Origin of the sequence: Brucella anthropi ATCC 49188 (genome assembly GCF_000017405.1) — a bacterium.
Classification (GTDB): domain Bacteria; phylum Pseudomonadota; class Alphaproteobacteria; order Rhizobiales; family Rhizobiaceae; genus Brucella; species Brucella anthropi.
This window is the reverse complement of the sequence record NC_009667.1, coordinates 2665450-2720937: the sequence shown is the minus strand read 5'-3', so window position 1 is coordinate 2720937 and position 55488 is coordinate 2665450. Positions and strand designations below refer to the sequence as shown.

Sequence of the window (55488 nt, the reverse complement as noted above, 5' to 3'; positions counted from 1 at the left end):
GCGCAATCACTGCCAAGCTTGAAGCAGCTGGCCTGCGCGTCGTCGCTTCGAAGCGCGTCTGGATGAGCCTGCGTGAAGCTGAAGGCTTCTATGCTGTTCACAAGGATCGCCCGTTCTTCGGCGAACTGACCGAATTCATGTCTTCCGGCCCGACGATCGTTCAGGTTCTGGAAGGCGAAAACGCCATCGCCAAGAACCGCGAAGTCATGGGTGCAACCAACCCGGCCAACGCTGACGAAGGCACCATCCGCAAGGAATTCGCCCTGTCGATCGGCGAAAACTCCGTGCACGGTTCGGACGCTCCAGAAACCGCTGCAGAAGAAATCGCTTACTGGTTCTCGGGCACCGAAATCGTCGGCTAATCCCACCCGGAATTCAGAGAAAAAGCCCGGCATTGCCGGGCTTTTTTTGTTGGGTGAGATGACGCGCAGAAGCAAATCTCAGAGGCTCTGTGCGAGCCTTGCCATTTCTTTTCCTTCGTCATCGAAGAGAACAAGCTTGCCCATGTCGATCTTGTAGGACTTGGTTTTGCCGAGCACATCGAGGAACTTGCGTTCCTGGTTCATGAGGGCAGGCGGGCACTGGACATAGGTCGATCCGATATCGGCAAAGGAAATGTTTTCCCCGGTCACGACCGCCTTGCTGAAATAACGGTTGCAGCCGCCTGAGCCACTGACGGCACCGTCGCTCGAAACCGTCAGCGTCGTCTGAGCATTGTCGATCACGCCGCCGCCCTGAATGTCTTCCGCGAGCCAGTCCTTGCCCTCGATGCCGATGGTAACGCCTTCATCACCGCTCTTGCGAACCATCACAACCTTGATTTCTGCCGGTTCGCCGGGGTTCTCCGGATCGATGGTATAGCGCTCGTCATTGACGAACCATAGCGTATCGCCTGCCGAAATGCGCGCCTGCAGGGCATAGGTATGACCGGGCTGAATCTGGTCCGTATCAAAATTGATGGCAAACGGGATCGGCGATCCCTGAACGGATTCAATCCGCGTTTCGCCAATGACTTTGGAAGGAGCGTCGGCCAGCGAGACATCGGAAAGCTGAACCGTCAGGTTTGCCTCCGGTGGCAGCGCGATACGCTCACGATACATCACCTTGCCGCTGACGGTTTTTTCCGCGGCAATGCTGCTCGTCGGCATCGACGTGGTCAGGAATAAGGCAGCGCCACCAAGCGCGCCAATGCCGACCACGAGTGCCGCAGCAATTGAAAGGGTTTTTGCCAGTCCATTTCGCATCGTCAAAGCCCGAAACTTCCGTTCCCGCACGCGTCATCTGTTGCAAGACAGATGGCGCTGATGCGGTTTCCAATCTGTCTTTCATTATCGCTTGTCAGCGTCTGATTCATCATGCCGACATTAGCGAAATCTTCATGTGAAAATTGTGGCAGCGCAAGAACACACCACCTAAATCAGCCATTATTCTAGGGGGTTAAATAGTTAATTCACGATTAAAATGAGAAATAGAGATCAACAGAATAGCTGGCAATCGAAAGATTACGACTGTTTCCAGCGTTCACGGATCTTTTCGTCTTCCTCTTTGGACGACACCCAGCCACCAACCGAACCATCTGCGAGATGTTCCCGCTTCCAGAATGGGGCGTCGGTTTTCATGTAGTCCATCAGGAATGAGGCGGCCTCGAAAGCCGCATGTCGATGCGACGACGCTGCTGCAACCAGAACGATGTTTTCGCCCGGTTTGATGAGTCCGTAACGGTGAATGATCGTGAGGGCTGTTATCGGCCAGCGCTCGATGGCCTGTCGGGCGATGCGGGTGATTTCCGCTTCGGCCATGCCCGGATAATGCTCCAGTTCCAGAGCGGAAAGCGTGCCGCTTTCATCGCGACACAGCCCGGTAAAGGTGACGATAGCGCCGATATCCGTGCGCCCATGCTCAAGCTTGCGCAGTTCCGCTGCCGTGTCGAAGTCTTCACTTCTTATGCCGACGAAAAGTGGGCATGTCATTAGGGCATTTCCAGTTTTGCTTGAATCATTGAAAACGCCCTATGTTTTTCTTTTACGCATTATCCTACGCAAAACCGCTCCGCACTTTTGCCGGAAATGCTCTTGCCCGCTCACTTCATCCTCCCGTCATGGGCGGAAAGAGCGCAACTTCATCGCCGTCATTCACGAGTTCAACGTGCTCGGCATGTTCCTGATTGATCGCGGCACGGATGACATGTTCGTGCTCGAAGGCGGCTTCATATTCATCACCGCGCGATTTCAGGTGGCTGATCAGGTCAGCCACTGTCGTTTTGGGCGAGGGAAGTTCGATTAACTCTTCACCCTTGCCGATTTTCTCGCGCACCCATGCAAAATAGACGAGTTTTACCGTCACTGGATCAATCCATTACGTGTTTGAGGCCCGCCTTGAAATAGTCCCAGCCCGTATAAAGCGTCAGAAGAGCCGATATCCAAAGCAGGACAATACCCATTTCGGTTACATAGGGCACGACTTTGTCACCAGCAGGGCCTGCGAGCAGAAAAGCGAGAGCAACCATTTGTGCTGTCGTCTTCCATTTGGCGAGACGGGAGACGGGAACGCTGACCTTCAGTTCGGCAAGATACTCACGCAACCCCGAAACAAGGATTTCGCGGCAAAGGATGATGATTGCGGCCCACAGCGTCCAGCCGGCGATCGTGCCATCAGCTGCCAGAAGCAGCAGGATGGCGGATACGAGCAGCTTGTCGGCAATCGGGTCCAACATGCGACCGATGGTCGATGTCTGCTTCCAGATGCGGGCGAGGTAACCGTCGAAAAAGTCTGTAATGCTGGCGACGATAAACAATCCCAGAGCTGTCCATCGGGCGAAATCGCTTGATTCCAGCCGCCCCTCGACAAAGAAGCACAATACCACAAGGGGAACGGCGATGATCCGGCCGTAAGTGAGGATATTGGGCAAGGAGAGGGTATGATTTTTCTGCATTGTTCCGCCACGTCGTTGTTAGCGCACATCAACAGGGATGACCGATAAAATCAACACCTGCGAATATGTTCTGCCGGGACCTAATGACGCTTGTGCATAAATCCCGGACAAAATTGCGTCATCTGTCACGAAAATGATCGTGAATCGTCTTGGCCATGGCTTCCGAGATACCTTCGATCTGCATCAGATCGGCAACCGCGGCTCTGGAAACCGCTTTTGCAGTCCCGAAATGGTGCAGCAGGGCACGCTTGCGCGATGGGCCGATTCCCGCAATTTCATCGAGCGGATTCTTGACCATTTCCTTCTTGCGACGGGCGCGGTGTGTGCCGATGGCAAACCGGTGCGCTTCGTCGCGCAGGCGCTGGATGAAATAAAGTACAGGATCGCGCGGCGGCAGCGTGAAGGCCTGTTTGCCTTCCACGAAGAAACGCTCGCGCCCCGCTTCACGGTCGACGCCCTTGGCAATACCGATTGCATTGACGAGATGGCTGATTCCAAGCTCCCCGAGAATTTGCCTTACCGCACCGACCTGGCCTTGACCGCCGTCGATCAAAATGACATCGGGCCATGCGGGAAATGTATCGGTTACTTCTGCGTCAGCGGGCTCTTCCGGCGTGCCATGCTCCTTGACCAGCCGTGAGAAGCGCCGCTCGATAACCTCGCGCATCATGCCGAAGTCGTCGCCCGGCGTAATGTCGGTCGAGCGGATATTAAACTTCCGGTACTGGTTTTTGACAAAGCCTTCCGGCCCGGCGACGATCATGCCACCGACGGCATTCGTGCCCATGATATGCGAGTTATCGTAGACCTCGATGCGGCGCGGGGGCTGGGACAGGCCGAAGGTCTCAGCCATGCCTTGCAACAGGCGCGCCTGTGACGATGTTTCGGCAAGCCGCCGTCCAAGCGCTTCGCGCGCATTGGTCAGGGCGTGATCGACAAGGTCTTTCTTCTCGCCGCGCTGTGGAACGTTGACCTGCACCTTATGGCCCGCTCGCGTCGAGAGCGCTTCGGCAATAAGCGATTGCTCCTCAACCGTTTCGGACAAGAGAACCAGACGCGGACATGGCTTGTCGTCATAGAACTGGGACAGGAATGCCCCCAGAACCTCTGCCGGGCCGAGCGAACTGTCCGCTTTGGGGAAATAGGCGCGATTGCCCCAGTTCTGGCCGGTACGGAAGAAGAAGACCTGAATGCAGGTCATGCCGCCTTCCTGATGGATGGCGAAAACGTCAGCCTCTTCGACCGTCTGTGGATTGATACCCTGATGTGACTGGACGTGAGAAAGCGCCGCCAGACGATCCCGGTAAACCGCTGCATGTTCGAAATCGAGATCAGCCGATGCGGCTTGCATTGCCGTTGCAAGGTGGTCTTTTACCGACTGGCTCTTGCCGGACAGAAACGCCTTGGCCTCGTTGACGAGTTCGGCATAGTCCTCATCGCTGATCTCGTGCGTGCAGGGGCCGGAACAACGCTTGATCTGAAAGAGAAGGCAGGGACGGGTGCGTGTCTCAAAAACCGAATCCGTGCATGTCCGCAACAGAAAGGCGCGCTGAAGCGCGTTGATCGTGCGACCGACAGCACCGGCAGAGGCGAATGGGCCGAAGTAGTCTCCCTTGCGGGACCGTGCACCGCGATGCTTGAAAATGCCGGGTGCCCGATGGTCGCCAGTCAGGAGAATATAGGGAAACGACTTGTCATCGCGCATCAGCACGTTGAAGCGCGGACGCAATCTCTTGATGAGATTTGCTTCCAGCAGCAAGGCCTCGGTTTCCGTCCGGGTGACGACGAATTCCATCGTCACCGTTTCGCGGATCATCCTTGTTATGCGGTTAGAATGGCCGATCCCGCGCGCATAATTGGAGACGCGCTTCTTGAGATTGCGTGCCTTGCCGACATAGAGCACGTCACCATCGCTGTTGAACATGCGATAGACGCCCGGATTGTTCGGCAGGCGCTTCACGAAAGCATTGATGATGTCCTGACCGCTCAGGCCTTCAATGTCCGGCAGGCCATCCGAAGAATCCCATTGAATGGAATCGGCAGCGGACGGCGAGGCAGGGACGTCGACTATATCGTCCGTCTCGTCATCATCGTCGGTTTCCGCATCACCAATGATTATACCGGCCACATCCTGCTCGTCATCTGACGGCAGGTTTGCAACGGCATCCTCATTGTTCTTGCGGTTTCCGGTCATTCGGTGATTCCTGCAATATCCGGGGTTTCCCATGCCAGATGCTGTCCGCCATCAAGTGCGATCATCTGGCCGGTGACTGAGCGGCTTTCCCAGAAATAGCGAACAGTACGCCCAAATTCCGACAATTCCGGCGCACGCTGCAAAAGAAGTTTCTCGACCTGCCGTTCGAAATCGCCTGGCTTCTGCCGTTCGCTCGGCAATGTTGGACCAGGTGCGATTGCATTGACCCGAATCTGCGGAGCAAGCGCTTGTGCCATCGTTCGGGTGGCGTTCCAGAGGGCCGTCTTTGAAAGCGTGTAGGAAAAGAAGTTCGGATTGAGCTTCCAGACGCGCTGGTCGATGACATTGACGACAAGCGCTTCTTCACCATCGGGCAGGGCTTTTGCCATTTCTTCAGCCAGCAGGACAGGCGCCTTGAGGTGGATGGCAAAGTGCTTGTCCCACAGCGTCATGTCCAGTTGGCCGATGCGGTCATCTTCAAAGAGCGATGCATTATTGACGAGGAGCTGGATCGGCCCGATCTGGCGCGACGCATCTTGCACAAGATTGCGAATATCGGATTCGGACGAAAGGTCCGCGCGCACGACACAGGCTTTGCCGCCTTGTTCATTTATGGACGCTGCAAGGGCGGCGCCTTCATCGATGGAGTGATTATAGTGTATGGCGACCGGGAAGCCATGGGCGGCAAGGTCTTCGACAATTGCCTTCCCAATGCGCCGTGCGCCGCCGGTGACCAGAACCGGGCATTTAGCAAGCAGGCGAGGCTCTTGATCGTTCAACACGGTAAACACTTTCTTATCGAGATTCTTCAATCGATTTCATGCCATTTCGGTCGGAAGATTGCAGCTAAAAACAGCGCCTGCAATGTTCACAACTGACAAATTTGTAGAGATTTCAGCGGCTTCGTGTCACTTCGCCGCGCGTTGCCGTCACTGCAATCGACGTTATCCCACTATATAGGTGGCTGAATTCGGCGTTGCGATAATGCAACATCGTATTTTTGCCATGTTCTCGTCAGGTTCTCTCCACAGAAGCGGGCATTTCGTGCCGCAATTACCGCCGATATGTCGATCCTGTCAGCGCGGCATGGACGATTTGCTCCCAACATCGCCCGCCCGATAAGGGACCGCGCTAAAGGTAATTTGTGTAAGGAGAATGCTATGCGCACTCTTAAGTCTCTCGTAATCGCCTCGGCTGCGCTGCTGCCGTTCTCTGCGACTGCTTTCGCTGCTGATGCCATTCAGGAACAGCCTCCTGTTCCGGCTCCGGTCGAAATGGCTCCGCAGTACAGCTGGGCTGGTGGCTACACCGGTCTGTACCTCGGCTACGGCTGGAACAAGGCCAAGACCGACACCGTAGGCACCGTTAAGCCTGACGATATGAAGGCTGGCGCTTACGCTGGCTGGAACTTCCAGCAGGACCAGTTCGTATACGGTGTTGAAGGCGACGCCGGCTACTCCTGGGCCAAGAAGACCAAGGATGGTCTGGAAGTTAAGCAGGGCTTCGAAGGCTCGCTGCGTGCACGTCTCGGCTACGACCTGAACCCGGTTATGCCGTACATCACGGCTGGTGTTGCCGGTTCGCAGGTCAAGCTCGACAACGGCTTTGACGACGAAAGCAAGTTCCGCGTTGGTTGGACTGCTGGTGCCGGTCTGGAAGCTAAGCTCACGGACAACATCCTGGGCCGCGTTGAATACCGCTACACCCAGTTCGGTAACAAGACCTACGACCTCGGCAACGAATCGGTTCGTAACAAGCTCGACACCCACGACATCCGCGTCGGCGTTGGCTACAAGTTCTAATTATCTGATAATTGAACACGGAAAACCGGGCAGGCAACTGCCCGGTTTTTTGTTGCGCTGTTTAGCTCAGTTGTTCGCGGCATCTGTCAGCCAGTCGCGAAATGCGGCCATCGCTTGCGTTTCCGTCCGCGACTGTAGCCTTGTCAGCCAGTAGCTGCCCATCGTCACCGTCGTCTCGAACGGCTGGACAATGGTTTCCGACAGCAATTGCCGGGAAAACATCAGTGGCGGGGCAAGCGCAATACCCGCTCCCTGCATGGCGGCTTCCATCATCGCGAGCGACGAATCGAACATGATGCTTCGCGGCAGGGGCATGTCGCCCGTGACGCCTGCTGCCTGAAACCATTGTGTCCATTCATCGGCACGATAGGAGCGCAGCAAAGTATGTCGTGCGAGATCGGCCGGTGTTCGCAATTCGCGCGCCAGTTCCGGGATGCAAAGTGGCGACAGGGGCGCTTCCAGTAATCGGGTTGCGTCGATGCCGTGCCAGGCGCCGCTCCCGAAACGGATCGCGTAATCCAGTCCCTCCGCCGCAATGTCCACCCGGTTGTTGTTGGTCGAAAGCCGCAGGTCGATGAACGGGTAGCGATTCTGAAAATCGCGCAAACGTGGCAGTAGCCATCCGACGGCCAAGGTGCCGACAGCACCCACACGCAAGATTTCCCGATAATGCCCCGCTTCGAAACGTTCTAGCGTTCCGGCAATCCTGTCGAATGCGTCCTTTAATGTGGGAAGCAGCGTTTCTCCTTCGCTCGTCAGCATCAGCCCGCGGGGCAGGCGCTCGAACAATGTCACGTTCAGACGGGTTTCGAGGCTCTTGACCTGATGGCTGACAGCTGCCTGCGTGACGCAAAGTTCAATCGCGGCCTTCGTAAAGCTCAGATGGCGCGCCGATGCCTCGAAGGCGCGCAGGGAATTGAGCGGGAGATGCGGTCGAACCATGTTGCCCCCAATTTTTCTAATGCCAAGTGCTAGATAACGTCGTTTGTCGCGCCAGTGCAAGCATCGTATATAAGCTGGGCCTGAAAGGCTTATATCCCGCAAAGCGGGCTTCAATGTAATGGACCGCGCAATACCGGCTATGTCTTGAGAAAGATGCAGCGGAACGCATAATCATGAGGTTTATTTATCTGTCATGAGAAAATCTACGACACTTTTGATCGGTTTCCTCACCACTGCCGCTATTATCCCGAATAATGGCGCGCTGGCTGCGAGCAAGGCGAATGATGGCGACTTGCGCCGTATTGTCGATGAAACGGTGCGCCCGCTCATGGCCGAGCAGAAAATCCCCGGCATGGCCGTCGCTATAACCATCGACGGCAAGAGCCACTTCTTCGGTTATGGTGTGGCATCGAAGGAAAGCGGGCAAAAAGTCACCGAAGACACGATTTTCGAGATCGGCTCGGTCAGCAAGACCTTCACTGCAATGCTCGGCGGCTACGGGCTGGCGACAGGCGCGTTCACTCTGTCCGATCCCGCGACCAAATGGGCCCCCGAACTGGCAGACAGCAGCTTCGACAAGATCACCATGCTTGATCTTGGGACCTACACGCCGGGCGGATTGCCCCTCCAGTTTCCCGATGCTGTCTCCGATGACAGTTCGATGCTGGCATATTTCAAGAAATGGAAGCCGGACTATCCGGCAGGCACGCAGCGTCGCTATTCGAATCCCAGCATCGGCCTGTTCGGCTATCTGGCGGCACGAAGCATGGACAAGCCGTTCGACGTTTTGATGGAGCAAAAGCTTCTGCCTGCATTCGGCCTGAAGAACACCTTCATCAATGTGCCGGAAAGCCAGATGAAGAACTACGCCTACGGCTATTCCAAAGCCAACAAGCCGATCCGGGTATCGGGCGGGGCGCTGGATGCACAAGCCTATGGCATCAAGACCACCGCGCTTGATCTTGCCCGCTTCGTCGAACTGAACATCGACAGCTCATCTCTGGAGCCTGATTTCCAGAAAGCCGTCGCCGCAACGCATACCGGTTACTACCGTGTCGATGCGAACAATCAGGGGCTTGGCTGGGAGTTCTACAACTATCCGACCGCGCTCAAGACGCTTCTTGAGGGCAACTCGTCGGACATGGCGCTGAAGTCGCACAAAATCGAGAAATTCGATACACCTAGCCAACCGTCAGCTGATGTGTGGCTCAACAAGACAGGCTCAACCAACGGCTTTGGCGCTTATGCGGCCTTTATTCCTGCGAAGAAGATCGGAATTGTTCTGCTTGCCAACCGGAACTATCCGATTGATGAGCGCGTAAAGGCTGCCTATCGGATATTGCAGGCGCTCGACAAGAAGCAATAGACCGCAAAAAAGAACCCCGGAAAATCCGGGGTTTTTTCTTTCCAGACCGATCAACCGCGCGGCAGCAGTTCCGTCAATTCCGGATGCACTTCCTGAAAGCGCTTCATCCAGCGCTTGAGCTTGGGACGGTTACGTTCCCATTTGCCCTCGAAGCGCAACGCCAGATAGCCCAGCGTGGCGGCGACAGCGATATGACCGCCATGCAGCTTGCCCGCCAGACGTGGCGGTGCTTCGTTCAGAAGATCGAGTGCACGTTCAGCCTTGCGCCATTGCAGGTCGAGCCAGGGCTGATGAATCTTTTCTTCGGGACGCATACGGCGTTCATAGACATGTGCCAGAAGCACGTCGCAGAGACCGTCGGCGATGGCTTCATAGCGCTCTGCATCGGTGCGCTTTTCGGCATTACGCGGGAAGAGCTTGTTACCCGAAACCCGGTTCAGATATTGGATGATTGCACGGCTGTCGAAAACCGATTTGCCATCATCCGTCACCAGCGTCGGAATTTTTCCGAGTGGATTGGCATGGATGAGGTTCTCGGGTTCCGCCGAGGTGTTGACGACGACGCTTTCAAACGGAATGCCAGCATAGTGGGCGGCCATGCGCACCTTCGCGCTGTAGGGCGAAGCAGGCGAATAGAGTATCTGTGTCATCGTTCGTTCCTAAACCGGATATGTAAAGTTTATTGCGTGGCGGGCATCATGACGGAACGGCTTCGGCAAGCATTGGCATCGACCTGACCGCAAGCGCGGTATTGCAGGTCTTTTGTCATGCAGATGCGAACTTCCTGAAGATAGTTCCGCTTGCAGCTTATCGAAATTCCGTCCGGCTTCATGCCGGGATTGGCTGCGATAAAGGCTTTTTCGACGAGAAGGGGATCAACACGCCGGCCACTCGCCAGATTGCGCAGGCTGGGCGGAATGTTGACCTGATCGAAAGCGTTACGCAGCGTTGAGAAATATTCGTCCTGCGACAGGCCCGAACAACTGCCGTGTTTGCGCCATTGATAAGCGACAAGACCGGCAGAAGGCATGATATCCGACAGGCGGGAAATGATTGGACGAGGCACATAGCTGCCCCGACTGCGGGCATTGTCGAACTGGCAGTTCGCCGGATAGCCCCATTCGTTCTGTGGCCAGAGACCGTGCACCACGAAACCGAAAGGACGGTTGGTTCCACATTGCTGCTTGTTGGCGCGGGGGCCTTCGGAGGCACAATAGCTCGGCGACCAGGAGAGGGCGAGGACGTAGAAGTCGAACTCGCCCGCAACGTCATCAGCATGGCTTGGTGCGACTGCCAAAACACTCGCAACTGCCGCTGCGAGCAACGTAAACGCAGCTGCACCAAAATTCCGCAGCATATGCCCTCCACTCAATCGTTGCTCAAGGCTTCAGTGTCTGAATCAAAAAGCGACAGGCCGAGGCGAAAATGGTGATTTTCGAGTACCGGAGCGGAGCGTACTTAAAGGTACGTGAGCACCGGAACGCAGACAAATTGCCATTTGCAGACCGGCATGGCGACTTTTGGAGCAGACACTAGTGGATTGAATTTGACGTTTGATACCCGTCCGATATAAATCTCGTTTCAAACGTCAAATTCGAAAAATCCACTAGATTCATAAAGTTACTAGTGGTCTTTTGATTCCGACATTTGCTCAGTGCTCATATCCGAGGGATGCAAATGTCGGAATCAGACCACTAGCGAAGAACGCGGCAGCTCGCGTCGTACACATACCAGCGGTCGAAACCATCGACGCAGAATTCGACGTTGCGGCCCATCGAGGCAAAGCCCTGACCTTCTTCGACCATATACCAGACCGAACGGTACTGACCGTCGGTCAGAACGGCGGTTGCCTTGCAATAGGTACGTTCGATCTGGGCCGGATTGGTCTTCGGCTCATAGCGTGTCAGCTGAACATCGCTCATCGCCGAAATACCGACCTGCGGCAGGTTCGGGACATGACGTACCTGATAGCCAAAATCGGAAACCACCGAGCGCAAAACGCTCTGCTGGCTGCAAGCGCCTGCATCGGCAACGCCTGCTGGAGCAGGAGTGAGATAGTCTGCGGCACTGGCCGGCAGAGACACAAGCGTCAGGGGAAGGACAGACGCAGCAAACAGGGCTGCGCGTGAATACTGTCCGATACGTTCCAGGGTTCGTTGCATATCTCTGTCCTGTCCCAAATTGCGAGCTCGCACCCGCTCTAATCTGTGATAGCCGAAGCGTTGAGGCGCAGTTTCTGTCAGCAATTCGCGCGGGTCAAGTGCGATCCGTCTCGCTGCGCACCCACTTGATGCTGAAATTGCTCCCTTTTTCCTCGGCTAGAAGCTTGGTAAGGCAGGGAAGCAGGGTTTGCATCTCACTTTCGAGTGTATAGGGCGGATTAACGACAATCATGCCGGTGCCATCCAGGCGTGGTTCAGCGGACGGTGCACGAATCGCAAGCTCAATCTGCATGATCTTTGGAATGCCGGTTTCCCGCAGCTGCCGGGTGAACTGTTCTGTGTCCTTGCGATCTTTCACCGGATACCACAGTGCATAGATGCCGCCGCCGAAGCGCTTGTAGGCCTTGGCCAGACCGTCGACCAGACGATCGAATTCGCCATCCTTTTCAAAAGGCGGGTCGACCAGAACCATGCCGCGTTTTTCTTTGGGCGGAAGGTGGGCGCCCAGCGCAAGCCAGCCGTCGAGCTCCGTCACGCGGACCTGATAATCACCGTCAAAAAGTTTCGCCAGCTTGGTGGAGTCCTGCGGATGCAGTTCCAGTGCGGACAGGCGATCCTGCTTGCGCAGCAAATGCCGGACGACAAGCGGCGAACCCGGATAATGGCGAAGCTTTTCACCGTTGTTGACCGCACGGACAGCGGCGAGATAGGGCTCCAGAAGTTCAAGCGCGGGCTGCTCGATCTGCCCTTTCTTCACCGCGTCCATGATGCGGTCGATACCGCCCGTCCACTCGCCGGTTTTGCCTGCTTCGATACCCTTCAGGTCGTAGAGGCCAATGCCTGCATGGGTGTCGATGACGCGAAAGGCTTGATCCTTGCGTTTCAGATACTCGACGAGGCGCGTCAGGATGACGTGCTTGACGACATCCGCAAAATTTCCGGCGTGATAGGCGTGACGATAATTCATGGTTGCGCTTGTTTCATGTCGGCCAGTTTTCGGCAAGAGGCAGTGATATCCAAAAAGACCCCGGTCTGCGTCGTTCCTGCAATATCTCTCCTGTCACAAATGTGACATACAACTTTCATCATCCGCTCCGTAGCTTTGAGTCGAGTCCCGAAATGTCTGGTGGCGTCCTTCTGATCGTCCTCTTTGGCGCGTTTCTCCACGCGAGCTGGAACGCAATTGTAAAGGGAAGCGGAGACAAGTTCTTCGGCGCAGCCAGTGTAACCGGTGCAGCCGGTTTGATTGCTCTTTTTATCCTGCCATTCTTGCCACTGCCGAACCCGGCAAGCTGGGGCTACATAGTTGCTTCAACCGTCACACAGGTATTCTACATGTCGCTCGTGGCCGCGGCTTATAAATCGGGAGACATGAGCGAAGCCTATCCGATTATGCGCGGCACGCCGCCCTTGCTGGTGGCGTTGGTGAGCGCCCCCTTGGTCGGCGAGGTTATGGGCTGGCAAAGCTGGCTTGGGATCGTGCTGATCTGTTCCGGTGTTCTTGCGATGGCGCTGGATGCCCGCCGCAGAAATCGTGGCGCCTCAAGTCGCACGGCGTTGCTTGCGCTCGCGAATGCGGGCTTCATCGCAAGCTATACGATCATTGATGGCCTCGGTGTTCGTGTCTCGGGCGCACCGATTTCCTATACGCTGTGGCTATTCCTGATGAACGCCATGCCGCTGGCAGGTTGGGCTCTTTATCGTGAACCGAACAGGTTTATCCAATATCTGCGCAATCACTGGCGACCGGCCATGATTGGCGGTGTCGGAACCCTCGGTTCTTACGGATTGGCACTTTGGGCGATGACCATGGCTCCGATTGCCGTTGTGGCGGCGCTTCGCGAAACGGCTATCCTCTTCGGCGTACTCATCTCGGCTGTGGTGTTGAAGGAAAAGGTTGGCTTGCCGCGTTTCATCGCTGCCGGTCTTATTGTTCTTGGTGCGATTTCGCTCCGCCTGTCGTGAAAATTTATTTCGTCACAGTGACAATCTTCCGGCAGAAATTCGTTTCTGCGCGAAGTGGCTTGAGATAATAAAGTAACATGAACCAGCACGCTCCCATCTCGAACATCAAAACAGGTCATTCGGCTTGCCCGCACGACTGCCCGTCAACTTGCGCACTCGATGTCGAAATTCTCGATGAGCGCACGATTGGGCGCGTGCGCGGCGCAAAGGACAATAGCTACACGGCTGGCGTCATCTGCGCCAAGGTGGCGCGCTATGCCGAGCGGGTTCATCATCCTGACCGCCTCAAGCATCCGCTGGTCCGTGCCGGTGCGAAAGGTGAGGGGCAATGGAAGGAAGCTTCATGGGAAGCCGCACTTGATCTCATTGCCGAACGGTTCCTGAAAGCCGAGCGCGATTATGGCAGCGAGAGCGTCTGGCCCTATTACTATGCGGGCACCATGGGGCTGGTACAGCGCGACTCGATCAATCGCCTGCGCTTTGCCAAGCGCTATTCCAATCAGTTTGATAGTTTCTGCACCAATATGGCCTGGACTGGCTATTTTGCGGGAACAGGAAGCCTGACCGGTCCCGATCCGCGTGAAATGGCAAAGGCAGATGTGGTGGTGATCTGGGGCACCAATGCCGCCGCCACGCAGGTCAATGTGATGACCCACGCGGTTCGGGCGCGAAAGGAACGCGGCGCAAAGATCGTCGTCATCGATGTTTACGCCAATGCGACCGTCCGGCAGGCGGATATGGGCATTGTGCTGAAACCGGGTACGGATGGCGCCTTTGCCTGCGCGGTCATGCATGTGCTGTTCCGTGATGGCCTTGCAGACTGGGATTATCTGGAGCGCTACACCGATGATCCGAAAGGACTGGAAGCGCATCTTCAGACCCGCACACCGGAATGGGCAGCCGCTATTACCGGCCTGTCCGTCGAAGAGATCGAGGCATTCGCCCATCTCGTCGGCAAGACCAAGCGCACCTATTTCCGTCTCGGCTATGGTTTCACCCGCCAGCGCAACGGCGCGGTGAACATGCACGCAGCTTCTTCGATTGCCTGTGTGACAGGCGCTTTCCTTTATGAAGGCGGTGGTGCATTCCACTCGAACTCCGGCATCTTCAAGATGGACAAGCGCGAGATCGAAGGTCGCGCCATGCAGGATGTAGGTCTTCGTTTTCTCGATCAGTCGAAGATCGGTCGTATTCTCACCGGTGACAGTGAGGCTCTTTATGGCGGCCCACCCGTCATGGCGATGCTGATCCAGAACACCAACCCGATGAATGTGACACCGGAACAGAGGCTGGTTCGCAAAGGTTTCGCGCGCGAGGATCTTTTCGTTGCAGTGCACGAACAGTTCATGACCGATACGGCGAAGATGGCCGATGTCGTCCTGCCTGCGACGACATTCCTTGAGCATGACGATATCTATCGCGGCGGTGGGCAGCAGCATGTGGTTCTGGGGCCGAAGCTGATCGAGCCTCTCGCCGATGCGCGTCCGAATATCTTCGTTATCAACGAACTGGCAAAGCGCCTCGGCGTTGGCGATCTGCCGGGCTTCGATTTGGATGAACGCACGCTGATCGACAATATGAACGCCAATAGCGACCTGCCGCAATTCGACGAATTGAAGGAAAAGCGCTTTGTCGATCTGCAGCCACCCTTCGAAGAAGCGCATTATATCAATGGCTTCAAATGGCCGGATGGCAAATTCCGCTTTCGTCCTGACTGGACCGGAAGCCCGTCGCCGAACAAGCCGCCGGAAGTCATGGGGCTGCAGGGCCCCTTCCAGTCGATACCGGAATTTCCGGACCATTGGGAAGTGATCGAAACGGCGGATGCCGAGCATCCATTCCGGATGACGACCTCACCGGCGCATAATTTCCTGAATTCGACCTTTGCCGAGACGCCCACGTCGCTTGCCAAGGAAATCCGGCCTGAACTGCTTATCCATCCCGACGATGCGGCTGAGCTTGGCATCGAGAATGGCGAGCGGATCGAGATAGGCAATCATCGCGGCGAGCTGGTGCTTCATGCCGTGCTGCGTGCCGGGCAAAAGCGTGGTGTTGTGGTGTCGGAGGGCATTTTCCCGAACTCGACATTCGAGCGCGGCGAGGGGATCAATATATTGATCGGCGCTGAACCTGCCGCACCCTATGGCGGGCTGGCGGTGCATGATACCAAGATCTGGATTCGAAAAATAAACTCATAAATATTTATCCAACAACGCCGGGGCGCATATATAAACTATATATGCGCCCCGGCGTTGTTGTTTATTCGCGCTGCTCGTTAGCCAGCGTAACGCAGTTTCAGCTTGGAAACACCCACAGCTGCATTCAGGCCGCGCTGGCCCTGAAGCGAGATCGGCTGAAGCGAAATCGTCTTCCACGAACCGCCGGTCAGGATGTTGGTGCCGAAGCCGACGCCGATCGCTGCATTGGCAGATGCGCCGACATAACGGCCCTGAAGAGCGCCCTCGGGACGAACGGTGGGAGCCCAGACGGCCCAGGCGACACGACCGCCATTGATGAAGCCGACATCGATGCCGAGCTTGGTAATCGTCCCTGTATAACGTTCAGCTGGACCACGTCCACGGGCTGGGCTGAATACGCAGTCCACATCCTGCTGGCTGCCGATGATGACGCCGATGGCAGGGGAGATATCGCAGGACAGCGTGCCGACTTCCGAGCGCGGCTGGGTGCGACCCGAAGCGGGAGGAGCTACGTAGTCGGCAGCAATGGCTGGAGCCGTGACCGCAATGCCTGAAATGACGGCCATTGCCGAAAGGAAGGAAGTCGAAAAACGGAGAGACATGTCCTTGTCCTCTTCTAAAACACACATTGAAAGAGACGCTTACACGTCCCTTAACGAGATTTGCCGAAGCAAGTTCCGTTACGAAGGGGAATTAGAGCTTTTTGCGGGAAATTAAAGTTTTATTAACAAAAAACTTCGTCTGTGATTAATTTGCCGCGGTTGAACATGGAAAGAGCGCCATCAGGCGCTCAAAACCATCGCATCGGCCATATCCGGCTGGCCGTTTTGCTCATCGGCAAATTTACGTAGGGCCAGCGCATAAAGTTGATGTTCGGCTTTGAGAACGCGGGCTGCGAGCGCTTCGGCATCGTCACCAGCGAGCACCGGAACTGCCGCTTGTGCGAGAATCGGACCTTCATCCATTCCTTCCGTGACCAGATGAACGGTGCAGCCTGCGACTTTCATGCCTGCATCCAATGCCCGCTGATGGGTGTGTAGCCCAGGGAAAAGCGGGAGCAGGGAGGGATGAATATTGAGGATGCGGCCTTCATAGGGAACAATAAAGCGGCCCGACAAGAGGCGCATATAGCCGGCAAGGCAGATCATATCCGGTTTCAACGCGGCGAGCGCGTCCAGAATGGCATCTTCATGCTCATCCTTCGAGGCAAAGTCCTTGCGCTTGAAAACCTGTGTGGCGATACCGGCAGCCTTTGCCTTGGCAAGGCCGCCAGCTTCTTCCTTGTCGGAAAAGACCGCCACCACTTCCGCCGGAAAATCGGCGGCTTGCGCAGCGCGGATCAACGCCTCCATATTGGAGCCGCCGCCCGAAATGAAGATGACGACCCGCTTGCGGCTCATAGGGAAAGCGTACCCTTATAGACGACGCCGTCCTTGTCACGCTTCACCATCTGGCCGAGCGTGACAACCTTTTCGCCTTCAGCGGCAAGGGCAGCCACGACTTCCTCGACCTTTTCAGGCTTCACGACGGCAATCATGCCGATGCCGCAATTGAATGTGCGCAGCATTTCGTTCGGCTCGACGCCGCCCGTCTTGGCAAGCCAGGAGAAGACCGCCGGAACGGAAATCGACTCAAGATCGATTTCGGCAGCGAGACCTTCCGGCAGGACGCGCGGAATATTGTCGGGAAAACCGCCGCCGGTGATGTGGGCCAGCGCCTTGATGCCGTCCGAAGCGCGGATCGCGGCAAGAAGAGGCTTCACATAAATGCGTGTCGGGGTCAGCAGCGCTTCGCCGAGCGTCGCGCCCGGCTGGAACGGGGCATCGGACTTCCAGCCAAGGCCGGAGAGTTCGACGATGCGGCGCACCAGAGAAAATCCGTTGGAATGCACACCGGACGAAGCAAGGCCGAGTATGACATCACCTTCGGCAATGTCGCCACGCGGCAGCAGACGGTCGCGTTCAGCCGCACCAACCGCGAAACCGGCAAGATCATAATCGCCGTCGCGATACATGCCGGGCATTTCAGCGGTTTCACCGCCGATCAGTGCGCTACCGGCTTGTCGGCATCCTTCTGCGATACCCGCAACGATATCGACACCCTGATCCGGCGAAAGCTTGCCCGTCGCAAAATAGTCGAGGAAGAAAAGCGGTTCAGCACCCTGAACGACGAGATCGTTGACGCACATGGCAACAAGATCAATGCCCACCGTGTCGTGCTTGTCGGCATCGATGGCGATCTTCAGCTTGGTGCCGACACCGTCATTGGCGGCAACGAGTACCGGATCCTTGAAGCCAGCAGCCTTGAGGTCGAACAGCCCGCCAAAGCCGCCAATCTCGCCATCCGCACCGGGGCGGCGCGTGGAGCGCACGAGCGGCTTGATCTTCTCGACCATCAGATTACCAGCATCGATGTCGACACCAGCCTGCGCATAGGTCAGGCCGTTCTGGCCAACAGGCTTATCGGCGGGCTTATTTTCCATGGTCATGGCCTGCTCCTGAAATTGGGTGCTTATCCACGCAGCTGTTTAATGCATTTTCGGCAAAAGCGTGTAACGGTTTTGCTCAAGAAAAATGCGATAAACAGAGAATGTGCGCGCAATGGCACGAGACGGCGCTGCCTGCAAGGCCACAAAGCTCGAAAAGAGCGAAACAGTGCAGGATTCTGCCTGAAATCGTAAAGCACTGTCCATAACTCGATAGAAGGTTGTGTTTCGTCAGGCTTTTCGCACAGACATTGCAATCCTCAGTAACCGTTCTAACTTGTTCCCGTTCGCACTAAGATATCCGTAACGCCATTCTGCTATCAGGACTGGCTCTATCCAATACGTTTCCTGGAAATAGATGCACATGGTCAAGAAACCGACACCCACGCGCACGAGCGCCAGCCGAACGATCCGTCAGTCGGAAGCGACAGTTCGTGATGGCGACATTCACGTCAATGTGGAAGTCGGCGCGCTGACCGGCTCTTCGGTGCGCCGTCAGGCGATGTTCTGGGTGGGGACCGTCGCGGTCTTCGTTCTGTTCCTGATCGTATTCAGTTCAGTGCTGTTGCCTTTTGTTGCGGGCATGGCGCTGGCCTATTTCCTCGACCCTGTCGCAGACAGGCTGGAACGTTTCGGCTTGTCCCGGCTTACGGCCACAATCGTCATCCTGCTCATCTTCCTGATGGCGCTGGTAGTCGGCCTGATGATTATTGTGCCGATCTTGGCAACCCAGCTAGCCGACTTCATTTCTAAAATTCCAGACTACATCACACAACTTCAGTCGCTTCTGGCAAACGAAGATTCGCAATGGCTGAAGAAATATATCGGTATTGACAGTTCGGTCATTCAGCAGAATCTGAGTTCTCTGCTCCAGCAGGGCGCCGGGTTCATGTCGACCTTGCTTCAATCCCTGTGGAATTCGGGGAAATCGCTGATCGATATTGCGGGCCTTTTCGTCGTCACGCCGGTGGTCGCTTTCTATATGCTGTTGGACTGGGACCGCATGGTCTCGAGCATCGATTCATGGGTGCCGCGCCGCCAGCTTCACACCGTGCGCCGCATTGCCGCTGAGATGAATGCTGCCGTCGCCGGTTTCATTCGCGGGCAGGGAACGCTCTGTCTCATTCTGGGAACCTATTACGCCATCGGTCTCACGCTGACCGGGCTTAATTTCGGCCTGTTGATCGGCTTTTTTGCCGGTCTCATCAGCTTTATTCCCTATATCGGTTCCTTTGTCGGCCTGGCGCTTGCCATCGGTGTGGCGCTGGTGCAGTTCTGGCCTGATTGGATCATGATCTGTGCCGTCGCGGGTGTGTTTTTCCTTGGTCAGTTTGTGGAAGGAAACATCCTCCAGCCGAAGCTCGTCGGCTCGTCCGTGGGGCTTCATCCGGTCTGGCTTATGTTCGCTCTTTTTGCCTTCGGTTCGCTGTTCGGATTTACAGGAATGCTGGTGGCAGTGCCCGCAGCGGCTGCAGTCGGGGTGCTTGTGCGGTTCGCATTGAATAGCTATCTCCACTCACCGATGTATGATCCTGCCTACCATCAGCCGAACCCCGACGCCGGGCCGCTGATAGAGGCAGGCGAGAATGCAGGCAAAGAGAAATGAGATTGGGTCGTAACCGGGCAAGGTTTGAAACGGGATTTGCAGGAGGCCGCGATGCGTGAGGCACCGCGCCAGATTCCGTTGAATCTTGAGCATCAGCCCGGTTATCATCGGGAAGACATGATCGTCACGGGCTCCAACCGTGCCGCTGTCGATCTTATCGATCGCTGGCCGAACTGGCTGTCGCCTGTCACGATCCTTGCCGGGCCGACGGGGTCAGGCAAGACGCATCTGGCGGAAATCTGGCGCGCCGGAACAGGTGCGCTTCTGGTAGACCCCACGAACATTACCGAGGAAGCTGTAAACGGCGCTGCCGAATATCCGGTGCTGATCGATGATATTGGTGCTGCTCCTTTCGATGAAACCGGACTTTTCCATCTCATCAACAGCGTCCGGCAGAATGCGGCTCAGGGTCTTGGGCCTTCCCTGCTGATGACCTCCCGTCTGTGGCCAGCCAACTGGAACGTCAAGCTCCCTGATCTTGCCTCGCGTCTCAAGGCCGCAACCGTCGTGGAAATTTCAGAACCGGACGATCTGCTGCTTTCCGGCGTCATTCACAAACTCTTCGCGGACCGGCAGGTAAGCGTCGAGCCGCATGTCGTCGCCTATCTGGTGAGCCGGATCGAGCGCTCGCTTCTGTCTGCGATCCAGATCGTCGACAAGCTTGACCGGGCGGCACTTGAGCAGAAAAGCCGTATCACGCGCACGCTTGCCGCTCAGGTTCTGGCGGGCAGCGAACAGCCGGAACGCTGAGGATGAAGATAGCGGTCACCGGAGCGGGTGGTTTTATCGGAAGCGCACTCACTCAAGTGCTAACCGGGGAAGGGCATGATGTCCTGCCTCTGTCCCGGAATGAACTGTCTGATCCGGATTTTTCAGGTGTGGAAACGGTTGTTCATTGTGCAGCACTTGCTCACCGCACCGGCGCGGAACGACCGGATGCAGATACATTCGATGCGGTCAATCATCGACTGGCCGTGGAACTTGCTGCCAAGGCAAAAGCCGCCGGTGTAAGACGCTTCGTGTTTGTATCTACGATCTATACGATTGCGGGAAACCCATCGCCGCTGACGCCAGACATGCCGCTGAGGCCGCGTGATGATTACGGCCGTGCCAAGGCAAAGGCGGAAGCCGATCTGCGTGAACTCAACGGTATCGAGGTCGTCATTGCACGCCCGGTTCTCGTTTATGGTCCCGGAGCGCGGGCGAACCTGAAAGCCTTGATAAAGCTCTGCGATAGCGGGTTGCCGCTGCCGTTCGGTCTGGCGGACAACAGGCGCAGTTTCGTCTCGCTTGAAAACGTCGCACATGCGCTGACATTCTTAAGCGTTGCGCCTGCAGAAAAAGTTGCAGGGCGGGTGTTTCATCTTGCGGAGCCGCAACCCCGCTCCACAAAAGAGCTCGTGACGAAGCTGCGTGCTGCCTTGGGAAAGCCTGTGCGTCTTGTACCCGTTCCACCGGTCTTTATGCGGGTATTGCTTTCGGCAGTGGGCAAAAGCGGTCTCTACGACCAGCTTTATGGCGATCTGGTCGCGGACAGTTCGTCGCTGATTGAAGCAGGATTCGACTATTTGCCCGGTGACCAGCAACTCGAAGCAATGGCGCGTGGTCTGGATTAGAGCATGTCTCCCAAAAGTGGGAACCGGTTTTGGGATAAAGACATGCGTAAAAACAAAGAGATAGAGCGGTTCCAGCGACTCCGTTTTAACCGGAACCGCTCTAGTTTTTCTGGCCGATAGCTTTGGGCGGCTCCATGCGCGAATGCGCTGGATTTGGAGCCTGTTTCGGTGCGGCTGCCGTTGCAGTTTGCGTCTTCCTGGTAACCGAGCCGGTGATCAGGCTTGCGCTGTCAGGCTTGTTGCGTCCACCGATAAGCTGATCTTCATGCACCCAGCCGATCATGTTCGTCTTCGGGACGATCACGCGATGCCAGCGTCCGGTCTTTCCATAGGAGCGCATCTCACGGCCTTTTTCCACGACGCCGATGGATGGCGACTTGTCCCACGCATTCTTATGGATGGTGAGTCGCGCCTTGGCATAAATCACCGAAGGCGAGCTTGCGGGAGTGTTGACGCCACGCGGCGGCATGGAGCGCAGTGCAGCGGCTGGTGGGGACACGACAACCTGATTTGTGGGGCGGGGCGGGGTGGCGGTCTGGATTGCTGCCTGCTGTACCGGCTTTTGCGGTGCGGGTGCCATAACGGGCGCCGATGGACGCGGCACAGGGCCGACGGCAGCGCCATAATCCTTCGACCACGCCTTGTTCTCGGGGGCCTTGCTTTCGGGTGCTTTGCTGGTGACGGTCGCCTTTGGCTCGGTTCTCGCAGATGACTGTGTGTTCGGCTTGGAAGCGGGGCGCTGGAACAGGGCTGTGATCGCGGCTTGCGGGCTCTTGTGCTGCGAGGTTGCCCACAGGCTGAAAGCACCAAGGCCGAGGATTGCGGCAAGCGCGAGCATGGGAGTGGACGAGCCGGACGACTTGCCCGACGACCTGGCCGAGCGCTTTGTGGAGCGCTTGGGCGTGCGGGTGGTGCGTTTCCGTGCAGCCATCGTCTGTCTCCTGTTCGAATCGCGATGGGGAGACGCTACCAATTGTTCCTTCGCATTTGGTTACCGCAGCATCGGGCGCGAACGGCTGGAACGACGAATCGGAAACAAAAAACGCCGCTTTCGCGGCGTTTCAAGGTGGATTGGTGAAGACTTACTGGTGCCCAGACGTCTTGTCATCGCAAGAGGTCTGGCCTGAAGCCTTCTCCTGCTGCCGTTGGTTGGCTTCGCTTGCTTCAACTGCGTTGCGCAACTCTGCCCATTCGCGTTCATGACGACGATAAAGCTCGTCGGAAACAGTCTGGATACCCATTTCGGTCCTCCGTTTTATCTGGTGCCCCAAATAACATGGCGAAGTCCGAAACGTTGCATCACAAAGCGTAAGCGTTTGAAATCTTAATCGGTTTATATGTTTATAACGTCTTGCCGATTTCAGTTTTCCTGAATGGAAACACCACCTTCTCCGATTTTCATCTCAATCCCTGCGGGTTTGGTCTCTTCGCGATAGACATAAACCGCAAGACCTGCAGCCACGACAATCAGCGCGCCAATAATCAGATAAAGCCCGTTTCTATTCACATTCAGTCTCCAGCTGGTTGATGGTGAAGTGGGAACGTTCGCGCGCGTGATTTGGTTCCGCAGAACATGATGACCACAAAAATGCGCCATCCTGTTTTTATTGAATGGAAAAAACACAAACTGGCAAATTTGCCTCTTGCTTTATCTCTTTGGATTATCTAGTGAAGCCGCACCGCTTGAAAGCGACGGAGCGTAGCGCAGTCTGGTAGCGCACCTGATTTGGGATCAGGGGGTCGCAGGTTCGAATCCTGCCGCTCCGACCATCTTCCCCAAGATTTGAAATGGTCGATATATGAACGCCCCGGCACAGGCTGTGGCGTGCGTCTTTATCGCGTTGACATGCATTCCCGTGTAAACTATTGGCTTGGTGGATTTTCAGCTCCCCCAGCGGGGCAAGAGAGTAGTTCAGGGTTCTTCAAATGGTTGCACGTATTTACCGTCCAGCTAAGACTGCAATGCAGTCCGGTCAGGCTAAGACAGACCAATGGCTTCTGGAATATGAACCGGAAAGCCCGCGTATGGTCGAGCCTTTGATGGGCTACACTTCTTCAGGTGATATGAAGAGCCAGATTCGTCTGTTCTTCGCCACGCAGGAAGAAGCAGTCGATTATGCAAAGCGCAATGGCATCGCCTATCGCATTACGGAACCGAATGAGCCGAAGCGCCGCAAGGTTTCCTACTCGGACAATTTCCGCTTCGACCGGACGATGCCCTGGACGCATTGAGACGCATTGATTGCCTGTTTAGCCTGACACTTGTTTCAGGCCGGGCAATGCGATAATTCGGCAGGGCTTTGCTGGCAAAGCCCTGTGCACATTGAAATATCTTCGATCTTTTTCGAAAGGCGAGGTCCCGTAGCTCAGTTGGATAGAGCGTCAGCCTTCTAAGCTGAATGTCACAGGTTCGAATCCTGTCGGGATCGCCACCCCCCCACGCTTATCGATTATTTCGCCAGATTGCTGTTCTGGCGCTAGCTGTATCAACGCATTTCATCCGCCAACCAGGCGCGGACTGCCTGCACTTTGGGGTGCGCTTCTTTGCTTGGGGCGAATACGAGATCGTAGCCATACTCGACGTCGAGCTGGTATTCCGGGAAGAGCTCAACCAAGCGGCTCGCTGCGAGGTCCTCGGAAATCAGGACGCTCCGGCCAAGGGCTATGCCTTCTCCCCTGATGGCGGCATCAATGGCCATGCTCCCATGGCTGAAACCTTGCCCTCGTGTCTGGATCGCAGGCATTCCCGCCAAAGCGAACCAGTTCTGCCAATTCGCTTTCAAACCGTTTTCGTGAAGAAGCTGGCACTGCAACAGGTCGCGAGGCGAGGATATGACGGCGACACGTTCCAGATACAAGGGCGAGCATACCGGCGATACGGTCTCATTCATGATCCGTTCGGAGGAGGCGCCCGCATAATGCCCGGTCCCGTAGCGTATGGCGGCATCAACTTTCCCGCGCGTGAAGTCGAGGTCGGCGTCGGTCACCTCCAGCTGGATATCGAATTCCGGATAGCGCGCAACCAGACGATGAAGCCGCTGGGTAAGCCACTTGCTGGCAAATGATACGCCCGTGCTTACCACCAGCTGTGTGTCGTCGGATTTCTGTCTCAGGGTTTCGGCTTCTCTCGATAATTCAGCCAGCAGGCGGGTTACCGCGCTGAAGAACAAGGAACCCTCTTCGGTCAGCTCGATCTTTCGGGTCATCCGGTGGAACAGACGGATGCCGAGATCGTCTTCCAGTGTTTTGATCTGACGGCTGACGGCTCCGTGAGTGAGGCATAGTTCTTCCGCAGCCAGCGTCATGCTTAATCTGCGCGCTGTGGCTTCAAAAGCTTTGAGTGTTTGTAGAGGCGGTAATTGCTGCAACATATATGTGAATATAAATCACGCATCGAGTGAAAACAAATCGATTGTCGTCAGATTATGAAAGCCGATAATTGAAGCCTGCGCACATTGAAAAGCAGGAGAATGCGACTCAAAACGTGGTTCTTATTCCCTAAGACATCAATCGACATGCCTTTGGTATTCGGTCTGAATGGAGTCGCAAAGATCACGCATGGCGTGCTGAAAGGCTGGTCAGGATGCCCCATGCCATTTGCGAAAGGTCCTTCATCTGCCATTGGCGCAACGGTTCCCTTCCTCGTCTAGACTGAAACAGCGATGCAATCAGAAGCCACAATGCAACCGGGTGTTGCCTCCTCGTTCAAAAGCCTTTCCGCCATGCTCGGCCTCGCGGTGATGTGGGGCTTGTCCATTCCGGTGACCAAGCTCGGACTCCAGACAATGCCGCCGCTGACGCTGACCGCATTGCGGTTTGGCATAGCTGTTCCGCTTCTGCTGCTCTTCGTTCTGGGCAAACAAAGACTTCCACTCAAGGCTTTTCCCAGACTGGCAGGGTTGGGTGTTCTGGGCATCGGCATTGGTCAGGTTTCACAGACATTGGGTGTTGCCGGCACATCGGCATCAGTCGGAACGATTATTTCCGCTACCATTCCGCTGTTTGTCGTCGTTTTTGCAGCCCTTCGCCTGAAGCAGGCCGTTTCAGGCGTGCAGATGCTCGGACTGTTTGCCGCCTTTGTGGGAATCGGTCTGGTCGCTCTGGAAAAGGGCGATCCGTCTGCGGTTGGAACGCAAAACAGTCTCGTCGGTGCAAGCTTCCTGCTGCTGTCGGCAGTCGCTATCGCCTTCTATTATGTGTGGAGCGTTCAGCTCACGGTTCAGTACGGGACAGCCACAGTTGTCGCATGGAGCACTTTGTTCGGCTTGCTGGCACTCTTGCCGTTTGCCGGATGGGAAATCTCGACCGTCGATTTTCAGCTCAATTATGTTGCAATCGTTTCAGCGATCTATCTCGGCTTCATTGTGAGCGTTGCTGGTTTTTTCCTCTGGCTTCATCTCCTGCGGACGGTTCCGGCCAGAACGGCTGCCAGTGTTCAGTATCTGCAGCCTGTCTTCGGGGTCATGGCTTCGTCGATCATGTTTGGCGATACGATGGGGTGGTATTTCGCTGCCGGTGTCACACTTGTTTTAATCGGCCTGGCACTGACGATCTTCACGAAGCGACAAAGGCAATGAATATCGATATCGGGCCAATTTAAGCTGCAAGAAGGCCAAAAGCACAGGCTCGGTCTTGAGCATATTGCAAAGGCCTGACAGAGGAGCGCGTTATTGCAACCGACATGGAGGCCATCTTGCACAAGCAAACCACGGCACAACTGGCCTTGGGCCTTTTGGATTGGAATCGAAAGCATCTGGCTCAAGGCGGAGCACTTACCGAGGTAATCATAGCGGAGAAATTCGCAGACCAGTTCGTCGTCAAGGCCAATGGACGCGTCCATCCTGCCAATCATGCCAATTATCTGGCCTTTCTGAATGGTTTCCGCAGCACCATCCATTCCATCGACTACGATGTGCAAGACGTTGTGGCGGAAGGAAACTCAGCCGTTCTGGCAATGACCGCTACAGTTGTGCGTCTTGATGAAACGACGGATCAATTCGAAGCGATGCTGCTTTTGAAATTCGATGAAGCTGACCTTGTCACTCTCTGGCACGAAGTTTACCTGAAAACACAATAGGGCGCGGTACGAGGCTTCCAGCAAAGACAGAACGCCGCGAGCACTTCGCGGCGTTTCAATTTCTGTTCGGATGTCCGTTATTGTCCGTGTGGACCGTCGGGAACGCGGTGCCTCATATAGACACGTGGCCGGTCATTCCCGTGCCAACCTGGACGATCACGCCATCCACGGCGATCCCAATGTCTGTCGCGGTAGTAGCGACGATCGCGATACCAATAGTCATCCCGGTCATTGAGAGCAGAGCCTATGGCGACGCCAGCGATAAGCGGAATGCCGATGAGCGCAGCTGTTCGACCGAAATCATCGGAGTAACCACCAGATGTTCCCTCGCGAAATGCCAGATAGCGCGACGATGCCCAGCCATAGGTCGGGCCGTAGCTGACCTGACACCAGCCATAACCGGATGTACAGCCACGCACGGTCAAAGGCGCTCCACTGGGTATGGAACCCAGCGTCGCATAGCGCGTGCCGGGGCCTGTTCGAATATTGAGGTTGGTGGTGGATATGGCGTTCGCCGCCTGCGCTGCGCCCGCCGCAAATACGCCCAAGGCAACAAGCGCGGCTTTGAGAGCAAGCTTCATCGGAGTTCTCCCTGAACTGTCTCTATTGTCTATAAAACGACATCGATGAGCGAAGGTTCCAATCAGGGCAGACAGGTCGTGCGTGCCGAATAACAAAAGCGCCGGAAAACCGGCGCTTTCGAGGATCTTTGCGGATTGCTGGAACTATCGTCTGCAGCGAGCCACATACATGCGGCCATGACGGTCGCGATATTGGCAGTTGCCGTTGCGCAGTTCGCGCACCAGAAGACCACCCAATGCGCCCGCACCTGCGCCGATCAGCGCGCCACGTCCGCCGCCAGCAATGCCGCCAATGATGGCACCTGCGCCGGTGCCGATGGAGATATCCTTTTCGGTGGTCGTGCAGCCCGTTATTGCGAGCAGGGCCACCAATCCAAGCGCCACTTTCCGCATCACTGTCTCCTCCTGAGAAATACCAGACTAAGCTTAAACGATTGATTTCATGATCGGTTGCGTTCGAACCTGCAGGCCCGGACGAAAAATATCACAGATCGAAACAGCGTCAGTGGCGACGATGGCGAAGGATGACCGCAATCGCCAACCCAGCCAGTCCGAACGCGATAACGCCTTGCAGAATGAAAACCCAGTTCATCATGATGTAGTCCTTTGACACTTACCTCATTGAGAGGCGCGTACGAATTTGGGTTCTACCTAGCGCATTTTAGTCGGATGGGAAACGCAAGATAATGGCTTTAAGCTGGAGCGCATCCCGAAAAGTGCGACGCGCCTACACAAGGAAATCAGTTCGCTGGACTGATTTCTGATCCTGTTTCGATTGGACATGGTACGCTTTGATAAAAACTAATCGTATGAAATCATTAAATTTATTTAATGGGAGTATTCACTTGGCGTTCACGTTGGCGAGCGCATTTTCCTTACATCGAATAAACAAAGGAAGCCGATATGAAGCCGATCGTTATTGCTCTTACTGCCTTTTCCTTTCTCGCTGCTCCTGCTGCGATGGCTCAGCCTTATCCGTCGCAACATGGCAAGCCGTCTTACAGCCAGATGCACAAAGGCGGTCCGAAATATGATGCGCGTAAATATGACAATCGCCGTCACCAGAGCTGGAAGAAGGGCAACCGTCTGCCACCAAACTACCGCGGCCACGTCGTGAACAACTATTCTGGCTACAAGCTGCGCAAGCCGCCACGCGGCTATCACTGGGTCAAGGTCAACAACGATTATATGTTGATCAGCATCGCAACCGGTATCATTTCGTCCATCGTGGCGGGCCGGTAAATAATCTGCACAAGAAAGGCGGCCATTGGCCGCCTTTTCCATGTCTGCAATGTCAGTTCTCGGGGCCAAAATATTTGGCTTTCAGCTTGGCGACCTCTTCACTCTCGTGAGCACTGATGATTGCCACGCTGGCGGGTTTGACGAGTTCACTATGGCGCGGAAAGGCAAAACCATACTTGTCCGGGCTGAATACAGTGCCTACCAGATCGACAGGCTGGTCGGCGTGCTGGTGGGCGTAATATTCCAGAACCGGCCCGTCACCGACGATTGCCGCAATTTCATCGCTGACCAGTGCGTTTACCGCTTCGGGCATGTGATCGAAAGGCACTGTCGCGATGGAGCGGGACTTCAGAAACTGTTCAGCGACACTGCCTGCACGAACGCCGACGGATTTTCCCTGCAGGTCGGAAAGGCTCGCAATGCTGTTATCGATATGGGCGACGGTCATGACACTCGTAATTGACGAGGTCATGTAGGCGATTATCGCTATGCCAAATACCATCCAGAATGTCTGCCAGATGCGTCCCATCCAACCGAACAGGTTTTTGCGTGAAGTTTTGCCAGACGTCGCAATGGAAACCACGTGATAGAAACTCTCTGCCAGTCCCTCGCGCCAGCGTTTCGGAAAGCCTTCATCAAAACGCCTGTCGAAGATCGTCAGCAATACCGTGGCCGCAACGAGAATGCCGAGGATCCAGGCATAGGTCGCCAGATGCCCCGCATCATCAAGGCGGCTGATGAGATCGTCCCAGCCGCTTCCTGCCTGGGTATGCACCATGATGCGCAAGCCAGCATTGAACCATGGATGGGTGAAATCCACGATCTCGGCACGCTGTTCCGTGATTGTCAGATTGGTTACGGCGGCTTCGACTTTACCTTCTGACACGGCTTTTACGAGTTCGGTGTAGTTCGGATACTCCACATATTGCGAAGCAAGGTTCATGCGTGCGGCAATATCCTGCCATATATCGATAGCCATGCCGGAATAGGCATTGCCCTGCTTGTTGACGAAAGGCTCACTCACATAAACGCCAACCTGTACCGGCTTGGGTGCTTGCTGCGCATAAGACGCTGACGAGAATGCCACCAAGAGTAGAATTAGAAGATATTTGTATAAACTGCGGTTGAAGAAGCTATTCATTGGCGTCAACGACAAGGCACGTCCCCAAAATTTCCAGTACTTGCGGTAGTCTGGATAAGATCGATATTTTAATTATATTATATTTACTTCAATGGACACCCTTATGTTCCGAGCAATATTATTATTAGTACTTACTAATTTAATTTGTTCTCTGGTCCGGTGGAATATGGAACCGAACGCCCTCCTGTTCAGTTATTGCGGCTAACAAGCCGAAGGTCACAACACGGCTAAAGAGGGGTTTATGGAGATTATCGACAATCCGGATTCTGCGGTGCGTCCGATCACGTCGGCGCCGCCACGTCTGCCGACCCTGGCGGCAATGGCTGTCGCCGTTGCCATTCTCTATTTTGCAAAAGACGTTTTTCTGCCTCTTGCCATAGCGGTGCTGCTGACATTTGCGCTTGCGCCGATTGTCGCCTTTCTGCGTAGGGCTGGTCTTCCACGGCTGTTCGCGGTGATTACGAGTGTGGCCGGTGGCTTTCTGATCGTCGCAGTCTTCAGCGCGGTCGTTGCCTTTCAGGTTTCTGAGGTCGGGCAGAATATCTCAATCTATCAGTACAACATCATCGAGAAGATCAGGACACTCAAGGAAGCGAGCTCAGACAACAGTTTCTTTGACAGGCTCAACCGCTTTGCCGAGCGCATAGGCACGGAAATCAACAGGCCGGAACAGAAAACACAGGCGCTGCCTTCGGATCAGCCGGAGGAAAAGCCGCTACTCGTCCAGATATTCGCGCCGCGCCATCCGGTTGAAACGCTCCGGAGCATAATCGAACCGCTCGTCGGTCCGCTGGCGACGACAGGTCTCGTCGTGGTTGTGGTGATTTTCATGCTGCTCGAACGGGAGGAGCTGCGGGATCGCTTCATAAGGCTGGTCGGCTATGGCGATCTTCACCGCACGACCGAAGCGTTGCAGGATGCGGGAAAGCGGGTTGGACAATATCTGCTGACGCAGCTTGTGGTGAATATTACCTATGGAGTGCCACTCGCTTTCGGACTTTGGATTTTGGGTATTCCGAATGCAGCTCTATGGGGAATGCTGGCAATCGTTTTGCGGTTCGTTCCCTATATTGGCCCGGTTATCGCGGCGATCCTGCCGCTGTTCCTTGCCTTTGCCGTTGCACCCGGCTGGAGCCTGCTCCTCTGGACAATCGGGCTCTTCGTCATCATCGAGCTTCTTATAAACAATGTGATCGAACCTTGGCTCTATGGTTCGCGCACCGGCCTTTCGCCGCTTGCAATCATCGTTTCGGCCATTTTCTGGACTTGGCTCTGGGGCCCGGTCGGGCTGGTCTTGTCGACGCCTCTGACGGTCTGTCTCGTGGTGCTGGGGCGTCATGTGCCGCAATTCGAGTTTCTGGAAATCCTGTTCGGCAATGAGCCCGTGCTCGATCCGAAGGAACGTCTCTATCAGCGCCTCCTGGCCGGAGACCCGGATGAGGCCACGGATAATGCCGAGGAAATGCTGGAACGGAAATATCTGGTTGAGTTTTACGGTTCGGTCGCGATCCCGGCGCTCCTGATGGCGGAGCGGGACCGTCTGCGCGGTGTTCTGACCGAGCCGCAATTGCAGATCGTTGACGAAAGCACGAAGACGCTGGTGGCCAATCTGGAACAGATTGCGAGCGAGGAGGAGGGTGACGACGAAGAGATCGCGATTGAGAATCCCGATGGCGATGGCAGCGCATCCGATCTGGAACTTCCTTCCGGCGAAGGCCGGTCGCTGCTGACATTCGGGGGACGGAAGGGGCTCGACGACACGGCTGCGATCATGCTGGCGCAGGTGCTTGCCGTGCAGGGCGCGTCGGCAGAAGCCGTCGTGCATGATGCGCTCAAGCCCGCCAATCTCAGGGCGCTGGATCTTTCCGGCAGGGATACGCTGATAATCTGCTTTCTGGATCAGCAGGCGGCGCGTCACGCCCGGTTTGCCGTACGTCGTCTGCGACGGCTGCGGCCCTCTCTGCGCATTGGCGTGGTGCTGTGGCACGATCCGAGCGAAGCACGATCCGTTGACCGGGAGGCGTTGCGGGAAGAAATGCAGGCGGATTTCGTCGCCTGCACCATGATAGAGGCCGTCGTGGAAGGCCTCTCTGAAATCGAACCGAAGCCCTTGAAGGCGGCAAAGAAAACGGTCCGCGCGCGGTCACGCAAGATGGCCGCTGCAAAACCGGCTTAGATCGCCGCAAACCCCTTTTCGAGGTCTGCAATGAGGTCCGGCACGTCTTCCAGACCAATCTGCAGGCGGATCACCGGGCCCGGATAGTCGCCCTTGGCCACGGTGCGGTCATCGAGGCGGACATGAACTGCGAGGCTTTCATAGCCGCCCCAGGAATAACCGAGGCCGAAAATCTCAAGCGCATCGAGGAAAGCATGGGCTTCCTTCTGCCCGCCGCTGGCGAGCACGATGGAGAAAATACCGGCTGAACCGGAGAAGTCCCGCTTCCAGATTTCATGACCCGGATGGCTTTCCAGTGCCGGATGCAGAACCCGGTCGACAGCCGGGTGGCTTTCAAGCCAACGGGCGACGTCCAGTGCGCTCTTGCGGTGATGTTCCAGCCGCACGCCCATCGTGCGCATGCCGCGCAGGATCTGGTAGGTGTCGTCAGCTGATGTGCACAGTCCAAGCGTTCCGTGCGTTTCCAGAAGCTGCGGCCAGCATTTTTCATTGGCCGAAATCGTGCCAAACAGAATATCGGAGTGGCCGGACGGATATTTGGTCGAGGCATGGATGGTAATGTCCACGCCGAAATCGAGCGCCTTGAAGTAAAGCGGGGTGGCCCAGGTATTGTCCATCATGACGATGGCGCCGCCCTTGTGCGCTTCTTCAACGATGGCCGGAATATCCTGCATTTCAAACGTGTTCGACGCGGGTGATTCCGTGAACACGACCTTGGTGTTCGGGCGCATCAGCTTTGCAATGCCGGAACCGATCTCCGGATCGTAATATTCGACTTCCACGCCCATGCGCTTCAGGATCGTATCGGCAAAATGCCGGGTCGGATTGTAGATCGAATCGACAAACAGCACGTGATCGCCGGGCGACAGGAAGGCGAGAAGCGGAACGGTAACAGCGGCAAGACCGGACGGGACGCAGACCGTACCTGCCGAACCTTCCAGCGCATCAATGGCAGCGCAAAGCGCATCGCTGGTCGGTGTGCCACGCGTGCCATAAGTGTATTTCTGGCCACCGGTTGCCATCGTCTCTGCATCCGGGAAAAGCACGGTGGAGGCGCGGACAACGGGCGGATTGACGAAGCCATGATAATCGCGCGGCTGATAACCATCGTGAGCCAGCCGTGTGTTTATACCCAGCTTCTCTGTCTTGCCCTGCTGCTTAGTCACGAAAATGCCTCCAGACCATGTTGCATGCTATCCCACTGATTCTCGCCCACCGATTCTCGAACAAGAGGATTCTGCCGGGTCGCATCAAGGTCGGCTGCGGCAAAAAGATCTGCGATTCCGTTTGCGGCGGAAACTTTGAATACTTGGATAGGATGCGCGCGTTCCGGATGCAACCTCGCGTGCAATTTATTGCGTAAGAAGCTTTTGAAAGGGTATTTCTATTATGATGGCGTCAGGCACGGGAAGCATTTTTCTATATCCCTTTCGCGCGGCGCTGGAACTCCTTCGAGCTCTTCTGCGCCCGGCTTACAAGGGGGCGCCATCCTCATGGACGCTTGAGATGACCGCAATTGTGGTGCTTCTGCCGTTCATTATCCTCGTGCTGCATCTGTGGGATGCTGACATCGTTCGCGTCACGGTGCAGAGCACCAATTTCATCATGGAATTCCTGCGTGCGGTTACGGATGCGATTCGCACTATCGTCTGGCTGGCAATCGGCATTGTCGTCTGGCTCGTCACAGCGATACTGCTTTCGCCAAAACTGCGTGATAGTGCCAGACCATGGTTCGTGAAACTCCATAGCTGGGCAACGCTGGTGCTGACGTCGATTGTTGTGGGGAGCATCCCGACTGAAATCGGTAAACTCGCCATCGGTCGGGCGCGCCCGTTCCTGCTCGATGACGTGGGCGCAGCCTATTTCTCACCGTTCAAAGGCCAGTTTCTTTATGAAAGCTTCCCGTCAGGCCATTCCATGATGGCTGGCATCATGATGGTCTCGCTTTGGATATTCCTGCCGCGCTGGCGCGTCCTTACAGCCCCGGCATGTTTTCTCTTCGGGATCAGCAGGCTTGCCGCGGGCGCGCACTATCCGACCGACATCGTGGCCGGTCTGACGATCGGATTCGTGGCGACATGGTGGGTTGCCCGCTATATGGCGACGCGAAATATTATTTTTTCTTTGGATGGTGAAAGCGCGATGCCACGCGTCTGATTTCTATCAGGAGTTGCTCTCGGCATTGCCCATCTAGGGTGGTAGTCAAATTTAACCAATTGAATTAATTGAGTTATAATGCCGTATTCCAACTGGTTGCGGCATGATCTTCTCTGGAGAAGGTTTCTACCCAGAAATCGGGAAATCGTGTAAATTTTCAAATATTTCCCCCTCATCTTTTTTGGAGGCCAGCTCGCCGGGCTGCGTTATTGCCTTGACCAAAGGCAATTTTTCGCCTTCGATAAGACCCGTGAAGGCGGCAGGTTTGTCACTGCGCTCAAAAACAAGAATCGAAGACCGGAAAGCGGTCTCGGGCGAGGGGCAGCCTGCTGTATGGGCATGGGCTTGGGAGGTCACACGGCTTTTCCGACGGGTTTATGCAAAAATAAAGCAACAAGAGACGCTTGAGCCAAGGGTTCAGCGCTCTCCAGGGAACAAAAGGTTGCAGGCCAGATGAAAAAAACTCTTATGACGGGTGTATTGGGTGCGGCGGCGCTGTTTAGCGTAGCTTCGGGAGCATCCGCGGATACGCTTTCCGATGTGAAGGCGAAAGGTTTTCTGCAGTGCGGCGTTAATACGGGTCTGCTTGGCTTTGCTTCGCCCAACGACAAGGGTGAGTGGTCCGGCTTTGACGTAGACTATTGCCGCGCTGTGGCTTCTGCGATTTTCGGCGATCCAACCAAGGTGAAGTTCACGCCGCTGAACGCCAAGGAGCGTTTTACAGCCCTGCAGTCGGGTGAAGTGGACGTCCTGATCCGTAACACGACCTGGACGATCAGCCGCGACACTGCGCTTGGCCTTGATTTTGCTGGCATCAACTACTTTGACGGCCAGGGCTTCATGATCAATTCAAAGAAGCTGTCGGGCATCAATTCCGCATTGCAGCTTTCCGGCGCTTCCATCTGCGTTCAGGCCGGTACGACGACCGAGCTGAACATGGCCGACTATTTCCGCGCCAACAAGATGGAATATAACCCGGTTGTCTTCGAGAAGATCGAAGAAGCCAACGCCGCTTACGATTCCGGTCGTTGCGACGCCTATACGACCGACCAGTCCAGCCTCTACGGGGTTCGTCTGGCGCTTGCCAATCCGGATGATCACGTCATCTTGCCGGAAATCATCTCCAAGGAGCCATTCGGTCTGACCGTTCGTCAGGGCGATTCCAAGTGGGCGGACGTCGTTCGCTGGACCCATAATGCGCTGCTCAACGCCGAGGAATACGGCATTACGCAGGCCAATGTCGAAGAGATGAAGAAGTCCGACAATCCGGACATCAAGCGTCTTCTCGGTGTGGAAGCAGACACGAAGATCGGTACCGATCTCGGTCTCGACAATGACTGGGTGGTGAAGATCGTCAAGGGCGTCGGCAATTACGGTGAAATCTTCGAGCGCAATATCGGCGCCAGCAGCCCGCTCAAGATTGCACGTGGCATCAACGCCCAGTGGAACAAGGGCGGCCTGCAATACGGCGTCCCTGTGCGCTAACGGGCCCTTCTTTCCAGACTGATCATCGGCGGGTGCAGCAGCGCCCGCCGGATTTGTCGGCTCTGCAGTTTGTCCGTTTGCTACTGGCCTCGCATCGTGAGGGCATTTGAACGCTGATAAGCTGCTTTTTGGAATTCAACCGCGTCTTGCAGGCCCGCAAGCTCGAGATGAGCCTGAATTGGGAATGGCAAGACCGAACGGTTCGGCATTCGATGTCTCGATTTCAGGAATTGCTCCGCAGATGCGGTCAGCCTTTTCTGTTTGAGGTCGATGCAGCCAGCCGAGAGGCACAGGAAACATATGGCTTCCTATTCTGCAACTGAACGTCGCCAGGACAGCGGCGGAACTTCGCTCCTGTACGATCCGCGGATTCGCGGCATCTTCTATCAGGTCATTGTCTTTGGTGCGGTCATTGGCGCGATCTACTGGATTGTCGGCAACACGATCACCAATCTGCAGCGCGCAAACATTGCGTCCGGTTTCGCCTTCCTCAATGGGCGTGCCGGGTTTGATATCAGCCAGACGCTTATTCAGTACAACAGCGATTCGAACTATGGCCGGGCCTTTCTGGTTGGCCTCGTGAATACGCTTTACGTTGCCGCGCTGGGTGTCATTACGGCATCGATCATCGGGTTTCTGGTTGGTATCGGCCGTCTTTCGCGCAACTGGCTGATCCGCAAGATCTGCACGGTCTATGTGGAGATATTCCGCAATATTCCGCCGCTGCTCGTCATCTTCTTCTGGTATTTCGGCGTTCTGTCGGTCCTGCCGCAGGCCCGCGACAGCTTCTCGCTCCCGCTGGGCACTTACCTGAACAATCGCGGCTTCTTCATGCCATCTCCCATATGGGGTGAGGGGGCGTGGCTTCTGCCGGTGGCGCTTCTCATCGGCATCGTCGCTTCGATCATCGTCGCGCGTTGGGCAAAACGCCGCCAGATGGCAACCGGCCAGTCCTTTCACACGATACGCGTGTCCGCCGCCCTGATTATCGGCCTGCCGATACTGGCGCTGATCGCGACCGGTTTTCCGGTTTCGTTCGACTCGCCGAAGCTCGGAACGTTCAATCTGACCGGCGGCGCACAGATCAAGCCGGAGTTTCTGGCTCTGTTTCTGGCGCTTTCCTTCTATACGGCGTCCTTTATCGCTGAAACGGTTCGCGCCGGCGTTCTGGGCGTCAACAAGGGGCAGACCGAAGCTGCTTATGCAGTCGGGCTTCGTCCCGGCCAGACGATGCGTCTCATCATCGTGCCGCAGGCGCTGCGCATCATCATTCCACCGCTCTCGAGCCAGTATCTCAATCTTATCAAGAACTCGTCGCTCGCCATTGCCATCGGCTATCCCGATCTTGTCGCCGTAGGTGGCACGATCCTCAACCAGACCGGTCAATCGGTCGAAGTCGTGGCGATCTGGATGGTGATCTACCTGGGCATCAGCCTGATTGTGTCCGGCCTGATGAACTGGTTCAATGCCAAGATGGCGCTGGTGGAGAGGTGACAATGGAAAACGCAGATCTCCAATATGTCCGCTCGCAGATGGTGGATGGCGAAGCGCCGCCACGCTCCGTGCAGGGCATTTCGCACTGGTTGCGCGTCAATCTGTTCGCAACGCCTGTCGATGCGGCGCTGACCATTCTCGGCCTGCTGGCCGTGGCGTGGTTCCTCCCGCCAATCATCGAGTGGCTGTTCTTCAAGGCCGTTTGGACGGGTGCGGATCGCACGGCCTGCCTGACTGTCGCGCAGGGCGGCACGCAACCGGAAGGCTGGTCGGGCGCCTGCTGGGCATTCGTGAACGCGAAATACGAGCAGTTCATCTATGGCCGTTATCCGATTTCGGAACGCTGGCGCGTCAATCTGACGGCGCTGATCTTCGTCGTCCTGCTGGTGCCGCTGCTGATTCCGAAGGCCCCGAAGAAGGCTCTCAATGCGATCCTGTTCTTCTTCGTGTTCCCGATCGTCGCCTTCTTCCTGCTGGTCGGCGGCTGGTTCGGCCTTCCTTATGTGGAAACGCCGCTTTGGGGTGGGCTTCTGGTCACGCTTGTGCTGTCCTTTGTCGGTATCGCCGTATCGCTGCCGCTTGGTATCGTGCTCGCGCTCGGACGCCGTTCAAAGCTGCCGGTCATCAAGACCTTCTCGATCATCTTCATCGAAATGGTGCGCGGCGTTCCGCTGGTGACGGTGCTGTTCATGGCCAGCGTCATGCTGCCTTTGTTCCTGCCGCCGGGCGTGACTTTCGACAAGCTCCTGCGTGCGCTCATCGGCGTGGCGCTGTTCGCTTCGGCCTATATGGCGGAAGTGGTGCGCGGTGGTCTTCAGGCTATCCCGCGCGGGCAGTATGAAGGTGCGGATGCGCTGGGTCTCAGCTACTGGCAGAAAACGGGACTGATCGTTCTGCCGCAGGCGCTGAAGCTTGTCATTCCGGGTATCGTCAACACCTTCATCGGTCTGTTCAAGGATACGAGCCTTGTCTACATCATCGGCATGTTCGATCTGTTGGGCATCGTCCGTCAGAATTTTTCCGATGCCAATTGGGCTTCTCCACAGACGCCTGCCACCGGTCTCATCTTTGCGGGCTTCGTTTTCTGGATTTTCTGTTTCGCAATGTCGCGATACTCTATATTCATGGAACGACGGCTCGACACGGGTCATAAACGATAAGAATAAAGGGAATAATGGAAATGAGTGCACAAAACGCCCTCCCGCAATCCGAGCTGGGAATGGATGTTGACCGTTCGAAGATGCAGGTTTCCACAACCGATGTCGCCATCGAAATCACCAATATGCATAAGTGGTATGGTGAGTTTCACGTCCTGCGCGACATCAATCTGAAGGTCATGCGCGGGGAGCGCATCGTTGTTGCCGGACCGTCGGGCTCGGGCAAATCGACCATGATCCGCTGTATCAACCGTCTGGAAGAACACCAGAAGGGCAAGATCGTCGTCGACAATATCGAGCTGACCAACGATCTCAAGAAGATCGATGAAGTGCGCCGCGAAGTCGGCATGGTGTTCCAGCACTTCAACCTCTTCCCGCATCTGACCATTCTGGAAAACTGCACGCTCGCGCCGATCTGGGTGCGCAAGATGCCGAAGAAGCAGGCGGAAGAAATCGCCATGCACTATCTGGCCCGCGTGAAGATTCCGGAACAGGCCAACAAATATCCGGGCCAGCTTTCCGGTGGTCAGCAGCAGCGTGTGGCGATTGCTCGTGCACTGTGCATGAACCCGAAAGTCATGCTGTTCGACGAACCGACATCGGCTCTCGATCCGGAAATGGTGAAGGAAGTTCTGGACACGATGGTGAGCCTCGCTGCCGAAGGCATGACCATGATCTGCGTGACGCACGAAATGGGCTTTGCCCGTCAGGTTGCCAACCGCGTGATCTTCATGGATCAGGGCCAGATCGTCGAGCAGAACTCGCCGGACCAGTTCTTCGACAATCCGCAGCACGAACGCACCAAGCTGTTCCTGAGCCAGATTCTGCACTAATCAGATTAGTGGCCTGAAATCGAAACACCCGCCGGTTCGCCGGCGGGTGTTTTTGTTTATTCGTCGTGTGGGCCTTCGCAGAACTGGATGCGATTGCCGAAAGGGTCGATGACCGCCATTACGCGGCCCCACGGCTCATTTTCGATTCCCGGTCGCATGAAGCGGTAACCGCGTGCGTTAATCTCCTTATGCAGTTCCTCGACACCCTGCATGCGCACGAAAATATTCGCGCCGGGGCTTCCGTCGCCATGATGTTCGCTAAGATGCAAGGCAAGCGCACCGCGGGAAACCTGCATATAAAGCGGCATTCCTTCGGCAAATCGATGCTCCCAATCCAGATTGAAGCCGAGAAAGCCGAGATAAAATTCACGAGCTTTCTCTATGTCGAAAATGCGAAAGATCGGACAGGTTTGCTCAAACTGGATTGCCATTCTGAAACGCCTTTGCGACTGATTATTCCGTGACACGGGAGAGGGAAGCAGTGACTGATTTTCAATGGGTGGAGAAACTCGCGCCTGAGCAATACAGCGAATTTCATGAGTTTTACAGTAAAGAATGGTGGACGAGCGAGCGGACGCTTGATGACGTCACGCACATGCTGGCCCATTGTGATTTGCTTCTGTTCTGCCTCGACGCAGAAAGCCGGATCGCAGGTTTCGCCCGCGTTCTCACGGACTTCACCTTCAAGGCGATGGTCTTCGATGTGATCGTGTCGGAGAAGCATCGTGGACAAGGGCTCGGACAAGCCCTTGTTGAACGCATTCTCAACCAAGAAAAGTTGAAGCGTGTGAAAAGTTTTGAGCTCTACTGCCCGGAACGGCTTGTGCCCTTCTACGAGAAGCTTGGCTTCGTGAAGGGCACATCCTCGTTACTTTTCAACCAGCGTTAGAACACCGATCTGACTGAATCAGGTCGGTGTTCTGAGTATTTGTTTCGTCGCATTTGCCTCACGCAAAACCGCTGCGCACTTTTGCTGGAAATGCTCTAATCTTCGACAAACCGGCGCAGGCGCTGGAGTGCGTCGTCCCACTGGTTGGAAACGGTTGCGAGATAGGCGCGGGCGTCAATCAATGGCGCAGGATGCAGGCGAAACCTGCTCTCCCGTCCGACCTTTTCCCGTTCGACCAGATTTGCCTGTTCCAGCACGGACAGATGCTTGGTGACGGCCTGCCGGGTGATGCTGCCGTTTTGCGACAGCACCACAATCGAACGGCTTTCGCCATCACTCAGGGTTTCGATGAGCGCCAGCCGGGTCGGATCGGCGAGCGCTGCGAAAACCATGGACATGTCCATACCGGTCATCTCTGGCTTATCATACATTTTCGACGTGTCTTTTGATGTTGCCGACCTGTTCCTCCCAGCCGCCCTCGTTCATCCGCAACGCCAGCGGCCGGCGTTCGGCAGGCAAGGCATCGAAACCACTTTCGACCACCGTCAGCCGCGTTCCGGTCTCGATCGGTTCCAGTTTGAATTCCACCAGCGTCGGCGGCTCCTTGGAATAGTCGATACTGCGGTCCACCGCATAGGGATGCCAAGTGAAGGCAAAGTAGCTTGGTGCCTTCATTTCCTTGATGAGTGATTCCCAAGGCTCGTGCTCGAAACCGGGATAGGTGATGTGGCCGGTCGAACGGGTGCCGACGATGAACGGCCCGTCGATCTTGACCTGAAACCAGCTCCCAAACTCTTCATGATCGGTGAGGGCGCGCCATACGCGGTCGATCCCTGCATGAATATCGACGGTTTTCGCGATGCGGTCAGTATTGTTTGCAATGGTCATGATATGCATCCTCCGTAATTGGCAACTTAATGGTTGCCAATATAGGGTACTTAACGAAATACGCAACTAAAAAGTTGCATATATTATTCGGGTGCGGGCGCCTTGTCGGGAAGCGGGAACAACGTCACGAATTTTTCCGCAAGGGTACGGTCGCCTATAACCTTGAGAATATTGGCGCTTTCCAGCACTGAAAGAGGCTGCCCGCCATAGATGGCGGCAGCCAGCATACGCGGTGAACTTTCGAAATGGAGATCGTATTTCTGCGCTGTGCCGCGCTCTATCCGAATCCCTTCATCGTTCAGCTGTGCGGTAAAATCTTCTCCGTCCAGACGGAGACCGATCACGGCGCGCATACCGAGAGCCCTATCATGATCCATCATGGTTCTGAGCGACAGCAGGAATGAAGCGGTCGAAATCGGCAGGTTGGGATCATGCTTTGGTGAACGCGCGGCCCAACGACCCAACGTCTGAAGGATGGGTTCGCTCTCATAACCCCATTCAGTCAGTTCGTAGACCTGCACCGATGCGGGAGGTGGAAGTTTTGTCTTGCGAAGAATGCCTGCTTCTTCCAGCCCTTCAAGCCTCTGGCTGAGGACATTTGCACTCACACCCGGCAGATCAGCCCGCAGATCGCTGAAGCGTTTGGGACCGAACATCAATTCGCGCATAACCAGAAGCGACCAGCGTTCCCCAATCAAATCAAGGGCATGGGCCGCAGCGCAAGCATCGTCATAACTGCGTTTGGCGGTTGGTTTTTCCGGTTTGGTTATTTTTTCTAACTTCATGGTTGCTAATTATAACTTATATGCCATTATGTACAAGCGAACTTTGAGTTCTTCCGATGCCAATTGCGTGAATTGTTTTACGCCCGGAAGGCTCAAGCATCGATTGCATGTCGGGCCTCAGACTCATGGCTCGATCTTATCGCCGGGGGAGCCGGGCAGGCGATAGATAATCGTAAAATAAAATCAGGCCACTTGGCCTTCCAACGGAGGAAATCTTATGCCGAAAATGATATTCGTGAACCTGCCAGTGAAGAATGTTGCGCAGTCGACCAGCTTCTACGAAGCCATCGGGGCTACCAAGAATCCAATGTTCTCGGACGAAACGGCTTCCGGCATGGTCTTTTCGGATACGATCCACGTGATGATCCTTGACCACGAAAAGTTCAGCCAGTTTACGCCGAAAAAGATCGCAGATGCCAACACGGTCAGCGAAGTGCTGGTCTGTTTGTCCGCGGAAAACAAGGCTGAAGTCGATACCACCGTTGAGAAAGCGGTAAACGCTGGCGGTAAGGCGGATCCGGGTCCGAAACAGGACTATGGATTCATGTATGGACGCAGCTTTGAAGATCTTGACGGCCATATCTGGGAGATAATGTGGATGGATATGGAAGAAGCCAAGAAGGTTATGGGCTGAGGAGGAAACAATGTCAGGTCTGACAATCTGTCTCTGGTTCGACAAGCAGGCCGAAGAAGCGGCGAACCACTATGTCTCGATCTTCCGCGCTTGCGGAAGATCGGCTTCCGTCGATGGCTTCATTCGATTTGAGCATGCACACCAGCCCGAAGGCACGGATGTGGTTGTGGCGAACTTCACGCTCGACGGGCAGGCGATATCCGGCCTCAACGGCGGGCCGACCTTCAAGTTTTCCCCGGCGGTTTCGCTTTTCGTCCAATGCAAGGATCAGGTGGAACTGGATATGTTCTGGGAGAAACTGATGGAGGGCGGCGCGCCGATGGAATGCGGCTGGCTGACGGACAAGTATGGCTTCTCGTGGCAGGTCGTGCCGCAGATGTTGCTGGATGTCCTGCAGAACGGCACAGCCGAACAGCGCCAGCGCGTGGCCGATGCCGTGATGAAGATGGTCAAGCTCGACGTTGCGACGCTCGAAGCTGCGCGCGACGCAGCTTAATTCCGCACGGCCGCAATGGCATCATAGCCATAGAGCCAGTCCAGATCCTTCAGGAAACTATCCGGACTGCGCATGGCGAAGAGCGTGTTGCGGCCAAGCGCGAAAATGCCGGTGGCGTGATAGGCGAACCTGTTCAACTGGCCGCGCTTGGCAACCGCAGCGATCCGCTCCTTGCGGACGGTATCGAAGCGCTTCAGTCCTGCTTCATGTTCGCCACTGTCCAGCGCCTCGGCAAGGGCCGCTGCATCCTCGATCGCCATGGCGGCACCTTGCGCAGCAAAAGGTGTGACCGCATGCGAAGCGTCGCCGAGAAAAATCGTCCGGTCAGGCCCGACGAATTGAGCATCTGCCATTTCGAAAAGCGGCCAATAGGTCCACTCATCGGCAGCCGCCAGCACATCGCGAACGGGCGCGCCCCACTCCGCGTAGATGGAGCGCAAGCGCGCCGGATCGCCGGTTCTGGACCAGACTTCGCCGGGGTTTTCGCCCGTCGTGATGGCGACGAAATTGAAGAAACTGCCGCCCTTGACCGGATAGGCGATGAAATGCGCTTGCCTGCCGAGCCATGCTGAAACGGCGTTACTCGTTTTCATGGCGGATAAAAACGATGCGGGGAGGGCATCCGCCGCGAGCGTAGTGCGCCAGGCAATATGGCCGCTGAACCTTGCCTTGCTGAAACCTGCCTTCGAGCGCTCCGCCGACCAGACGCCATCGCAGGCGATCAGATATGCAGCGTCGACAGATTCTTCGGAATTGCCCCGGCGGATAGTGGCTGCAACAGCGCCGTTTTCGACGCGATGATTTGTGATTTCAGCGCCGAGGCTGATGTCGATGCCGGGCTCTTCACGGCAGGCGTCGAGCAAAGCGGATTGCAGATCGGCGCGATGGCAAACGACATAGGGATGGTGCCAGCGCTGAGAAGCCTTGTCGCCAAGCTTCATTTCCATCAGCGGACGCGCTTTGCGCCCATCCATGAGGTAGAGCGCTTCCGGCGTTATGGCTTGTGCAGAAAGACGGCCGGCAACGCCGAGCCGTTCCAGATGACGCATCGCATTGGGTGCAAGTTGCAGGCCAGCACCGACTTCCGAAAGGGTCTCGGCCTTTTCGACAAGCCGGACATTCCAGCCGCGCGCTGCCAGCTCCAATGCTGCCGACAGACCGGCAACTCCGGCCCCGGCAATCAATATGCGCCCTTTGCTCATGTCGATGAGATCATCCGGCATTCAGCCCCGTGAGGCTGCCCAGATCAGGCAGCTTTGTCGGCGGGTGCTTCGTAAACGCAGCCAGCCGGAACGGTTTCGTCGGCATGGAGCTTGGCGTTGTAGCGATAGAGGGTCGAGCAATACGGGCAAACGACTTCACTTTCATCACCCATGTCGAGAAACACGTGCGGATGATCGAAAGGTGGGTTTGCACCGACGCACATGAATTCCTTCACGCCGATTTCGATGGCCGCATGGCCGGCGTCGTTCTGAAAGTGAGGAATAATGTGATCGGACATAATATGCTCCGGTTCTGGTCGATGGGCGGTATGAGCATGATCCTGAACCGGGTCCCGGACAGGATCATGCATAGACATTGGCATGCGTGTACCGCGAAAGTCTTGTTTCCGGAAGCGTTTTCATCAATTCTGAGGACATTTCAAGCTAATTGCTATCAAACTGTCATATGACAGCCATAGGCTTAAGGCAGAGCCGGAATGTTCCGGTGGAAGTCGGGACAGGAAAAATGAGCGAAAACAGCGTTATGGCGAGCGAAACCCCCAACGCGATTGAAGGCGGGACACACGAAATGACAGCCGGACTAGCCCCCAACCCAACCGTCGTTCCCGATGCGGACGTAGCCCCTGACGTTCACAAAGCTTTGAACGGCGAATTGATGCAAAGTTCCGACCGCTTTGTGAATCGCGAGTTTTCCTGGCTGCAATTCAACCGGCGTGTTCTCGAAGAAGCCGCGAATATGCGGCAGCCTCTGCTTGAACGCCTGCGCTTCCTGTCTATCTCCGCCGCCAATCTCGATGAATTTTTCATGGTCCGCATTGCCGGTCTCGCCGCTCAGGTGCGCGCCGGTGTGGCGATGCGCAGCGCCGATGGACGCACGCCGCAGGAACAGCTCGACTTCGTTCTGGACGAAGTAGGGCGCTTGCAGGAAGAACAGCAGGAACGCCTGCGTATGCTGCGCGAGGAACTGGAACAGGACAGCATCGAGATTGTTCGCCCGTCGGCGCTTTCAAAGCCCGAAAAGGAATGGCTTGAAAACCACTTCCTCGAAACGATTTTCCCTGTCCTGACGCCACTCTCCATCGATCCGGCGCATCCGTTCCCGTTCATTCCGAACCTCGGCTTTTCCATCGCCCTGCAGCTTGCGCGCCGCGCCGACAATCATCCGATGACGGCCCTTCTGCGTATTCCGGTCGCGCTCAAGCGCTTCATTCAGCTGCCGACAGACCAGCAAAACACCTACCGCTTCATTACTATCGAGGACGCGGTGAGCCTGTTCATCGGGCGACTGTTCCCCGGTTATGAAGTGCGCGGCGCCGGTACGTTCCGCATCATCCGTGACAGCGATATCGAAGTGGAAGAAGAGGCGGAAGATCTCGTTCGTCTCTTCGAGACAGCACTGAAACGTCGCCGTCGCGGTCAGGTGATCCGCATCGAGTTTGATGGCGAAATGCCAGAAGCCCTGCGCGTCTTCGTGGCGACGGAACTTGGCGTTTCGGAAAACCGCATCAGCGTGCATGAAGGTCTTCTGGCGCTCAACATGATTTCGGAGATCGTTTCGATCCCGCGGGATGACCTCAAATTCGTATCCTACAATCCGCGTTTCCCGGAGCGTATTCGCGAGCATGGCGGCGATTGCTTCGCAGCGATTCGTGAAAAGGACATTGTGGTCCACCACCCCTATGAATCGTTCGACGTGGTGGTCCAGTTCCTGCGGCAGGCTGCAGCCGACCCGGATGTGCTGGCGATCAAGCAGACGCTGTATCGCACTTCCAATGACAGCCCGATCGTGCGCGCATTGGTCGATGCTGCAGAAGCGGGCAAGTCGGTAACGGCGCTGGTCGAGCTGAAGGCACGCTTCGATGAGGAAGCGAATATTCGTTGGGCACGCGATCTGGAGCGCGCGGGCGTTCAGGTTGTGTTCGGCTTCATCGAATTGAAAACCCACGCGAAAATGTCGCTCGTGGTACGCCGTGAAGATCAGAAGCTGCGCTCCTATGTGCATCTGGGCACGGGCAACTATCACCCGATCACGGCGCGGATCTATACCGACCTGTCGTTCTTTACGTCGGACGCGGATATTGCTCGCGACGTGGCGCATATCTTCAATTTCATCACGGGCTATGCACAGCCTGCCGAAGAGATGAAGATAGCGATTTCACCTTTCACGCTCCGTGCGCGAATCCTCAAGCACATCGAGGACGAGGTTGCGCATGTGAAGGCGGGGCGTCCGGCTGCGATCTGGATGAAGATGAATTCGCTGGTTGATCCACAGATTATTGACGCGCTCTACGTGGCGAGCCAGGCGGGCGTGCAGATTGATCTGGTCGTGCGTGGCATCTGCTGCTTGCGTCCGGGCGTTCCGGGGCTTTCCGACAATATTCGCGCCAAGTCGATTGTCGGACGTTTTCTCGAGCACAGCCGCATTTTCTGCTTCGGAAATGGCAATGATCTGCCTTCCGACAAGGCAATCGTCTATATCGGTTCCGCCGACATGATGCCGCGCAATCTTGATCGCCGCGTGGAGACGCTTGTTCCGATCACAAATGCAACAGTGCATCAGCAAATCCTGTCGCAAATCATGTTTGCCAACATAATTGATAACCAACAGAGCTATCAGCTACTTGCGGACGGCACCTCTCGCCGGATAGAAAAAGAAGCAGGAGAGGAAGCTTTCAACGCGCAGGAATATTTCATGACCAATCCTAGCCTGTCGGGTCGCGGAAAGTCGCTGAAGTCTTCGGCCCCCCGCCTTATCGCGCATCGCAAGCGCGCGCAGGCGGAAAGAAAAACGACTGCATGAGTCCAGCTGTAGCACAAGGCCGCCTCAAGGGACTCAAGCCCGTCGCGGTCATCGACATTGGCTCGAACTCGATCCGTGTCGTCATCTATGAAGGCATCGTCCGTTCGCCGACGGTGCTTTTCAATGAAAAGATACTTTGCGGCCTCGGAAAGGGCCTCGCGAAAACCGGCAAGCTCAACGAGAAATCCGTTGAAGCGGCGCTTCGTGCGCTGAAGCGTTTTCGCGCTCTGGCCGAACAGGCCGGCGCGGTTTCCATTCACGCGCTGGCGACTGCGGCTGCACGCGAAGCGAAAAACGGTCCGGATTTCATCGCACAGGCGGAAGCCATTCTCGGCCGGCACATCGAAGTGCTGTCCGGCAAGGAAGAAGCCTATTACTCGGCGCTCGGCATTATTTCCGGTTTCTTCCAGCCGAAGGGTGTTACGGGCGATCTCGGCGGCGGCAGCCTTGAGCTGATCGCGGTGGACGACCACGAGGTAGGCGAGGGGATCACCTTGCCGCTCGGTGGTCTGCGCTTGCAGGATATGTCCGATGGACGGCTGCCAGAGGCAACCAAGATTGCGCGCACGGAACTCGCAAAGGCGACGCTTCTGCAAGCCCATCAGGGCCAGGTTTTCTATGCGGTCGGCGGCACCTGGCGTAACCTTGCCAAGCTGCATATGACGGCGAAGAACTATCCGCTGCACGTCATGCACGGCTACGAGATGAATCCGGTGGACGCGCAGAGCTTCCTCAAGCGCGTTGCCAAGGGCAATCTCGACACGATGCGCGGCATTGAAGCGGTTTCGAAAAACCGCCGTCAGCTTTTGTCTTATGGCGCCACGGTGCTGCTCGAGACGATCCGTCTGATGAGACCCTCCAAGATCGTTTTCTCGGCGCTCGGCGTGCGTGAAGGCTATCTTTATTCGCTTCTGCCGAAGAACGAGCAGCGGCTCGATCCGCTGCTGGCCTCGGCAGACGAACTGTCCATTCTGCGCTCGCGCTCTCCGCGTCATGCCCGCGAACTGGCAACCTGGACAACATTGTCCTTGCCGGTCCTCGGGTTTGACGAAACCGAGGACGAAGCGCGCTACCGACAGGCTGCCTGCCTCGTGGCCGACATAAGCTGGCGCGCGCATCCCGACTATCGCGGGTCGCAGGCGCTGAACATCATCGCTCACGGCTCGTTCGGCGGTATCGACCACGCCGGACGTTCCTTCATGGCGCTTGCCAATTATTATCGTCACGAAGGACTGATCGAAGACGAGATTGCGCCGGAGATCATGCAGCTCGCCACGCCGCGCCTGCGTGAACGGGCAAAGCTGCTTGGAGCCTTGCTGCGGGTGGTCTACCTTCTGTCGGCTTCGATGCCGGGCGTCATCCCACGCCTTGTCTGGCGTGAGGAAGAAAGCGGCATTGCGCTTGTCGTACCGGGAGACCTGGCCGATCTGATTTCGGATCGTCCCGAAGGCCGCTTGCAGCAGCTCTCCAAGCTGACCGGAAAGAACATCTATTTCGCGGTTGGTGATGCAGCCATCGAGGGGACGCGGGAATGAGGCAGTAAGTGAGTAGGGCAGTAAGGCAATATGTTAATGCTCGCGTTAGACATACTACCTTACTGCCCTATTACCTTATTCCCCTAACTCAACTGCCCTGATCCGCCGGTTCTCGAACTTGATGACGATCTTGCCGTCGATAAGATCGAGGGCTTTCTGACCGAAAACCTCGCGACGCCAGCCATGCAGGGCAGGCACATTGGCCTTGTCGCCTTCCGAGGCGATCTTGTCGATGTCGTCGGAATTCGCCACGATCTTTGCCGCGACGCCGTGCTCTTCCGTCACAAGCTTGAGCAGAACCTTGAGGATATCGGCGGCGGCGGCGCTGCCTTCCGGCGAATGCGACGGCTTCGGCAATTTTGGTAAATCTTCCTTCGGGATTTCAAGCGCGGACTGGATCGCTGCGACAAGTCCTGCAGCCTGTGCCGAACGCTCCCAACCCTTCGGGATCGAGCGGAGACGGCCCAGTGCTTCCGCGTCACGCGGCTGCTGCTGTGCGATTTCGGCTATGGTGTCGTCCTTGATGATACGCCCACGCGGCACATTGCGCTCGCGCGCTTCGCGTTCGCGCCAGGCGGCTACAGCTTGCACAATCGCAAGTTCCAGCGGTTTGCGGACGCGTGCCTTGACCCGGCGCCACGCATCGTCAGGGTGCATGTCATAGGTTTCGCGGGAAGTCAGCACCGCCATTTCCTCGTTCACCCACTCGCTGCGACCTTCTTTCTCCAGTTCTTCCTTCAGATAGAGATAGATATCGCGCAGATAGGTAACGTCGGCCAGTGCATAGTCGAGCTGCTTGTCTGAAAGCGGGCGACGGCGCCAGTCGGTAAACCGGGACGACTTGTCGATCTGCTTGCCGGTGACCTTCTGCACAAGCTGGTCATAGGAAATGGCATCGCCAAACCCGCAAACCATTGCCGCTACCTGACTGTCGAAGACAGGTGAAGGGATGAGATCGCCGAGATGGAAGACGATTTCGATGTCCTGCCGTGCTGCGTGGAAAACCTTGACGATCGTCTCGTCGGCCATCAGGCGGAAGAACGGCGCGAGGTCCAGCCCCGGCGCAAGCGCATCCACAAGCGCCGTATGGTCAGGCGAGGCCATCTGGATAAGGCACAATTCCGGCCAGAACGTCGTTTCACGGATGAACTCCGTGTCGACTGTAACAAAATCGGATTTGGCGAGGGCGGATACGGCCTCTTCGAGAGCCTGTGTTGTCGTAATCAGATGCATGTCTACCTTTTAGAGCATTTCCAGCAAAAGTGCGAAGCGGTTTTGCGTCGGATAATGCGACAAAACAAAGAGACAGAGCTTTGCCGCTTGTCGCGAAATAATCAGGAACTGGCGCTCCACTTAATACGCACATAGTGTTTTTTGTCGACACGTTACGTCAAGGTGGTTTAACACCAAAACCCGCAGGGAATGCAGACTTGACAAAACCCGGTCAAAATGCGCTTTTCCGCGAGAATTTAAAGCGTTTCCGTCAGCAAGGACTGACTTATTATTCCAAAGGCAGAAATCATGCACCGTTACCGCAGCCATACCTGCGCAGCCCTTCGCAAGACGGACGTTGGTTCGAACGTTCGCCTTTCCGGATGGGTTCACCGCGTCCGTGACCATGGCGGCATTCTCTTCATCGATCTTCGCGATCATTATGGCATTACCCAGATCGTGGCCGATCCCGATTCGCCCGCCTTCAAGGTTGCCGAAACCGTTCGCGGCGAATGGGTTATCCGTGTCGATGGTGAAGTGAAGGCCCGCGCAGGCGATGCGGTCAATACGAATCTGCCAACTGGCGAAGTCGAAATCTTCGCAACCGAAATCGAAGTGCTGGCCGCTGCCAAGGAATTGCCGCTGCCTGTATTCGGCGAGCCGGACTACCCGGAAGATATCCGCCTGAAGTACCGTTTCCTCGACCTTCGCCGTGAAACGCTGCACAAGAACATCATGAGCCGCACCAAGATCATTGCCGCGATGCGTCGCCGCATGACCGAAATCGGCTTCAATGAGTTCACCACGCCGATCCTGACAGCTTCCTCGCCGGAAGGCGCGCGCGACTTCCTCGTGCCGAGCCGTATTCATGAAGGCAAGTTCTACGCGTTGCCGCAGGCGCCGCAGCAGTACAAACAGCTTCTGATGGTTGCCGGTTTCGACCGCTACTTCCAGATCGCGCCGTGCTTCCGCGACGAAGACCCGCGGGCAGACCGTCTGCCGGGCGAGTTCTACCAGCTCGACCTCGAAATGAGCTTCGTAACCCAAGAAGAAGTATGGGAAACGATGGAACCAGTCATGCGCGGCATCTTCGAAGAGTTTGCCGAAGGCAAGCCGGTGACGCAGCAGTTCCGTCGCATTGCCTATGACGATGCGATCCGCACCTATGGTTCGGACAAGCCGGATTTGCGTAACCCGATTGAAATGCAGGCTGTGACCGAGCATTTCGCCGGTTCGGGCTTCAAGGTCTTCGCAAACATGATCGCCAACGATCCGAAGGTCGAAGTCTGGGCAATTCCGGCCAAGACCGGCGGTTCGCGCGCATTCTGTGACCGCATGAATTCCTGGGCGCAAAGCGAAGGCCAGCCGGGTCTCGGCTATATCTTCTGGCGCAAGGAAGGTGACAAGCTTGAAGGCGCTGGTCCGATTGCCAAGAACATCGGTGAAGAGCGCACGGAAGCGATCCGCACGCAGATGGGTCTCGAAGACGGCGATGCCTGCTTCTTCGTTGCCGGTCTGCCGTCCAAGTTCTACAAGTTCGCTGGCGATGCCCGCACGCGCGCTGGCGAAGAGTTGAACCTCGTCGATCGTGATCGTTTCGAACTGGCATGGATCATCGACTTCCCGTTCTACGAATGGGACGAAGACAACAAGAAGCTCGACTTCGCACACAATCCGTTCTCCATGCCGCAGGGCGGTATGGACGCTCTGGAAAACCAGGACCCGCTTGCGATCAAGGCTTACCAGTACGATCTCGTCTGCAACGGCTTCGAAATTGCCTCGGGTTCGATCCGTAACCAGCTGCCGGACGTCATGGTCAAGGCATTTGAAAAGGTTGGCTTGAGCCAGCAGGACGTGGAAGAGCGTTTCGGCGGTCTTTATCGTGCGTTCCAGTACGGTGCACCTCCGCATGGCGGCATGGCTGCCGGTATCGACCGCGTCATCATGCTTCTGGTCGGTGCAAAGAACCTGCGCGAAATCTCGCTGTTCCCGATGAACCAGCAGGCGCTCGATCTTCTGATGAACGCGCCTTCGGATGTGTCGCCCGCGCAGCTGCGCGACCTGCATATTCGTCTGGCTCCGGTTCAGAAGAGCTAAACGACCTTTATAAAAAAGTAAAAACCCGGCCTTGAGCCGGGTTTTTGTTAGTTGAAGAAAAGCCCGGTGAATTTCCTCACCGGGCTTGTTCGTTTTAATTATTGGCGTCGACGCTGACTTTGAGAAGCTGGATGATCTTTGTCGGGTCCAGCGATGCGGTGGCAACGATGGAAGCGAAAGTCACCGGCTGGTCCGGCGATGCGCTGATGGTCAGTGACTTCGGATCGTCGAAGAACTTGTCGGATGCAGCCTTGAGCTGCTGGGCAAAATCCGGGTTCTTGAGCTGTGTCGCCATCAGCGGAACCATCATCTTCATCTGCTCGCCAAGCTGCTTGCCATCGGCGCCCTGCTGCTTGCCGTAATAGTCGAGAAGCTTCTGGGTCAGGGTTTCGTTGTCGAAGCGGATCGACAGGTTCTTCAGGTTCAGCTGTTCCGCCAGACCCAGAATTGCAAGTCCGGCAGCATCCTTGTCTGCATCGGCCTTGCTCATGTTTTCCTGTGTCTTCTGGACGGCTTCGAGGAAGGCCAGATCATAGCCACCGAGGCTGCCGGTGATGTTGATCTTGCCGAGTTCCTCGGCCTGAAGTTCCAGCTGGTCCAGCGATGTGTCGCCCGAAGTCGGCGACCAGCTGCCCTTGGAGTTCAGCGAGCCGTTGAAGGTGTTCATGTCGAGCGGTGCAAGCGGGTTCTTGCCGCCCTTCTCAAAGGTCGCGTCGATATTGGCGATGGTCCAGACATAGCCGATCTTCTCGGCCTTGTTGGAGGTGTCGAGCGACAGGTCGAACCCCTTTACGGTGGCGCCATCCGTGCCGGGGGTGCCGAACTGGATTTCGTCAATCTTCAGCTTGTCGTACATGACCATGCTGTTGAGCGGACCCTTGGCGGTTTCCGACGGAATATGCACGTTCTGCATGGCAAGGCCCTTGATCTCGGCCTTGTCGTTCTTGTCTTCCTCGCCAGCAAAGGCAAGATCGGGCACGGTGACCTGTTCGATGCTGTAGCCGCCGTCCGGCGCATCCTGAACGTTCTGGAGCGTCACGTCGCCGAGGGCGGTTTCTTTTTCGCCCACTGTCGGCAGCTTGATCTTGGTGCCCTGGAGCACGATGTCGGAGCCGTTCGCCTGAACATTGGCGAAGCTCAGTTCGCCGCCCTGTTTCGCATAAAGTGCCTTGATACGCTCGGCGACTGCATTGGCGTCAGCTGCCATGGCCGCGCTGCCGAAAATCAGCGAAAGCGCTGTACCTGCAGCCAAAACACGTGCCGCTGGCTTGATATTGACGAAAACCTGCATTCGAAGCTCCTGCCTAATCTCTAATATAGCGCGGCATTCATAGGCGGAAATCACTCGCAATAACAACATGATTTCCTCATCCTGCGATTGCAGCCGGGGAAACTTGCCCCCAATAGCTCTATAGGACACAAATGGCGGCAGGATTGCGACTATTACACACTAATGTACTGGATTGGTTCTCCTGAAGTCTTGCTGGCGAATCGCGCAGTTGGTACTGAGAGACATGGGAAAAAGTCTGATTCCGCCGGATGACGGCGAAGAACACATCGAACGGGTCGATCTCAAATCGGCTCTCGAGGAACGTTACCTCGCTTATGCGCTGTCGACGATCATGCATCGTGCGCTGCCGGACGTGCGCGACGGCTTGAAGCCGGTGCATCGTCGCATCATGCACGCCATGCGTCTGCTGCGTCTCAATCCCGATCAGGCCTATGCAAAATGCGCCCGTATCGTCGGTGATGTGATGGGTAAGTTCCATCCGCATGGCGATGCGTCGATCTACGATGCGCTGGTGCGTCTGGCGCAGGATTTCGCGGTGCGTTATCCGCTCGTGGACGGGCAGGGCAACTTCGGCAATATCGACGGCGATAACGCGGCTGCCATGCGTTACACCGAAGCGCGTATGACGGAAGTGGCGACGTTGCTGCTGGAAGGCATCAACGAAAACGCCATCGATTTCCGCCCGACCTATAATGAAGAGGACGAAGAGCCGATCGTTCTGCCGGGCGCTTTCCCGAACCTGCTTGCAAACGGTTCGGCGGGCATTGCGGTCGGCATGGCGACCAATATTCCGCCACATAACGTGGCGGAGCTTTGCTCGTCGGCGCTCTATATCATCAATCATCCTGACGCGCCGGTTGAGGAACTCGTTACCTCGCCGGAGCAATGGGAAGAACTGAAGCGCGAAGCCGAGACCGACCCGGCTGCTCTGTTGAAGTGCAAGGTGCGTGGCCCGGATTTCCCGACCGGCGGCATCCTTGTCGAAGAGCATGGCAATATCCTGGAAGCCTATCGCACGGGCCGCGGCGCATTTCGCGTCCGTGCGCGCTGGGAGAAGGAAGAGGGCAATCGCGGCACCTGGGTGATCGTCGTCACCGAAATTCCCTATCAGGTTCAGAAATCGCGCCTGATCGAAAAGATTGCCGAGCTGCTGCTGGCAAAGAAGCTGCCATTGCTCGACGACATTCGTGACGAGTCGGCGGAAGACATCCGTATCGTTCTGGAGCCGAAGAACAGGACGGTCGATCCTGAACTGCTGATGGAATCGCTTTTCAAGCTGACCGAGCTGGAAAGCCGCGTTTCGCTGAACATGAACGTGCTGTCACATGGCAAGGTGCCGAATGTTCTGTCGTTGGGCAGCGTTCTGCGCGAGTGGCTCGACCATCGCAAGGAAGTGCTTGTCCGCCGTTCGCAATTCCGTCTGGCGGAAATCGAAAGACGCCTGGAAATCCTTGGCGGCTTCCTGATCGCCTATCTTAATCTGGATGAAGTGATCCGCATCATCCGCGAGGAGGATGAGCCGAAGCAGGACCTGATGCGGACCTTCGAGCTGACCGACGTTCAGGCCGAGTCGATCCTCAATATGCGCCTGCGTTCGTTGCGCAAGCTCGAGGAATTCGAAATCCGCAAGGAGTTCGACGATCTCACCGTCGAGAAGACCGATCTCGAAGGGTTGCTCGCTTCGGGCACACGCCAGTGGAAGAAGATCAGCGCCGAAATCAAGTCGGTACGCGAAAAGTTCGGCCCGAAGACCGAGCTTGGTGCGCGCCGCACGACCTTCGCCGACGCGCCAACCCACGATCTGGAAGACATTCATCAGGCAATGATCGAGCGCGAGCCGGTCACGATCGTTGTATCCGAAAAGGGCTGGCTGCGCGCGATGAAGGGGCATCTGGCCGATTTCTCGACGCTCGCCTTCAAGGAGGGCGACAAGCTCAAACTCGCTTTCCATGCCGAGACGACCGACAAGCTGCTGTTCTTCACGACAGGCGGCAAGTTCTTCACCATCGGCGCGAACACGCTTCCGGGCGGTCGCGGCCATGGAGAGCCGATCCGCATCCTTGTCGATATGGAAAACGATCAGGACATTCTGACAGCCTTCGTGCACGATCCGGCGGCGAAACTGCTTCTCGTCAGCCACGAGGGTAACGGTTTCATCGTTCCCGAAAGCGAGGCTGTGGCCAACACCCGCAAGGGCAAGCAGGTGATGAACGTCAAGGCGCCGGACGAGGCGAAACTTTGCCAGCGCGTTTCCGGCGACCATATCGCGGTGGTGGGCGAGAACCGCAAGATGGTGGTCTTCCCGCTTTCCGACATTCCGGAAATGACCCGCGGCAAGGGCGTGCGCCTGCAAAAATACAAGGATGGCGGTGTGTCCGACGTCCGCACCTTTGCAATTGCCGACGGGCTTTCCTGGCAGGATTCGGCAGAGCGCACCTTCAATCGCAGCAAGGAAGAGCTTGTGGAATGGATCGGCGCGCGCGCCTCTGCGGGCCGTCTGGTGCCGAAGGGCTTCCCGCGTTCGGGTAGATTCTGAATTGGGCGTTGTGAGGATGGGTTCGCAGGCTTAGGCTGATCGGATGGATAATATTTGGAGCGGCATCAGGTGCTTTTGGCAGGTGGACGAGCGCCCGACCGAAGTTGCTCTCAAACACGCTGCCAGCCTTATTACTGCCACCCGCGCTGCTGGCTTCCCACCCGAAGTAGCAAGCAGAGGATATTGGCCGACTGTACGCCTATTATGGAAGGACGGAAAAATAGAAGTTGAGGTTCATGATGACCATTATGAGCTTTATTTCTTTTCTGGTTCAGCGCGAGATGGGAATTTTAGCATAATGGATTATCCCGTAACCGCACCAGATGTTCTGGAGGCATTGGCTTCGGAGATTCAAAAAAGGCACTCTATACGGGATTTGTGAGGGACTTTTACCCTTCAAACCTCTGCCAGCCGCGGGGGCCCAGATGCTCCTGCGGGGTAAAGCGGATCTTGTATTGCATCTTGCGTGATCCCTCGACCCAATAGCCGAG

At 56.2% G+C, this 55488-nt stretch carries 58 protein-coding genes and 2 tRNA genes (2 of these 60 cut by a window edge); 28 read left to right on the top strand and 32 right to left on the bottom strand.

Annotated elements, in window-relative coordinates; translation table 11 throughout:
• Positions 1–362: the 3' portion of a nucleoside-diphosphate kinase gene (gene ndk, locus OANT_RS13460; protein WP_010661674.1), read on the top strand. It extends 61 nt beyond the left edge of the window; the window shows 362 of its 423 coding nt (coding positions 62–423); its start codon lies off the left edge, out of view; its stop codon occupies positions 360–362.
• 78 nt (positions 363–440) lie between these two features.
• On the opposite strand, the gene OANT_RS13455 is transcribed toward ndk, so the two are convergent.
• The 6 genes from OANT_RS13455 to OANT_RS13430 all read right to left on the bottom strand — a co-directional run bounded on the left by OANT_RS13455 (position 441) and on the right by OANT_RS13430 (position 5938).
• Entirely contained in the window at positions 441–1244 is an 804-nt protein-coding gene (locus tag OANT_RS13455; RefSeq protein WP_012092384.1) for a YbaY family lipoprotein, read from the bottom strand.
• Between the two features lie 258 nt (positions 1245–1502).
• On the bottom strand, positions 1503–1970 hold the full coding sequence (locus OANT_RS13450; protein ID WP_010661676.1) for a molybdenum cofactor biosynthesis protein MoaE: 468 nt from the start codon (positions 1968–1970) through the stop codon (positions 1503–1505).
• Between the two features lie 115 nt (positions 1971–2085).
• Positions 2086–2343: a molybdopterin converting factor subunit 1 gene (gene moaD, locus OANT_RS13445; RefSeq protein WP_010661677.1), complete on the bottom strand. Its 258-nt coding sequence runs from the start codon at positions 2341–2343 to the stop codon at positions 2086–2088.
• A gap of 4 nt (positions 2344–2347) precedes the next feature.
• Entirely contained in the window at positions 2348–2932 is a 585-nt protein-coding gene (pgsA, locus tag OANT_RS13440) for a CDP-diacylglycerol--glycerol-3-phosphate 3-phosphatidyltransferase (protein WP_010661678.1), read from the bottom strand.
• 118 nt (positions 2933–3050) lie between these two features.
• The gene (gene uvrC, locus OANT_RS13435; RefSeq protein WP_010661679.1) at positions 3051–5126 is read right to left on the bottom strand and encodes an excinuclease ABC subunit UvrC; all 2076 of its coding nucleotides are present in this window, start codon (positions 5124–5126) and stop codon (positions 3051–3053) included.
• On the bottom strand, positions 5123–5938 hold the full coding sequence (locus OANT_RS13430; RefSeq protein ID WP_036580704.1) for an SDR family oxidoreductase: 816 nt from the start codon (positions 5936–5938) through the stop codon (positions 5123–5125). Before OANT_RS13430 ends, uvrC begins: the two co-directional genes overlap by 4 nt.
• A gap of 348 nt (positions 5939–6286) precedes the next feature.
• Here OANT_RS13430 and omp25 point away from each other — a divergent pair, with 348 nt between their 5' ends.
• Entirely contained in the window at positions 6287–6928 is a 642-nt protein-coding gene (omp25, locus tag OANT_RS13425) for an outer membrane protein Omp25 (protein WP_010661681.1), read from the top strand.
• A gap of 66 nt (positions 6929–6994) precedes the next feature.
• On the opposite strand, the gene OANT_RS13420 is transcribed toward omp25, so the two are convergent.
• On the bottom strand, positions 6995–7870 hold the full coding sequence (locus OANT_RS13420; protein ID WP_012092382.1) for a LysR family transcriptional regulator: 876 nt from the start codon (positions 7868–7870) through the stop codon (positions 6995–6997).
• A gap of 193 nt (positions 7871–8063) precedes the next feature.
• Here OANT_RS13420 and blaOCH point away from each other — a divergent pair, with 193 nt between their 5' ends.
• Positions 8064–9236 (top strand): OCH family extended-spectrum class C beta-lactamase, encoded by a 1173-nt coding sequence (blaOCH, locus tag OANT_RS13415; protein WP_012092381.1) that lies wholly within the window; start codon positions 8064–8066, stop codon positions 9234–9236.
• A 50-nt stretch (positions 9237–9286) separates the two neighbouring features.
• Here blaOCH and OANT_RS13410 read toward each other — a convergent pair whose 3' ends face one another.
• From OANT_RS13410 to OANT_RS13395, 4 genes are all read right to left on the bottom strand, one after another.
• Positions 9287–9886 carry a glutathione S-transferase gene (locus OANT_RS13410; RefSeq protein ID WP_010661684.1) on the bottom strand — a complete coding sequence of 200 codons (600 nt, stop codon included), beginning with the start codon at positions 9884–9886 and terminating at the stop codon, positions 9287–9289.
• 29 nt (positions 9887–9915) lie between these two features.
• Positions 9916–10593, bottom strand: a complete 678-nt coding sequence (locus tag OANT_RS13405; protein ID WP_012092380.1) for a ribonuclease T2 family protein — start codon at positions 10591–10593, stop codon at positions 9916–9918.
• A gap of 337 nt (positions 10594–10930) precedes the next feature.
• Positions 10931–11398 carry a phage portal protein gene (locus OANT_RS13400; protein ID WP_010661686.1) on the bottom strand — a complete coding sequence of 156 codons (468 nt, stop codon included), beginning with the start codon at positions 11396–11398 and terminating at the stop codon, positions 10931–10933.
• A gap of 94 nt (positions 11399–11492) precedes the next feature.
• Complete coding sequence (locus OANT_RS13395) at positions 11493–12365, bottom strand: 23S rRNA (adenine(2030)-N(6))-methyltransferase RlmJ (RefSeq protein ID WP_012092379.1); 873 nt, start codon at positions 12363–12365, stop codon at positions 11493–11495.
• A gap of 152 nt (positions 12366–12517) precedes the next feature.
• Between OANT_RS13395 and OANT_RS13390 the strand changes: the two genes are divergently transcribed.
• Entirely contained in the window at positions 12518–13363 is an 846-nt protein-coding gene (locus OANT_RS13390) for a DMT family transporter (protein ID WP_010661688.1), read from the top strand.
• Between the two features lie 77 nt (positions 13364–13440).
• Positions 13441–15561 carry a molybdopterin oxidoreductase family protein gene (locus OANT_RS13385; protein WP_012092378.1) on the top strand — a complete coding sequence of 707 codons (2121 nt, stop codon included), beginning with the start codon at positions 13441–13443 and terminating at the stop codon, positions 15559–15561.
• Between the two features lie 77 nt (positions 15562–15638).
• Here OANT_RS13385 and OANT_RS13380 read toward each other — a convergent pair whose 3' ends face one another.
• The 3 genes from OANT_RS13380 to purM all read right to left on the bottom strand — a co-directional run bounded on the left by OANT_RS13380 (position 15639) and on the right by purM (position 18049).
• Positions 15639–16163 (bottom strand): DUF992 domain-containing protein, encoded by a 525-nt coding sequence (locus OANT_RS13380; protein ID WP_010661690.1) that lies wholly within the window; start codon positions 16161–16163, stop codon positions 15639–15641.
• Between the two features lie 180 nt (positions 16164–16343).
• Entirely contained in the window at positions 16344–16961 is a 618-nt protein-coding gene (gene purN, locus OANT_RS13375) for a phosphoribosylglycinamide formyltransferase (RefSeq protein WP_012092377.1), read from the bottom strand.
• Positions 16958–18049 carry a phosphoribosylformylglycinamidine cyclo-ligase gene (gene purM / locus OANT_RS13370; protein ID WP_012092376.1) on the bottom strand — a complete coding sequence of 364 codons (1092 nt, stop codon included), beginning with the start codon at positions 18047–18049 and terminating at the stop codon, positions 16958–16960. Before purM ends, purN begins: the two co-directional genes overlap by 4 nt.
• Positions 18050–18410: 361 nt before the next feature.
• On the opposite strand from purM, the gene OANT_RS13365 reads away from it, so the two are divergent.
• The 3 genes from OANT_RS13365 to OANT_RS13355 are packed head-to-tail and all read left to right on the top strand — an operon-like array spanning position 18411 to position 21268.
• On the top strand, positions 18411–19652 hold the full coding sequence (locus OANT_RS13365) for an AI-2E family transporter (RefSeq protein ID WP_172488791.1): 1242 nt from the start codon (positions 18411–18413) through the stop codon (positions 19650–19652).
• A 51-nt stretch (positions 19653–19703) separates the two neighbouring features.
• Positions 19704–20402 carry a DnaA regulatory inactivator HdaA gene (gene hdaA / locus OANT_RS13360; RefSeq protein ID WP_012092374.1) on the top strand — a complete coding sequence of 233 codons (699 nt, stop codon included), beginning with the start codon at positions 19704–19706 and terminating at the stop codon, positions 20400–20402.
• A gap of 2 nt (positions 20403–20404) precedes the next feature.
• Entirely contained in the window at positions 20405–21268 is an 864-nt protein-coding gene (locus OANT_RS13355) for an NAD-dependent epimerase/dehydratase family protein (RefSeq protein ID WP_012092373.1), read from the top strand.
• A gap of 100 nt (positions 21269–21368) precedes the next feature.
• Here OANT_RS13355 and OANT_RS13350 read toward each other — a convergent pair whose 3' ends face one another.
• The 3 genes from OANT_RS13350 to OANT_RS26900 form a co-directional block, all read right to left on the bottom strand.
• The gene (locus OANT_RS13350) at positions 21369–22199 is read right to left on the bottom strand and encodes a hypothetical protein (protein WP_012092372.1); all 831 of its coding nucleotides are present in this window, start codon (positions 22197–22199) and stop codon (positions 21369–21371) included.
• A 151-nt stretch (positions 22200–22350) separates the two neighbouring features.
• A complete protein-coding gene (locus OANT_RS26905) occupies positions 22351–22509 on the bottom strand; it encodes a hypothetical protein (protein ID WP_010661697.1) in 159 nt (52 codons plus the stop codon).
• 119 nt (positions 22510–22628) lie between these two features.
• The gene (locus tag OANT_RS26900) at positions 22629–22775 is read right to left on the bottom strand and encodes a hypothetical protein (RefSeq protein ID WP_010661698.1); all 147 of its coding nucleotides are present in this window, start codon (positions 22773–22775) and stop codon (positions 22629–22631) included.
• Positions 22776–22961: 186 nt separating this feature from the next.
• Between OANT_RS26900 and OANT_RS13340 the strand changes: the two genes are divergently transcribed.
• The 3 genes from OANT_RS13340 to OANT_RS13330 all read left to right on the top strand — a co-directional run bounded on the left by OANT_RS13340 (position 22962) and on the right by OANT_RS13330 (position 23700).
• Positions 22962–23038 (top strand) — tRNA-Pro (locus OANT_RS13340).
• 156 nt (positions 23039–23194) lie between these two features.
• Positions 23195–23500, top strand: a complete 306-nt coding sequence (locus tag OANT_RS13335; RefSeq protein WP_010661699.1) for an ETC complex I subunit — start codon at positions 23195–23197, stop codon at positions 23498–23500.
• Positions 23501–23623: 123 nt separating this feature from the next.
• Positions 23624–23700 (top strand) — tRNA-Arg (locus OANT_RS13330).
• Positions 23701–23754: 54 nt separating this feature from the next.
• Here the strand turns inward: OANT_RS13330 and gcvA are convergent.
• Complete coding sequence (gcvA, locus tag OANT_RS13325) at positions 23755–24639, bottom strand: transcriptional regulator GcvA (RefSeq protein WP_012092370.1); 885 nt, start codon at positions 24637–24639, stop codon at positions 23755–23757.
• 309 nt (positions 24640–24948) lie between these two features.
• Between gcvA and OANT_RS13315 the strand changes: the two genes are divergently transcribed.
• Together OANT_RS13315 and OANT_RS13310 are read left to right on the top strand one after the other, a co-directional pair.
• Positions 24949–25845, top strand: a complete 897-nt coding sequence (locus tag OANT_RS13315) for a DMT family transporter (protein WP_235824323.1) — start codon at positions 24949–24951, stop codon at positions 25843–25845.
• 116 nt (positions 25846–25961) lie between these two features.
• The gene (locus OANT_RS13310) at positions 25962–26345 is read left to right on the top strand and encodes a nuclear transport factor 2 family protein (protein WP_235823003.1); all 384 of its coding nucleotides are present in this window, start codon (positions 25962–25964) and stop codon (positions 26343–26345) included.
• Positions 26346–26422: 77 nt separating this feature from the next.
• Here OANT_RS13310 and OANT_RS13305 read toward each other — a convergent pair whose 3' ends face one another.
• Both OANT_RS13305 and OANT_RS13300 read right to left on the bottom strand, forming a co-directional pair.
• Positions 26423–26926: an SH3 domain-containing protein gene (locus OANT_RS13305; protein WP_012092367.1), complete on the bottom strand. Its 504-nt coding sequence runs from the start codon at positions 26924–26926 to the stop codon at positions 26423–26425.
• Positions 26927–27070: 144 nt separating this feature from the next.
• Positions 27071–27319 (bottom strand): YMGG-like glycine zipper-containing protein, encoded by a 249-nt coding sequence (locus OANT_RS13300; protein ID WP_012092366.1) that lies wholly within the window; start codon positions 27317–27319, stop codon positions 27071–27073.
• Positions 27320–27829: 510 nt separating this feature from the next.
• Between OANT_RS13300 and OANT_RS13295 the strand changes: the two genes are divergently transcribed.
• Complete coding sequence (locus OANT_RS13295; RefSeq protein WP_012092364.1) at positions 27830–28168, top strand: RcnB family protein; 339 nt, start codon at positions 27830–27832, stop codon at positions 28166–28168.
• Positions 28169–28220: 52 nt separating this feature from the next.
• Here OANT_RS13295 and OANT_RS13290 read toward each other — a convergent pair whose 3' ends face one another.
• On the bottom strand, positions 28221–29324 hold the full coding sequence (locus OANT_RS13290) for a transporter substrate-binding domain-containing protein (protein ID WP_012092363.1): 1104 nt from the start codon (positions 29322–29324) through the stop codon (positions 28221–28223).
• 226 nt (positions 29325–29550) lie between these two features.
• Here OANT_RS13290 and OANT_RS13285 point away from each other — a divergent pair, with 226 nt between their 5' ends.
• The gene (locus OANT_RS13285; protein ID WP_012092362.1) at positions 29551–31485 is read left to right on the top strand and encodes an AI-2E family transporter; all 1935 of its coding nucleotides are present in this window, start codon (positions 29551–29553) and stop codon (positions 31483–31485) included.
• On the opposite strand, the gene OANT_RS13280 is transcribed toward OANT_RS13285, so the two are convergent.
• Positions 31482–32651 (bottom strand): cystathionine beta-lyase, encoded by a 1170-nt coding sequence (locus OANT_RS13280; RefSeq protein WP_012092361.1) that lies wholly within the window; start codon positions 32649–32651, stop codon positions 31482–31484. The genes OANT_RS13285 and OANT_RS13280 overlap by 4 nt on opposite strands.
• Before the next feature lie 223 nt (positions 32652–32874).
• On the opposite strand from OANT_RS13280, the gene lpxE reads away from it, so the two are divergent.
• The gene (gene lpxE, locus OANT_RS13275) at positions 32875–33642 is read left to right on the top strand and encodes a lipid A 1-phosphatase LpxE (protein ID WP_012092360.1); all 768 of its coding nucleotides are present in this window, start codon (positions 32875–32877) and stop codon (positions 33640–33642) included.
• A gap of 126 nt (positions 33643–33768) precedes the next feature.
• Here the strand turns inward: lpxE and OANT_RS13270 are convergent, their stop codons facing one another.
• Positions 33769–33999 carry a hypothetical protein gene (locus OANT_RS13270; RefSeq protein ID WP_010661061.1) on the bottom strand — a complete coding sequence of 77 codons (231 nt, stop codon included), beginning with the start codon at positions 33997–33999 and terminating at the stop codon, positions 33769–33771.
• 96 nt (positions 34000–34095) lie between these two features.
• Here OANT_RS13270 and OANT_RS13265 point away from each other — a divergent pair, with 96 nt between their 5' ends.
• From OANT_RS13265 to OANT_RS13250, 4 genes are all read left to right on the top strand, one after another.
• On the top strand, positions 34096–35127 hold the full coding sequence (locus tag OANT_RS13265; protein ID WP_010661062.1) for an amino acid ABC transporter substrate-binding protein: 1032 nt from the start codon (positions 34096–34098) through the stop codon (positions 35125–35127).
• A 300-nt stretch (positions 35128–35427) separates the two neighbouring features.
• A complete protein-coding gene (locus tag OANT_RS13260) occupies positions 35428–36621 on the top strand; it encodes an amino acid ABC transporter permease (protein ID WP_012092359.1) in 1194 nt (397 codons plus the stop codon).
• 2 nt (positions 36622–36623) lie between these two features.
• A complete protein-coding gene (locus OANT_RS13255) occupies positions 36624–37781 on the top strand; it encodes an amino acid ABC transporter permease (RefSeq protein WP_012092358.1) in 1158 nt (385 codons plus the stop codon).
• A gap of 20 nt (positions 37782–37801) precedes the next feature.
• The gene (locus OANT_RS13250) at positions 37802–38611 is read left to right on the top strand and encodes an amino acid ABC transporter ATP-binding protein (protein WP_012092357.1); all 810 of its coding nucleotides are present in this window, start codon (positions 37802–37804) and stop codon (positions 38609–38611) included.
• Between the two features lie 56 nt (positions 38612–38667).
• Here OANT_RS13250 and OANT_RS13245 read toward each other — a convergent pair whose 3' ends face one another.
• Positions 38668–39042 carry a glyoxalase superfamily protein gene (locus tag OANT_RS13245; RefSeq protein WP_012092356.1) on the bottom strand — a complete coding sequence of 125 codons (375 nt, stop codon included), beginning with the start codon at positions 39040–39042 and terminating at the stop codon, positions 38668–38670.
• 50 nt (positions 39043–39092) lie between these two features.
• Between OANT_RS13245 and OANT_RS13240 the strand changes: the two genes are divergently transcribed.
• A complete protein-coding gene (locus tag OANT_RS13240) occupies positions 39093–39500 on the top strand; it encodes a GNAT family N-acetyltransferase (protein ID WP_012092355.1) in 408 nt (135 codons plus the stop codon).
• A gap of 95 nt (positions 39501–39595) precedes the next feature.
• On the opposite strand, the gene OANT_RS13235 is transcribed toward OANT_RS13240, so the two are convergent.
• From OANT_RS13235 to OANT_RS13225, 3 genes are all read right to left on the bottom strand, one after another.
• On the bottom strand, positions 39596–39913 hold the full coding sequence (locus tag OANT_RS13235) for an ArsR/SmtB family transcription factor (RefSeq protein WP_029376230.1): 318 nt from the start codon (positions 39911–39913) through the stop codon (positions 39596–39598).
• Between the two features lie 10 nt (positions 39914–39923).
• Positions 39924–40388, bottom strand: a complete 465-nt coding sequence (locus tag OANT_RS13230) for an SRPBCC family protein (RefSeq protein ID WP_012092353.1) — start codon at positions 40386–40388, stop codon at positions 39924–39926.
• An 83-nt stretch (positions 40389–40471) separates the two neighbouring features.
• A complete protein-coding gene (locus OANT_RS13225) occupies positions 40472–41173 on the bottom strand; it encodes a winged helix-turn-helix transcriptional regulator (RefSeq protein ID WP_012092352.1) in 702 nt (233 codons plus the stop codon).
• 217 nt (positions 41174–41390) lie between these two features.
• On the opposite strand from OANT_RS13225, the gene OANT_RS13220 reads away from it, so the two are divergent.
• Together OANT_RS13220 and OANT_RS13215 are read left to right on the top strand one after the other, a co-directional pair.
• Positions 41391–41807: a VOC family protein gene (locus OANT_RS13220; protein ID WP_010661071.1), complete on the top strand. Its 417-nt coding sequence runs from the start codon at positions 41391–41393 to the stop codon at positions 41805–41807.
• 10 nt (positions 41808–41817) lie between these two features.
• A complete protein-coding gene (locus OANT_RS13215) occupies positions 41818–42303 on the top strand; it encodes a VOC family protein (protein WP_010661072.1) in 486 nt (161 codons plus the stop codon).
• Here OANT_RS13215 and OANT_RS13210 read toward each other — a convergent pair.
• Positions 42300–43505 carry an FAD-binding protein gene (locus OANT_RS13210; RefSeq protein WP_040130166.1) on the bottom strand — a complete coding sequence of 402 codons (1206 nt, stop codon included), beginning with the start codon at positions 43503–43505 and terminating at the stop codon, positions 42300–42302. The genes OANT_RS13215 and OANT_RS13210 overlap by 4 nt on opposite strands.
• A gap of 44 nt (positions 43506–43549) precedes the next feature.
• On the bottom strand, positions 43550–43804 hold the full coding sequence (locus OANT_RS13205; protein WP_010661074.1) for a zinc-finger domain-containing protein: 255 nt from the start codon (positions 43802–43804) through the stop codon (positions 43550–43552).
• A 290-nt stretch (positions 43805–44094) separates the two neighbouring features.
• Between OANT_RS13205 and OANT_RS13200 the strand changes: the two genes are divergently transcribed.
• Both OANT_RS13200 and ppx read left to right on the top strand, forming a co-directional pair.
• A complete protein-coding gene (locus OANT_RS13200; protein WP_040130164.1) occupies positions 44095–46326 on the top strand; it encodes an RNA degradosome polyphosphate kinase in 2232 nt (743 codons plus the stop codon).
• Positions 46323–47861: an exopolyphosphatase gene (ppx, locus tag OANT_RS13195; RefSeq protein WP_012092349.1), complete on the top strand. Its 1539-nt coding sequence runs from the start codon at positions 46323–46325 to the stop codon at positions 47859–47861. The genes OANT_RS13200 and ppx overlap by 4 nt, the downstream gene beginning before the upstream one ends.
• Before the next feature lie 75 nt (positions 47862–47936).
• Here the strand turns inward: ppx and rnd are convergent, their stop codons facing one another.
• Complete coding sequence (gene rnd / locus OANT_RS13190; protein ID WP_010661077.1) at positions 47937–49094, bottom strand: ribonuclease D; 1158 nt, start codon at positions 49092–49094, stop codon at positions 47937–47939.
• Between the two features lie 288 nt (positions 49095–49382).
• Here rnd and aspS point away from each other — a divergent pair, with 288 nt between their 5' ends.
• Entirely contained in the window at positions 49383–51170 is a 1788-nt protein-coding gene (gene aspS, locus OANT_RS13185; protein ID WP_010661078.1) for an aspartate--tRNA ligase, read from the top strand.
• Positions 51171–51264: 94 nt separating this feature from the next.
• Here the strand turns inward: aspS and OANT_RS13180 are convergent, their stop codons facing one another.
• Positions 51265–52461 (bottom strand): aq_1923 C-terminal domain, encoded by a 1197-nt coding sequence (locus OANT_RS13180; protein ID WP_041545208.1) that lies wholly within the window; start codon positions 52459–52461, stop codon positions 51265–51267.
• A gap of 223 nt (positions 52462–52684) precedes the next feature.
• Between OANT_RS13180 and OANT_RS13175 the strand changes: the two genes are divergently transcribed.
• Positions 52685–54997, top strand: a complete 2313-nt coding sequence (locus OANT_RS13175; RefSeq protein WP_012092347.1) for a DNA topoisomerase IV subunit A — start codon at positions 52685–52687, stop codon at positions 54995–54997.
• A 43-nt stretch (positions 54998–55040) separates the two neighbouring features.
• The gene (locus tag OANT_RS13170; RefSeq protein ID WP_041545205.1) at positions 55041–55379 is read left to right on the top strand and encodes a hypothetical protein; all 339 of its coding nucleotides are present in this window, start codon (positions 55041–55043) and stop codon (positions 55377–55379) included.
• Positions 55380–55386: 7 nt separating this feature from the next.
• Here the strand turns inward: OANT_RS13170 and OANT_RS13165 are convergent, their stop codons facing one another.
• Positions 55387–55488, bottom strand: partial view of an arginyltransferase gene (locus OANT_RS13165; RefSeq protein ID WP_012092346.1) — the 3' end only. Its footprint extends 648 nt past the window's final position; the window shows 102 of its 750 coding nt (coding positions 649–750); the start codon falls outside the window, past its right edge — the gene reads right to left on this strand; its stop codon occupies positions 55387–55389.

Bases quoted from the DNA above. Each gene is read 5' to 3' on its own strand.
- OANT_RS26905 (WP_010661697.1), bottom strand. From the start codon at position 22,509: ATGGGTATCCAGACTGTTTCCGACGAGCTTTATCGTCGTCATGAACGC.
- OANT_RS13380 (WP_010661690.1), bottom strand. From the start codon at position 16,163: ATGTCTCTCCGTTTTTCGACTTCCTTCCTTTCGGCAATGGCCGTCATT.
- OANT_RS13350 (WP_012092372.1), bottom strand. From the start codon at position 22,199: ATGGCTGCACGGAAACGCACCACCCGCACGCCCAAGCGCTCCACAAAG.
- OANT_RS13315 (WP_235824323.1), top strand. From the start codon at position 24,949: ATGCAACCGGGTGTTGCCTCCTCGTTCAAAAGCCTTTCCGCCATGCTC.
- OANT_RS13390 (WP_010661688.1), top strand. From the start codon at position 12,518: ATGTCTGGTGGCGTCCTTCTGATCGTCCTCTTTGGCGCGTTTCTCCAC.
- OANT_RS13235 (WP_029376230.1), bottom strand. From the start codon at position 39,913: ATGACCGGTATGGACATGTCCATGGTTTTCGCAGCGCTCGCCGATCCG.
- OANT_RS13365 (WP_172488791.1), top strand. From the start codon at position 18,411: ATGGTCAAGAAACCGACACCCACGCGCACGAGCGCCAGCCGAACGATC.
- gcvA (WP_012092370.1), bottom strand. From the start codon at position 24,639: ATGTTGCAGCAATTACCGCCTCTACAAACACTCAAAGCTTTTGAAGCC.
- OANT_RS13225 (WP_012092352.1), bottom strand. From the start codon at position 41,173: ATGAAGTTAGAAAAAATAACCAAACCGGAAAAACCAACCGCCAAACGC.
- OANT_RS13395 (WP_012092379.1), bottom strand. From the start codon at position 12,365: ATGAATTATCGTCACGCCTATCACGCCGGAAATTTTGCGGATGTCGTC.
- pgsA (WP_010661678.1), bottom strand. From the start codon at position 2,932: ATGCAGAAAAATCATACCCTCTCCTTGCCCAATATCCTCACTTACGGC.
- omp25 (WP_010661681.1), top strand. From the start codon at position 6,287: ATGCGCACTCTTAAGTCTCTCGTAATCGCCTCGGCTGCGCTGCTGCCG.
- ppx (WP_012092349.1), top strand. From the start codon at position 46,323: ATGAGTCCAGCTGTAGCACAAGGCCGCCTCAAGGGACTCAAGCCCGTC.
- OANT_RS13175 (WP_012092347.1), top strand. From the start codon at position 52,685: ATGGGAAAAAGTCTGATTCCGCCGGATGACGGCGAAGAACACATCGAA.
- OANT_RS13305 (WP_012092367.1), bottom strand. From the start codon at position 26,926: ATGAAGCTTGCTCTCAAAGCCGCGCTTGTTGCCTTGGGCGTATTTGCG.
- OANT_RS13300 (WP_012092366.1), bottom strand. From the start codon at position 27,319: ATGCGGAAAGTGGCGCTTGGATTGGTGGCCCTGCTCGCAATAACGGGC.
- aspS (WP_010661078.1), top strand. From the start codon at position 49,383: ATGCACCGTTACCGCAGCCATACCTGCGCAGCCCTTCGCAAGACGGAC.
- OANT_RS13260 (WP_012092359.1), top strand. From the start codon at position 35,428: ATGGCTTCCTATTCTGCAACTGAACGTCGCCAGGACAGCGGCGGAACT.
- OANT_RS13265 (WP_010661062.1), top strand. From the start codon at position 34,096: ATGAAAAAAACTCTTATGACGGGTGTATTGGGTGCGGCGGCGCTGTTT.
- lpxE (WP_012092360.1), top strand. From the start codon at position 32,875: ATGATGGCGTCAGGCACGGGAAGCATTTTTCTATATCCCTTTCGCGCG.
- OANT_RS13335 (WP_010661699.1), top strand. From the start codon at position 23,195: ATGGTTGCACGTATTTACCGTCCAGCTAAGACTGCAATGCAGTCCGGT.
- uvrC (WP_010661679.1), bottom strand. From the start codon at position 5,126: ATGACCGGAAACCGCAAGAACAATGAGGATGCCGTTGCAAACCTGCCG.
- OANT_RS13450 (WP_010661676.1), bottom strand. From the start codon at position 1,970: ATGACATGCCCACTTTTCGTCGGCATAAGAAGTGAAGACTTCGACACG.
- OANT_RS13355 (WP_012092373.1), top strand. From the start codon at position 20,405: ATGAAGATAGCGGTCACCGGAGCGGGTGGTTTTATCGGAAGCGCACTC.
- OANT_RS13295 (WP_012092364.1), top strand. From the start codon at position 27,830: ATGAAGCCGATCGTTATTGCTCTTACTGCCTTTTCCTTTCTCGCTGCT.
- OANT_RS13250 (WP_012092357.1), top strand. From the start codon at position 37,802: ATGAGTGCACAAAACGCCCTCCCGCAATCCGAGCTGGGAATGGATGTT.
- OANT_RS13405 (WP_012092380.1), bottom strand. From the start codon at position 10,593: ATGCTGCGGAATTTTGGTGCAGCTGCGTTTACGTTGCTCGCAGCGGCA.
- OANT_RS13170 (WP_041545205.1), top strand. From the start codon at position 55,041: ATGGATAATATTTGGAGCGGCATCAGGTGCTTTTGGCAGGTGGACGAG.
- OANT_RS13220 (WP_010661071.1), top strand. From the start codon at position 41,391: ATGCCGAAAATGATATTCGTGAACCTGCCAGTGAAGAATGTTGCGCAG.
- OANT_RS13410 (WP_010661684.1), bottom strand. From the start codon at position 9,886: ATGACACAGATACTCTATTCGCCTGCTTCGCCCTACAGCGCGAAGGTG.
- OANT_RS13205 (WP_010661074.1), bottom strand. From the start codon at position 43,804: ATGTCCGATCACATTATTCCTCACTTTCAGAACGACGCCGGCCATGCG.
- OANT_RS13215 (WP_010661072.1), top strand. From the start codon at position 41,818: ATGTCAGGTCTGACAATCTGTCTCTGGTTCGACAAGCAGGCCGAAGAA.
- OANT_RS13180 (WP_041545208.1), bottom strand. From the start codon at position 52,461: ATGCAGGTTTTCGTCAATATCAAGCCAGCGGCACGTGTTTTGGCTGCA.
- OANT_RS13200 (WP_040130164.1), top strand. From the start codon at position 44,095: ATGACAGCCGGACTAGCCCCCAACCCAACCGTCGTTCCCGATGCGGAC.
- OANT_RS13400 (WP_010661686.1), bottom strand. From the start codon at position 11,398: ATGCAACGAACCCTGGAACGTATCGGACAGTATTCACGCGCAGCCCTG.
- OANT_RS13455 (WP_012092384.1), bottom strand. From the start codon at position 1,244: ATGCGAAATGGACTGGCAAAAACCCTTTCAATTGCTGCGGCACTCGTG.
- OANT_RS13385 (WP_012092378.1), top strand. From the start codon at position 13,441: ATGAACCAGCACGCTCCCATCTCGAACATCAAAACAGGTCATTCGGCT.
- rnd (WP_010661077.1), bottom strand. From the start codon at position 49,094: ATGCATCTGATTACGACAACACAGGCTCTCGAAGAGGCCGTATCCGCC.
- OANT_RS13210 (WP_040130166.1), bottom strand. From the start codon at position 43,505: ATGAGCAAAGGGCGCATATTGATTGCCGGGGCCGGAGTTGCCGGTCTG.
- blaOCH (WP_012092381.1), top strand. From the start codon at position 8,064: ATGAGAAAATCTACGACACTTTTGATCGGTTTCCTCACCACTGCCGCT.
- purN (WP_012092377.1), bottom strand. From the start codon at position 16,961: ATGAGCCGCAAGCGGGTCGTCATCTTCATTTCGGGCGGCGGCTCCAAT.
- purM (WP_012092376.1), bottom strand. From the start codon at position 18,049: ATGACCATGGAAAATAAGCCCGCCGATAAGCCTGTTGGCCAGAACGGC.
- OANT_RS13285 (WP_012092362.1), top strand. From the start codon at position 29,551: ATGGAGATTATCGACAATCCGGATTCTGCGGTGCGTCCGATCACGTCG.
- OANT_RS13230 (WP_012092353.1), bottom strand. From the start codon at position 40,388: ATGACCATTGCAAACAATACTGACCGCATCGCGAAAACCGTCGATATT.
- OANT_RS13255 (WP_012092358.1), top strand. From the start codon at position 36,624: ATGGAAAACGCAGATCTCCAATATGTCCGCTCGCAGATGGTGGATGGC.
- hdaA (WP_012092374.1), top strand. From the start codon at position 19,704: ATGCGTGAGGCACCGCGCCAGATTCCGTTGAATCTTGAGCATCAGCCC.
- OANT_RS13245 (WP_012092356.1), bottom strand. From the start codon at position 39,042: ATGGCAATCCAGTTTGAGCAAACCTGTCCGATCTTTCGCATTTTCGAC.
- OANT_RS13420 (WP_012092382.1), bottom strand. From the start codon at position 7,870: ATGGTTCGACCGCATCTCCCGCTCAATTCCCTGCGCGCCTTCGAGGCA.